The organism is Delftia sp. SD018 (genome assembly GCF_017355445.1).
In the GTDB taxonomy this organism is placed as follows: Bacteria; Pseudomonadota; Gammaproteobacteria; order Burkholderiales; family Burkholderiaceae_C; genus Comamonas; species Comamonas acidovorans.
In genome coordinates this window covers 57,008-112,980 of record NZ_JADDRN010000002.1, presented here as the reverse complement: position 1 = coordinate 112,980, position 55,973 = coordinate 57,008, and the positions used below count along the sequence as shown (strand labels likewise).

50 protein-coding genes (2 of these 50 running past the window's edge) are annotated in these 55,973 nt (G+C 66.0%); 33 read left to right on the top strand and 17 right to left on the bottom strand.

Annotated features, from left to right (window positions below):
* From INR38_RS03535 to INR38_RS03500, 8 genes are all read left to right on the top strand, one after another.
* Positions 1–847 carry the 3' portion of an ABC transporter ATP-binding protein gene (locus tag INR38_RS03535; RefSeq protein WP_034397519.1) on the top strand. 38 nt of this gene lie to the left of the window's left edge, so 847 of the gene's 885 nt are visible here — the last part of the coding sequence; its start codon lies beyond the left edge, outside the window; its stop codon occupies positions 845–847.
* Complete coding sequence (locus INR38_RS03530; RefSeq protein WP_013799949.1) at positions 844–1,725, top strand: branched-chain amino acid ABC transporter permease; 882 nt, start codon at positions 844–846, stop codon at positions 1,723–1,725. The genes INR38_RS03535 and INR38_RS03530 overlap by 4 nt, the downstream gene beginning before the upstream one ends.
* Before the next feature lie 22 nt (positions 1,726–1,747).
* Positions 1,748–2,785, top strand: a complete 1,038-nt coding sequence (locus INR38_RS03525) for a branched-chain amino acid ABC transporter permease (protein WP_141833087.1) — start codon at positions 1,748–1,750, stop codon at positions 2,783–2,785.
* 37 nt (positions 2,786–2,822) lie between these two features.
* Entirely contained in the window at positions 2,823–4,004 is a 1,182-nt protein-coding gene (locus INR38_RS03520) for an ABC transporter substrate-binding protein (protein WP_207442585.1), read from the top strand.
* 166 nt (positions 4,005–4,170) lie between these two features.
* Positions 4,171–5,001 (top strand): ABC transporter ATP-binding protein, encoded by an 831-nt coding sequence (locus INR38_RS03515; protein ID WP_239972959.1) that lies wholly within the window; start codon positions 4,171–4,173, stop codon positions 4,999–5,001.
* Between the two features lie 13 nt (positions 5,002–5,014).
* Complete coding sequence (locus INR38_RS03510; protein ID WP_207442584.1) at positions 5,015–6,859, top strand: AMP-binding protein; 1,845 nt, start codon at positions 5,015–5,017, stop codon at positions 6,857–6,859.
* Between the two features lie 9 nt (positions 6,860–6,868).
* The gene (locus tag INR38_RS03505; protein ID WP_207442583.1) at positions 6,869–7,657 is read left to right on the top strand and encodes an enoyl-CoA hydratase-related protein; all 789 of its coding nucleotides are present in this window, start codon (positions 6,869–6,871) and stop codon (positions 7,655–7,657) included.
* A gap of 99 nt (positions 7,658–7,756) precedes the next feature.
* A complete protein-coding gene (locus INR38_RS03500; protein WP_207442582.1) occupies positions 7,757–8,944 on the top strand; it encodes an acetyl-CoA C-acyltransferase family protein in 1,188 nt (395 codons plus the stop codon).
* Positions 8,945–9,004: 60 nt separating this feature from the next.
* On the opposite strand, the gene INR38_RS03495 is transcribed toward INR38_RS03500, so the two are convergent.
* Complete coding sequence (locus tag INR38_RS03495) at positions 9,005–10,051, bottom strand: recombination-associated protein RdgC (protein WP_207442581.1); 1,047 nt, start codon at positions 10,049–10,051, stop codon at positions 9,005–9,007.
* A gap of 310 nt (positions 10,052–10,361) precedes the next feature.
* On the opposite strand from INR38_RS03495, the gene INR38_RS03490 reads away from it, so the two are divergent.
* Both INR38_RS03490 and INR38_RS03485 read left to right on the top strand, forming a co-directional pair.
* Entirely contained in the window at positions 10,362–10,916 is a 555-nt protein-coding gene (locus INR38_RS03490; protein ID WP_207442580.1) for a Spy/CpxP family protein refolding chaperone, read from the top strand.
* Between the two features lie 175 nt (positions 10,917–11,091).
* Positions 11,092–11,754 (top strand): acyloxyacyl hydrolase, encoded by a 663-nt coding sequence (locus tag INR38_RS03485; protein ID WP_207442579.1) that lies wholly within the window; start codon positions 11,092–11,094, stop codon positions 11,752–11,754.
* A gap of 1,549 nt (positions 11,755–13,303) precedes the next feature.
* Here the strand turns inward: INR38_RS03485 and dinG are convergent.
* Positions 13,304–15,478 carry an ATP-dependent DNA helicase DinG gene (gene dinG, locus INR38_RS03480; protein WP_207442578.1) on the bottom strand — a complete coding sequence of 725 codons (2,175 nt, stop codon included), beginning with the start codon at positions 15,476–15,478 and terminating at the stop codon, positions 13,304–13,306.
* A gap of 811 nt (positions 15,479–16,289) precedes the next feature.
* Between dinG and INR38_RS03475 the strand changes: the two genes are divergently transcribed.
* The 5 genes from INR38_RS03475 (at position 16,290) to INR38_RS03455 (ending at position 24,364) form a co-directional block, all read left to right on the top strand.
* Positions 16,290–17,438: an efflux RND transporter periplasmic adaptor subunit gene (locus tag INR38_RS03475; protein WP_013799937.1), complete on the top strand. Its 1,149-nt coding sequence runs from the start codon at positions 16,290–16,292 to the stop codon at positions 17,436–17,438.
* 21 nt (positions 17,439–17,459) lie between these two features.
* Positions 17,460–20,573 (top strand): CusA/CzcA family heavy metal efflux RND transporter, encoded by a 3,114-nt coding sequence (locus INR38_RS03470; RefSeq protein ID WP_199958649.1) that lies wholly within the window; start codon positions 17,460–17,462, stop codon positions 20,571–20,573.
* Positions 20,560–22,017 (top strand): TolC family protein, encoded by a 1,458-nt coding sequence (locus tag INR38_RS03465; RefSeq protein ID WP_207442577.1) that lies wholly within the window; start codon positions 20,560–20,562, stop codon positions 22,015–22,017. The genes INR38_RS03470 and INR38_RS03465 overlap by 14 nt, the downstream gene beginning before the upstream one ends.
* 231 nt (positions 22,018–22,248) lie before the next feature.
* Positions 22,249–22,953 carry a response regulator transcription factor gene (locus INR38_RS03460; RefSeq protein ID WP_017407046.1) on the top strand — a complete coding sequence of 235 codons (705 nt, stop codon included), beginning with the start codon at positions 22,249–22,251 and terminating at the stop codon, positions 22,951–22,953.
* A gap of 4 nt (positions 22,954–22,957) precedes the next feature.
* Positions 22,958–24,364, top strand: a complete 1,407-nt coding sequence (locus tag INR38_RS03455; protein WP_088166403.1) for a HAMP domain-containing sensor histidine kinase — start codon at positions 22,958–22,960, stop codon at positions 24,362–24,364.
* A gap of 170 nt (positions 24,365–24,534) precedes the next feature.
* Here INR38_RS03455 and INR38_RS03450 read toward each other — a convergent pair whose 3' ends face one another.
* The 3 genes from INR38_RS03450 to INR38_RS03440 form a co-directional block, all read right to left on the bottom strand.
* Complete coding sequence (locus INR38_RS03450) at positions 24,535–24,933, bottom strand: YkgJ family cysteine cluster protein (RefSeq protein ID WP_013799932.1); 399 nt, start codon at positions 24,931–24,933, stop codon at positions 24,535–24,537.
* Positions 24,934–25,062: 129 nt separating this feature from the next.
* Complete coding sequence (locus INR38_RS03445; RefSeq protein WP_012201953.1) at positions 25,063–25,527, bottom strand: MaoC family dehydratase; 465 nt, start codon at positions 25,525–25,527, stop codon at positions 25,063–25,065.
* 11 nt (positions 25,528–25,538) lie between these two features.
* On the bottom strand, positions 25,539–26,510 hold the full coding sequence (locus tag INR38_RS03440; RefSeq protein WP_207442576.1) for a tripartite tricarboxylate transporter substrate binding protein: 972 nt from the start codon (positions 26,508–26,510) through the stop codon (positions 25,539–25,541).
* A 126-nt stretch (positions 26,511–26,636) separates the two neighbouring features.
* Here INR38_RS03440 and INR38_RS03435 point away from each other — a divergent pair, with 126 nt between their 5' ends.
* Complete coding sequence (locus tag INR38_RS03435) at positions 26,637–27,557, top strand: LysR family transcriptional regulator (RefSeq protein ID WP_207442600.1); 921 nt, start codon at positions 26,637–26,639, stop codon at positions 27,555–27,557.
* A 133-nt stretch (positions 27,558–27,690) separates the two neighbouring features.
* The gene (locus INR38_RS03430; RefSeq protein ID WP_242698950.1) at positions 27,691–28,815 is read left to right on the top strand and encodes a CaiB/BaiF CoA-transferase family protein; all 1,125 of its coding nucleotides are present in this window, start codon (positions 27,691–27,693) and stop codon (positions 28,813–28,815) included.
* A gap of 119 nt (positions 28,816–28,934) precedes the next feature.
* On the opposite strand, the gene INR38_RS03425 is transcribed toward INR38_RS03430, so the two are convergent.
* Genes INR38_RS03425 through INR38_RS03405 form a run of 5 tightly spaced genes read right to left on the bottom strand, consistent with a single transcriptional unit; the run spans position 28,935 to position 33,291 of the window.
* Complete coding sequence (locus tag INR38_RS03425) at positions 28,935–29,912, bottom strand: biotin-dependent carboxyltransferase family protein (RefSeq protein ID WP_207442574.1); 978 nt, start codon at positions 29,910–29,912, stop codon at positions 28,935–28,937.
* Positions 29,902–30,813 (bottom strand): allophanate hydrolase subunit 1, encoded by a 912-nt coding sequence (locus INR38_RS03420; protein WP_180318434.1) that lies wholly within the window; start codon positions 30,811–30,813, stop codon positions 29,902–29,904. The genes INR38_RS03425 and INR38_RS03420 overlap by 11 nt, the downstream gene beginning before the upstream one ends.
* Entirely contained in the window at positions 30,810–32,207 is a 1,398-nt protein-coding gene (locus INR38_RS03415; RefSeq protein WP_207442573.1) for an acetyl-CoA carboxylase biotin carboxylase subunit, read from the bottom strand. Before INR38_RS03415 ends, INR38_RS03420 begins: the two co-directional genes overlap by 4 nt.
* Positions 32,208–32,218: 11 nt before the next feature.
* A complete protein-coding gene (locus INR38_RS03410) occupies positions 32,219–32,467 on the bottom strand; it encodes an acetyl-CoA carboxylase (RefSeq protein WP_012201946.1) in 249 nt (82 codons plus the stop codon).
* A gap of 35 nt (positions 32,468–32,502) precedes the next feature.
* The gene (locus INR38_RS03405) at positions 32,503–33,291 is read right to left on the bottom strand and encodes a 5-oxoprolinase subunit PxpA (RefSeq protein ID WP_013799925.1); all 789 of its coding nucleotides are present in this window, start codon (positions 33,289–33,291) and stop codon (positions 32,503–32,505) included.
* A 238-nt stretch (positions 33,292–33,529) separates the two neighbouring features.
* Between INR38_RS03405 and INR38_RS03400 the strand changes: the two genes are divergently transcribed.
* On the top strand, positions 33,530–34,459 hold the full coding sequence (locus tag INR38_RS03400) for a LysR family transcriptional regulator (protein ID WP_012201944.1): 930 nt from the start codon (positions 33,530–33,532) through the stop codon (positions 34,457–34,459).
* A gap of 325 nt (positions 34,460–34,784) precedes the next feature.
* Here INR38_RS03400 and gyrB read toward each other — a convergent pair whose 3' ends face one another.
* From gyrB to dnaA, 3 genes are all read right to left on the bottom strand, one after another.
* Entirely contained in the window at positions 34,785–37,364 is a 2,580-nt protein-coding gene (gene gyrB, locus INR38_RS03395; RefSeq protein WP_097204868.1) for a DNA topoisomerase (ATP-hydrolyzing) subunit B, read from the bottom strand.
* Positions 37,365–37,566: 202 nt separating this feature from the next.
* Positions 37,567–38,685, bottom strand: coding sequence for a DNA polymerase III subunit beta (gene dnaN / locus INR38_RS03390; RefSeq protein WP_012201942.1), 1,119 nt, complete (start codon positions 38,683–38,685; stop codon positions 37,567–37,569).
* 121 nt (positions 38,686–38,806) lie between these two features.
* Positions 38,807–40,213, bottom strand: coding sequence for a chromosomal replication initiator protein DnaA (dnaA, locus tag INR38_RS03385; protein ID WP_012201941.1), 1,407 nt, complete (start codon positions 40,211–40,213; stop codon positions 38,807–38,809).
* Positions 40,214–40,627: 414 nt separating this feature from the next.
* Here dnaA and rpmH point away from each other — a divergent pair, with 414 nt between their 5' ends.
* The 7 genes from rpmH (at position 40,628) to INR38_RS03350 (ending at position 46,475) form a co-directional block, all read left to right on the top strand.
* Complete coding sequence (gene rpmH / locus INR38_RS03380; RefSeq protein WP_012207856.1) at positions 40,628–40,762, top strand: 50S ribosomal protein L34; 135 nt, start codon at positions 40,628–40,630, stop codon at positions 40,760–40,762.
* Between the two features lie 58 nt (positions 40,763–40,820).
* Positions 40,821–41,330 carry a ribonuclease P protein component gene (locus tag INR38_RS03375; RefSeq protein ID WP_207442572.1) on the top strand — a complete coding sequence of 170 codons (510 nt, stop codon included), beginning with the start codon at positions 40,821–40,823 and terminating at the stop codon, positions 41,328–41,330.
* Positions 41,327–41,617 (top strand): membrane protein insertion efficiency factor YidD, encoded by a 291-nt coding sequence (gene yidD / locus INR38_RS03370; RefSeq protein ID WP_012207854.1) that lies wholly within the window; start codon positions 41,327–41,329, stop codon positions 41,615–41,617. The genes INR38_RS03375 and yidD overlap by 4 nt, the downstream gene beginning before the upstream one ends.
* Positions 41,614–43,326, top strand: coding sequence for a membrane protein insertase YidC (gene yidC, locus INR38_RS03365; RefSeq protein WP_141833104.1), 1,713 nt, complete (start codon positions 41,614–41,616; stop codon positions 43,324–43,326). Before yidD ends, yidC begins: the two co-directional genes overlap by 4 nt.
* Positions 43,327–43,423: 97 nt before the next feature.
* Positions 43,424–44,848 (top strand): tRNA uridine-5-carboxymethylaminomethyl(34) synthesis GTPase MnmE, encoded by a 1,425-nt coding sequence (gene mnmE / locus INR38_RS03360; protein ID WP_207442571.1) that lies wholly within the window; start codon positions 43,424–43,426, stop codon positions 44,846–44,848.
* A gap of 218 nt (positions 44,849–45,066) precedes the next feature.
* A complete protein-coding gene (locus INR38_RS03355) occupies positions 45,067–45,546 on the top strand; it encodes a cyclic nucleotide-binding domain-containing protein (protein ID WP_012207851.1) in 480 nt (159 codons plus the stop codon).
* 176 nt (positions 45,547–45,722) lie between these two features.
* Positions 45,723–46,475 (top strand): hypothetical protein, encoded by a 753-nt coding sequence (locus tag INR38_RS03350; RefSeq protein ID WP_207442570.1) that lies wholly within the window; start codon positions 45,723–45,725, stop codon positions 46,473–46,475.
* A gap of 17 nt (positions 46,476–46,492) precedes the next feature.
* On the opposite strand, the gene INR38_RS03345 is transcribed toward INR38_RS03350, so the two are convergent.
* Positions 46,493–47,050 carry an adenine phosphoribosyltransferase gene (locus INR38_RS03345; RefSeq protein WP_012207849.1) on the bottom strand — a complete coding sequence of 186 codons (558 nt, stop codon included), beginning with the start codon at positions 47,048–47,050 and terminating at the stop codon, positions 46,493–46,495.
* Between the two features lie 98 nt (positions 47,051–47,148).
* Between INR38_RS03345 and INR38_RS03340 the strand changes: the two genes are divergently transcribed.
* From INR38_RS03340 to INR38_RS03325, 4 genes are read left to right on the top strand one after another with little or no spacing between them, the layout of a single operon-like run.
* Entirely contained in the window at positions 47,149–48,150 is a 1,002-nt protein-coding gene (locus tag INR38_RS03340; RefSeq protein ID WP_013804807.1) for a KpsF/GutQ family sugar-phosphate isomerase, read from the top strand.
* Positions 48,150–48,710, top strand: a complete 561-nt coding sequence (locus INR38_RS03335; protein WP_065344996.1) for an HAD hydrolase family protein — start codon at positions 48,150–48,152, stop codon at positions 48,708–48,710. Before INR38_RS03340 ends, INR38_RS03335 begins: the two co-directional genes overlap by 1 nt.
* The gene (gene lptC, locus INR38_RS03330; protein ID WP_013804806.1) at positions 48,707–49,324 is read left to right on the top strand and encodes an LPS export ABC transporter periplasmic protein LptC; all 618 of its coding nucleotides are present in this window, start codon (positions 48,707–48,709) and stop codon (positions 49,322–49,324) included. The genes INR38_RS03335 and lptC overlap by 4 nt, the downstream gene beginning before the upstream one ends.
* Before the next feature lie 41 nt (positions 49,325–49,365).
* Positions 49,366–50,166 carry an SDR family oxidoreductase gene (locus INR38_RS03325; RefSeq protein WP_013804805.1) on the top strand — a complete coding sequence of 267 codons (801 nt, stop codon included), beginning with the start codon at positions 49,366–49,368 and terminating at the stop codon, positions 50,164–50,166.
* 104 nt (positions 50,167–50,270) lie between these two features.
* Here the strand turns inward: INR38_RS03325 and INR38_RS03320 are convergent, their stop codons facing one another.
* Together INR38_RS03320 and INR38_RS03315 are read right to left on the bottom strand one after the other, a co-directional pair.
* On the bottom strand, positions 50,271–50,804 hold the full coding sequence (locus tag INR38_RS03320) for an RNA-binding protein (protein ID WP_071953977.1): 534 nt from the start codon (positions 50,802–50,804) through the stop codon (positions 50,271–50,273).
* Positions 50,805–51,059: 255 nt separating this feature from the next.
* Positions 51,060–51,434 (bottom strand): RNA-binding protein, encoded by a 375-nt coding sequence (locus INR38_RS03315; protein WP_012207843.1) that lies wholly within the window; start codon positions 51,432–51,434, stop codon positions 51,060–51,062.
* A 493-nt stretch (positions 51,435–51,927) separates the two neighbouring features.
* Between INR38_RS03315 and INR38_RS03310 the strand changes: the two genes are divergently transcribed.
* The 4 genes from INR38_RS03310 to INR38_RS03295 all read left to right on the top strand — a co-directional run bounded on the left by INR38_RS03310 (position 51,928) and on the right by INR38_RS03295 (position 55,578).
* Positions 51,928–52,506, top strand: coding sequence for a TMEM165/GDT1 family protein (locus INR38_RS03310; protein WP_034397481.1), 579 nt, complete (start codon positions 51,928–51,930; stop codon positions 52,504–52,506).
* Between the two features lie 106 nt (positions 52,507–52,612).
* Positions 52,613–53,761 (top strand): homoserine O-acetyltransferase, encoded by a 1,149-nt coding sequence (locus tag INR38_RS03305; protein WP_096916819.1) that lies wholly within the window; start codon positions 52,613–52,615, stop codon positions 53,759–53,761.
* Positions 53,758–54,342, top strand: a complete 585-nt coding sequence (metW, locus tag INR38_RS03300) for a methionine biosynthesis protein MetW (protein WP_012207840.1) — start codon at positions 53,758–53,760, stop codon at positions 54,340–54,342. The genes INR38_RS03305 and metW overlap by 4 nt, the downstream gene beginning before the upstream one ends.
* A gap of 72 nt (positions 54,343–54,414) precedes the next feature.
* A complete protein-coding gene (locus INR38_RS03295) occupies positions 54,415–55,578 on the top strand; it encodes a glycerophosphodiester phosphodiesterase (protein ID WP_207442569.1) in 1,164 nt (387 codons plus the stop codon).
* On the opposite strand, the gene INR38_RS03290 is transcribed toward INR38_RS03295, so the two are convergent.
* Positions 55,562–55,973, bottom strand: the 3' portion of a protein-coding gene (locus INR38_RS03290) for an NAD(P)H-dependent oxidoreductase (protein ID WP_207442568.1). It continues 239 nt past the right edge of the window; 412 of the gene's 651 nt are visible here — the last part of the coding sequence; the start codon falls outside the window, past its right edge; it ends in the stop codon at positions 55,562–55,564. The two genes, INR38_RS03295 and INR38_RS03290, sit on opposite strands and share 17 nt — an antisense overlap.

Sequence of the window (55,973 nt, the reverse complement as noted above, 5' to 3'; positions counted from 1 at the left end):
GCTGCAGGTCGATGGCGTCACGCTCGCCTTTGGCGGCGTGAAGGCGCTGTCGGGCGTGGGCTTCGATGTGCAGCCCGGCTCGATCACGGCGGTGATCGGTCCCAACGGCGCGGGCAAGACGTCGCTGTTCAACACCATCTCGGGCTTTTACCGGCCCACGGGCGGCTCCATCCGCTTCCAGGGCGAGGACATCACGCGCATGCCGGCGCCGCGCCGCGCGCGGCTGGGCCTGGGGCGCAGCTTCCAGAACATTGCGCTGTTCCGGGGCATGACGGTGCTGGACAACATCAAGCTGGGCCGCCACGCCCACCTGCGCACCAACGTGCTCGACGCCCTCCTCTACCTGGGCCGCGCGCGCCGCGAGGAGGCCGAGCTGCGCCGCGACATCGAGGAGCGCATCATCGATTTCCTGGAGATAGACCACATCCGCCATGCGCCCGTGGCCGCCCTGTCCTACGGGCTGCAAAAGCGCGTGGAGATGGCGCGCGCCCTGGCCATGCAGCCGCGCATCCTGATGCTGGACGAGCCCGTGGCCGGCATGAACCGCGAGGAGACCGAGGACATGGCTCGCTTCATCCTCGATGTGCGCGCCGAATGGGGCGTGACCGTGCTCATGGTGGAGCACGACATGGGCATGGTCATGGACCTGTCCGACCATGTGGTGGTGCTCAACTTCGGCCAGGTCATCGCCCAGGGCACGCCCGCTGTGGTGCAGGCCGATCCCGAGGTGAACCGGGCCTACCTGGGCGCCGGTGATGTGGGCGAGCTGCGGCGCCGGCTGCGCGGCGCGTCCGCCCGGCCAGAGCCCGCCACGCCGCAGCCGGCCCTGGCACAGGAAGCCGCATGATGGACTGGGCCTACCTGTTCGAGATTGCCCTCACGGGCCTGGCCGCAGGCGGCCTGTATGCGCTGGCCGCGCTGGCCTTCGTGGTGGTCTACAAGGCCACGCGCGTGGTCAACATCGCCATCGGCGAGCTGCTGATGGTGGGCGCCTACCTGTTCTTCACCTTTGCGGCCATGTTCGCGCTGCCGCTGTGGCTGGCCATTCCCGCCGCCGTGCTGGGCACGGGGCTGCTGGGCGCGCTGATCGAGCGCACCATGATCCGGCCGCTGCTGGGCGAGCCGCCGATCTCGGTGTTCATGGTCACCGTGGGCCTGGCCTCGGTGCTGGTGGGCTTGGTGGAGCTGATCTGGACGGCCGACCAGCGCCGCCTGCCCGAGTTCATGCCCACGCAGCCCGTGATGATCGGCGAGGCATTTCTCGCGCCCAAGGTGGCCTGGGGCGCAGCCGTGGCCGTGGTCTTCATCGCGGCCGTGCTGCTGGTGTTCCGCTACTGGCGTGGCGGCGTGGCCCTGCGCGCCACGGCCAGCGACCAGGCAGCGGCCTATTCGGTGGGCATCAACGTGCCGCGCGTGTTCTCGCTGGCCTGGGTGGTGTCGGCCATGATCGCGGCGGTCTCGGGAATCATCGTCGGCTCCATCGGCGGCATCTCGTCGAGCATGGGCGTGTTCGGCCTGTCGGTGCTGGTGGTCGTCATCGTGGGCGGGCTGGACAGCGTGCTGGGCGCCCTGGTCGGCGGCCTGTTCATCGGCCTGGTGGAGGCGCTGGCCGGCGCCTACCTGGGCGGCGAGTACAAGCTGCTGGCCACCTTCATCGTGCTGGTCGTGGTGCTGATGCTCAGGCCCTACGGCCTGTTCGGCACGCACGAGATCGAGCGGCTCTAGACAGCTTCAGAAAGACGGCAGCATGCGCATAGGCACCCTCAAGGAAAGCTACATCGCCGATGCGGCGCTGTTCGACTCCCGCACGCAACGCATCTGGCTGGCCATGGCCGGCGCGCTGCTGCTGCTGTTTCCCTTCATGGCCAGCGACTACTGGCTGTACCTGGCCTGCCTGGTCAGCATCAACGTGGCCGGCGCCACGGGGCTGAACATCCTCACCGGCTACACGGGCCTGGTCAGCCTGGGACAGGCCGCCTTCATGGGACTGGGCGCCTACACGGTGGCCATCGTGCAGGCGCGCTGGGGCACGCCCGTGCTGTTCAACCTGCTGGCTGGCGGCTTCGTGGCCATGCTGGGCGGCATCGTGGTGGGCCTGCCCTCGCTGCGCGTCAAGGGCCTGTACCTGGCGATTGCCACCATCGCGGCCTCGTTCATCGCCCATTTCCTGTTCGCCAACCTCAAGCTCACGGGCGGCACGGCGGGCCTGACGCTGCAGCCGGCCACGGTGTTCGGCGTGGCGCTGGACACCTCGTTCCGGCTGTACTGGGTGATCGTGCCCGTCACGCTGCTGATGCTGCTGGGCGCGGCCAACCTGTTTCGCACGCGCATAGGCCGCGCCTTCATCGCCATCCGCGACCGCGACATCTCGGCCGAGGTGCTGGGCATACCGCTGCTGCGCTACAAGCTGCTGTCGTTCGGGCTGTCCTCGTTCTACGCAGGCGTGGCGGGCGGGCTGTGGGCGTACTTCTTTCGCGTGGTCACGCCCGAGAGCTTTCCGCTCTTGATGTCCATCTTCTTTCTGGCGGCCATCATCGTCGGCGGCATGGGCTCCATCCTGGGCGGCATCCTGGGCGCGGTCTTCATGACCATGGTCCCGGAGCTGCTCAAGCTCATCGTGGACCTGCTGCCCGGCGGCTCCGAGCTGGCCGTCTTCCTGTCGCCCGTGCGCACCATGGTGTTCGGGCTGCTGATCATCGTCTTTCTGGTCTTCGAGCCGCAGGGGCTCGCAGAAATGTGGCGGCGCCTGCGCCGCTTCTTCCACCTGTGGCCCTTCCGCAATTGAGGCGGCGCCGCGCACGACAAGCAAAAGGAGACAAGCAATGCAGCAACACCCGACCTCCTCGCGCCGCCGCAGCCTGCTGCTGGCGGCCGGCGCCAGCCTGGCCGCACCGCTGGCCGCCCGCGCCCAGGCTGGCGGCGAAGACATCGTGATCGGCGGCTCCATCCCCATGACGGGCGTGTTCGCCTTCGCGGGCGTGGGCATCAATGCCGGCATGGGCGACTACGTGAAGATGGTCAACGAGGCAGGCGGCATCAAGGGCCGCAAGATCCGCTACGTGCCCGAGGACACGGGCTACAAGGTCGATGTCTCGGTGGCCGCGTTCAAGAAGATCACCAGCCAGAACAAGGTCAACCTCTACTACGGCGACTCCACGGGCTTTTCCAAGACCATCAACCCGGAGCTGGACCGCAACGGCGCCATCCTCATGGCGGGCGCCTCCTTCGCCACCGAGCTCAACAACCCGGCCAAGTACTCGAACCAGTTCCTCGTGGGACCCGACTACACGGAGATGTTCGGCATCCTGCTCAAGCACGTCGCCAAGGAAAAGCCGGGCGCCAAGGTGGCCTTCGTCTACTCCGACTCCGAGTTCGGCCGCGACCCCATCGAGGCCAGCGAGGCGGCCGCCAAGAAGCTGGGCCTGAACGTGGTGGCCAAGCTGATGACGCCGCCCGGCAGCGTGGACGTGTCCACCGAAGTCATCAAGCTGCGCCGCGCCGCGCCCGACTACACCATCTTCCACGGCTACATCCTCGCGCCCATTCCCGAGTTCATCCAGCAGGGCAAGCAGATGGGCATGACCAGCCAATGGATGGGCACCTTCTGGACCATGGACAGCTCCACCGTCATGAAGATGGGCGAGGCCGGCGACGGCTTCATGGGCGTCATGCCCTACCGCTACTACTACGACACCTCGGCCAAGGCGCCCATGCTGGACAAGATCCGCGCGCTGCGCCCCGAGTACCAGAGCACGGCCTATATCCAGGGCTTTCTGGCGGCCATGCTGTTCGTGGAATCGGCCAGGCGCTGCCTGGACGCGGGCAAGCCGCTCACCGGCCCCAACCTCAAGGCCGCGCTCAATTCCATCAAGGACTTCGACACGGGCGGACTGATCGGCGTGCCCATCACCATCAAGGGCAATTCGATTCCCGTGGGCCGCGTCTACAAGGCGGACATGAAGGCGCAGAAGATGCTCCCAGCGTCCGACTGGATAGCGCTTTGATGAAACGCATCCCCCTGAGCGGCTTCGCCGCTTCCCCCTTCTCTCGCACCGCTTCGCGTTGCGGGAAGGGGGACGGCACCCTCGCGGCGGGGCGGCCCTTGCTTGGTGCCCCGCGCCTGATGCACGCCATAACCAACGTCGCGGGCTCCACATGCGCAGTGAAATTTTGAAGGCAACCCCAACCAACGCAGAGACTGCAAGCGTCCTCGAAATCAACAACATCGAGGTCATCTACAACAAGGTCGTGCAGGCCCTGCGGGGCCTGTCGCTGGCCGTGCCGCGCGGCCAGATCGTGGCCCTGCTGGGCAGCAACGGCGCGGGCAAGAGCACCACGCTCAAGGCCGTCTCGGGGCTGCTGGCGCTGGAGGACGGCCTGCTGGCCAGCGGCAGCGTGCGCTACAACGGCCAGTCCACCGCGCAGTACGCGCCCCAGCAGCTGGTGCGCCTGGGGCTGTCGCATGTGATGGAGGGCCGGCGCGTGTTCGAGGACCTCACGGTGGAGGAAAACCTCGTGGCCGCCACCTACGCGCTCACGGGCCGCAATCAAGTCAAGCCCGACTTCGACCTGGTCTACAGCTACTTCCCGCGCCTGCATGAGCGACGCAAAGGCCTGGCCGGCTACCTGTCGGGCGGCGAGCAGCAGATGCTGGCCATTGGCCGCGCGCTGATTGCCGAGCCCCAGCTCATGCTGCTGGACGAGCCCTCGCTGGGCCTGGCGCCGAAGCTGGTGGAGGACATCTTCACCATCATCGCGCGCATCAATGCCGAGCGCGGCACCTCCATGCTGCTGGTCGAGCAGAACGCCACCGTGGCCCTGGCCGTGGCGCACAGCGGCTACATCATGGAGAACGGCAAGATCGTCATCGACGGCCCGGCCGAACGCCTGGCCCAGGATGCCGACGTGCGCGAGTTCTACCTGGGCATGGGTGGCAGCGGCGAGGCGAAGAGCTTCCGCGATCTCAAACACTACAAGCGCCGCAAGCGCTGGTTGTCCTAGCCTGGGAACGCACATGCAAGCCCTTCCCGAACTCACCCTGCCCCAGATGCTGGCCGAACGCGCGCGCAGCGATGCCCGGCGCGTGGCCATACGGCAAAAGGACTTCGGCATCTGGAAGCCCACCAGCTGGGCGCGCTACCACGAGCGTGCCAGCCACTTCGGGCTGGGCCTGGCACAGCTGGGCCTGCCGCCAGGCGGCCACATGGGCGTGATCTCCGAGAACCGCATCGAGTGGGTGCTGGCCCAGATGGGCGCGGGCCTGATCGGCGCCATCACCGTGGGCGTGTACCCCACCAGCCCCACGCCCGAGGTCGCCTATGTGGCGGGCCATGCCGATGTGGACATCATGGTCTGCGAGGACCAGGAGCAGACCGACAAGCTGCTGGCCGCCCTGCCCCAGCTGCCGCGCCTGAAGAAGATCATCGTCATGGAGACCAAGGGCCTGCGCAGCTTCGCGCCGGAGGTCCGCGCCCTGATCGCCACCTTCGACGAGGTCGAGCGCCTGGGCGCCCAGGCTGCCCAGGCCGCCAGCCGCGCCCCCATCGAACAGGCGCTGGCACGCCAGACGCTGGATGACGTGGGGCTGATGATCTACACCTCGGGCTCCACCGGCAAGCCCAAGGGCGCCATGATCACCTACCGCAACATCCGCGGCGTGGTGCCCGGCATTGCCGAGCGGCTGGGGCTGGACGGCGGCACGCGCCACCTGTCCTACCTGCCGCTGTGCCACGTGGCCGAGCAGATGCTGACCAGCTTCGTGCCCGTCTACCTGGGCTCGCAGGTGCACTTTGGCGAGTCCATCCGCACGGTGCAGGAAGACCTGCGCGAAGTCGCGCCCAACATGTTCCTGGGCGTGCCGCGCATCTGGGAGAAGCTGCATGCGGCCATCAGCATCAAGATGCAGGAGACCGGGCCGCTGCGCCGCGCGCTCTACCGGCGCGCCATGGCGGCCTGCGCGCCGCTGGCCGAAAAGCCCCGCAGGCAGTGGAGCCTGGCCGAGCGCCTGGCCTGGGCCGCCAGCTACTGGAGCGTGCTGCGCGCGCTGCAGAACTTCATCGGCCTGCGCGAGACACGCGTGGCGCTCACCGGCGCCGCGCCCATACCGCCCGACGTGGTCCGCTTTTTCCGCACGCTGGGCGTGCCGCTGATCGAGGTCTACGGGCTGACCGAATCCACGGGAATGGTTACCGGCCACCGCCTGGACGACGTGGCCGTGGGCACCGTGGGCGTGGCCACCGAAGGCGTGCAATGGCGCATCGCCAGCCATGGCGGCCAGCCCGGTGACGAAGGCGACGGCAGCGGCGAACTCCAGATCAAGGGCGACATGGTTTTCGCGGGCTACTACAAGAACCCCGAGGCCACGGCGCAAAGCCTGCAGGACGGCTGGCTGCACACGGGCGACGTGGTGCGCGTGCAGGGCGGCCAGCTGCGCATCGTGGACCGCCTCAAGGACATCATGATCACCGCCGGTGGCAAGAACCTCACGCCCTCGGAGATCGAGAACACCATGAAGTCCAGCCCCTTCATCAAGGAGTGCATCGTCGTCGCCGAGGGCCGCAAGTTCGTGGGCGCGCTGGTGCAGATCGACTACGAGACGGTTGGCCAATGGGCCCAGGCGCGGCGCATTCCCTTCACGCATTTCCGCTCCCTGGCCGAGATGGCCGAGGTGCGCGCGCTGATCGATGCCGAGATCGCGCAGGGCAATGCCCGCCTGGCCCAGGTCTCGCATGTGCGGCGCTTCCATCTGCTGACCAAGGAACTGGACCACGACGATGGCGAAGTCACGGCCACGATGAAGGTGCGCCGCTCGTCCATCTACAAGACCTACGCCGCCGAAATCGACGCCCTGTACCACTGATCCGCTCCCATGACCGACACGCAAGACACCCCGCTGCTGCTGCACCGCGAAGGCGCCATCGCCACGCTGACCTTCCACCGCCCCGCCGCCCTCAACGCCATCGACGTGCCCATGGCGCTGGCACTGCGCGACGCCGTGCGCACCCTGGCCCAGGACCGCGCGCTGCGCTGCGTGGTGCTGAACGGCGCGGGCCGCGCCTTCATGGCGGGCGGCGACCTGGACACGCTGGCCGCCGACCCCGTGCGCGGCGCGGCCGAGCTGCTGGCGCCGCTCAACGAGGCCGTGGCGCTGCTGGGCCAGCTCGATGCGCCCGTCATCGCCAAGGTGCATGGCGCGGCGGCAGGCGCTGGCCTGTCTCTGATGCTGCAGGCCGACTTCGTCTACGCGGCCGAGGGCACGCGCTTCAACCTGGCCTACATCAACCTGGGCGCCAGCTGCGACGTGGGAGCCTCCTGGGCGCTGCCGCGCATCGTGGGCCTGCGCAACGCGCTGGAGATCGCCATGCTGGGCGAGACCCTGGACTGCGCCCAAGCGCAGCGCCTGAGCCTCGTCAACCGCGTCCTGCCGCCCGCCGAACTCGACGCCGCCGTGCAGCAGCTGGCCCAGCGCCTGGCCGCCGGCCCCACGGTGGCGCTGGGCCATATGCGCCGCCTCATGCGCGCGGGCCTGGACCGCAGCCTGCGCGACCAGCTGGCCGCCGAGGCCTGCGCCTTCGATGCCTGTGCGCGCACGGCCGACCTGCCGCGCGGCATTGCGGCGTTCCACGCCAAGCAGACGCCGCAATTCGAGGGGCGTTGACCTGCGCCCGGAACTGACGCCGAGGCGGCTGCGCTGCCTGCCGCCTGCCCGGCACAATGCACTCCATCCCCCGTGTTCATCGCTTCGAGGAGCTTCACCATGACCCCACGCGACGTCTTCGTCGTCGGCACTGCGCGCACCGCCATCGGCACCTTCGGCGGCAGCCTCAAGGACGTACCCAACACCCAGCTGGCCACCACGGCCGTCAAGGCGGCCATCGAGCGCGCGGGCCTGGCGCCCGACGCCGTCGGCCACGTGGTCATGGGCAATGTGATCCCCACCGATACCAAGGACGCCTACCTCTCGCGCGTGGCCGCCATCGATGCGGGCTGCCCCATCGAGACGCCGGCCTTCAACGTCAACCGGCTGTGCGGCTCCGGCCTGCAGGCCATCGTCTCTGCCGCCCAGGCCATTGCGCTGGGCGACTGCGACGTGGCCATCGGCGGCGGCAGCGAGTCCATGAGCCGCGGGCCCTACTTCGACCAGGCCGCCCGCTGGGGCGCGCGCATGGGCGACGCCAAGAGCATCGACTACATGCTGGGCATCCTGCACGACCCCTGGCAGAAAATGCACATGGGCATCACGGCCGAAAACGTGGCCGAGCGCTACCACATCAGCCGCGAAATGCAGGACGAACTGGCGGCAGCCAGCCACCAGCGCGCGGCCGCTGCCATTGCGGCAGGCCACTTCAAGGAGCAGATCGTTCCCGTGGAAATCGCCACGCGCAAGGGCGTCGTGGTCTTCGATACCGACGAGCATGTGCGCGCCAGCACCACCATCGAATTGCTGTCCACCATGAAGCCCGCGTTCCGCAAGGAAGGCGGCAGCGTGACGGCCGGCAATGCCTCGGGCATCAACGACGGCGCCGCCGCAGTGGCCCTGGCCGCAGGCGATCGCGTGGCGGCCCTGGGACTGAAGCCGCTGGCGCGCCTGGTGGGCTACGCACATGCCGGCGTGGACCCCGCCTACATGGGCATAGGCCCCGTGCCGGCCACGCAGAAAGTGCTGCAGCGCACAGGCCTGAAGATTGCAGACATGGACGTGGTCGAGGCCAACGAGGCCTTCGCGGCCCAGGCCTGCGCCGTGATCCAGCAGCTGGGCATGGACCCGGCCAAGGTCAACCCCAACGGCTCGGGCATCTCGCTGGGCCACCCCGTGGGTGCCACGGGCGCCATCATCACCACCAAGGCCATCGCCGAGCTGCAGCGCACGGGCGGCCGCTATGCGCTGGTGACCATGTGCATTGGTGGCGGCCAAGGGATCTCGGCCATCTTTGAAAGAGTCTGAGCGCCGCCTGAGCGTGGCGATGTTTCACATGAAACATCGCCACCGCAGCCGCCTGCCGGCTTAGAAAGGCGCTTCTTCAGGCGCCGTATCCACGGGCGCCAGGGCCGGCCCCGTCAACGCACCACGGCCCGAGGCCGCTGCACGCGGTGCCGCTTGTGTCGCTGTAGGATTCTGGGCAGCGGGCGTCTGAAGCGATGCCGGCAGATCCTGGCCCAGGCCCGTGCGCCCTTCCCCGCCCAGTGCCTCGATCAGATCGGGGATGAGCCGGGACAGCTCGCCCGTGGCAATCGCCACATCGGCATCGAAGCCGCCGTCGTCCTGCGACTGGCCTTCCATCACGGCATCGAGCAGCGCGATCTTGCGGATCTGCAGACCCTCGGTCAGCACAAAGCTCACGCGGTCATCCCAGGTCAGCGCCAGGCGCGTGGGCAGCTTGCCGTGCTCGATATGCTGGCGCACCTCGTCGATGTCCAGCGGATGGCGCGCATAGCGCACCACGGCCTTGGATTCGTCGGCGGCCTTGAGCTCGCATTCGCGGTCAATCGAAAAGCCGGCCGGGCTTTCCTGCGTGGTCAGCCAGTGCGCCATGGCGGCCTGGGCGCTGGTCTGCGTATCGACCAGGGCCAGCGCAAAGCCAGTGAGGCCCTCCACCAGCGAGCTGACCACCTCGTCGGCGCGCGCCTGGCTGCCCGTGTCCAGCACCAGGGTGCGGGCCTGCGGGTCCAGCCAGACCCACATGGCGCCCTGCTTGGTGAAGGCCATGGGCAGCAGGTCCAGCTTGGCCTCGTCCTTGAGTTCCTTCTTTTCCTTCTTGCCGGGCTTGCGGCCTTCGGTGGCCTCGATGTGGGCAGCCTTTTCGTTGACGCGGCGGTTGAGCACGCTGGCCGGCAGCATCTTGGCCTCGGTCATGAAGCGCATCACCCACTGATTGGCCACGGACTCGGCCAGCGGGCCATGGGGCTCGCCGCGCGGCGGCACCCAGCCGGCGCTGCGCTCCTGCGTGGCGCCGCACTCGGCAAACGGGCTCTTGCCCAGGGCTTCTTCAAGCTGCTGCAAATCGCCCTGCCAGCTCTCGGCAATGCGATAGACGATCATGTTTTTGAACATAGCGAACCTTTGCTCGGACGGACTGCGGCTGCGCCGCAGCAGGGGTGTGCAACACCGGGCTGCGCCGCCTCCATCCAGAGGGAGAAAACAGAAAAAACAGCAGGGGCGCCATGCCTTGGCGCCCCGCCCGGTCATTGTGCATGCCTGGCACCGGACGGCGCTGCACAAGCTTGTCAATTCTTTACAAGCCGTGCGCAAAACCTCACTGCCCCGATACATCGGACGACCACACTTCAATCATCCGCTGCACAGGGCTCGCCAAGTGCCTTGACGGCGGCCTTCAGTCACCCTCTCCAGAAAGGATTTTGGAATGACCACCACCTTCCGCCGCACCCTCGCCAGCGCCGCCGCTGCCACCGCCTTGCTGGCATCGTTCGCCCTGCCCTCGTACGCCCAGACCGCCGCGCCGGCAGCTCCCGCCGCCGCCGCTACCCCCACAGCGCCCAAGCCCGATCGCTCCATGCACAAGAACGGCGACCGCAGGGAGCACATGCAGCAGCGCATCGCCAAGCTCAAGGCCGACCTCAAGCTCACGCCGGCCCAGGAGACCGCATGGAACACCTATGCGGCCACCTTCAAGCCCGGCGAGCGTCCCCAGCGCATGGAGCGCGAGGACTTCGCCAAGCTGACCACGCCCCAGCGCATCGACAAGATGCGTGAAATGCGCGCCCAGCGCGCGGCCGATGCCGATCGCCGCGGCGAAGCCACCAAGGCCTTCTACGCCCAGCTGGACGCCAGCCAGCAAAAGACCTTCGATGCCGCCACGCTGCACAAGGGCCACCCCGGCCACCACGGCATGGACCACGGCCCGCGCCATGACCACAGGAGCGGCCAGGCCCGCCCTGCCCCGGCACCCGCCCAGTAAGCAGCCACCTGGCCTGCCCGCCCCCAGCGGGCAGCCGGATTGCTTGCGTCAGCCCTTGCACGGACGCCTTGTCAGGCGGCCGACAGTGCAAGGGCTTTTTTGCTGACTCCCCGATCTTCCCCGGACTGCCTAGAGTGGAACAGGCACAGCATTGTGTGCTGCCCCGGAGAAGATCATGGCCCCCAAAAACACTCAAACGACGCCATCCAGCTGCCAGAACCACGCAACGGCGCGCAAACATCCACCAGAACGTTCAGGGCGACCAGAGCGACCAGGACGACCCGGAAGTTTTGCCGCCGTGCTGCTGGCCGGTGCAGCGGCCGTCCTGCCCCTGGCGGCGCAGGCGCAGTCCACGCCGGAATCCTCCCCCTCCATGTACCTGCAATACGGCGCGGCAGAGCACAGTGCCGACGCCTGGACCGTGGGCGTCACCGTGCCCTGGCGCAACTGGCGCCATGCGCTGTGGGGCGGCCAGCTCAGCGGCTACTGGGATGTCTGGGGCGCCCGCTGGTCGGCGCCGCTGGAGGGTCGCGATCGCGGCACCTGGGTCATCGGCGTGAATCCCACCGTGCGCTGGCGCCCCAGCAACGGGCAGTCGCCCTGGTTTGCAGAAACCGGCGTGGGCCTGAGCTGGGCGCTGAACCGTCGCTACGTCACGGACGAGAAGGAATTCCCCACGCGCTACAACTTCGCCACCCATATCGGCGTGGGCTACCTGTTTGGCAGCCAGGGCCAGCATGAGCTGGTGCTGCGGCTGGAGCACCATTCCAACGCAGGCATCAAGAAACCCAACCCCGGCGAAAACTTCCTGCAGCTGCGCTACGCCCACCATTTCTGATCACGGTTGCGGATCCCGGCAAGACCACCTTCGAGGTGGTCTTTTTTTGTCCTCAACCACCCTGTGGAAAAACCTGGGCATAAAAATCTCGTAAATCCATGCTTATCCACAAGGAGGATGCGCCATGGAAAGTTGTGCCCAAAACGTGTGCAGCAGCGAAGCAGCATCCACCACAGGGTTTGAAGTGTCTTAAGTTGTTGATTTTTATAAGACAAATTCAGTTATCAACAATTAAGCACTTCACTTACTACTACTACTAATTAAAAAATAAGAGAGATAGGAATAACAGCCAAGGACGGTTTTTCACAGCGGCAAGACCGTTCTGGATAAAAAAAGGCAGCCGGTCCATCAGGAAAAACGGCCTGTCAACAGGTCACAGCACTGCCAGACCATGTGCTCATCCATGTCTGGCAAGCCTTGTTTCCACCTTGATAAACAAAAAAATCCTTTTAGATCAACAACTTGAAGTTCAATAAAGGAAAAAATGCACCTCGCACAAAACTGTGGATAGATGAAGACCAACTCAACAGTTATCCACAGAAAAAATCGAAACAGGCAAACTATCCCCGTTCGGGAGACACCGGGAACAGGGCTTTGATCACATGTTTTTCAATCGGGCAAGACATTGTTTTTTTTGAGGAATAGGGAGTTATCCACAGAGATGTCATGCCTCTACTACTACGACTATTCTTTATAAGAAGATCAAAGAACAACCGAAGGGGAAGTCACGCGGGAAGCGAAGGCCGAACGGTTTTTCAAAAAAACAGACGTGCCAGGTTGTCTGGAGCCTGGGCATGTCCAGACGAGGGACTGCTCCAGCGAAATTGGCGCGCCTGTGTTCAAAAAATTCCGGATCGGCTCGCGCGCCATGGCCGTATGCACGAAGAAGCACGAAGACAAGACTTCCTCGCGGCCTCGCAGGAACGCTGTGGAACGGGCGCTTTTCCACAACGGGCTGTGCACTGGACGTGGAAGACTTCAGGAAAACGCGGCCTGCCAGGCGGACGCAAGCGGATGCGCCAGAGGCAGTGTTCGGCCATTCAAAAAAATTCAACCCCTTGTTGCCGGCCTGCAAGAGGACTGCGCATCCAGATCAGGAACAGCAGATCCAGTCCAGGCAAGGGCAATCACGAAAAGTGATGGCTGCTGGCGCACCAGGGCAAGAGGATGTGAATCAGCCCGAGCGCTTCAGCGGCCTGCAGAGGACCGTGGAGGCTGGGCAGCTGTCAGGCCCTGGGTTGCCCGCGCAAGCGCGTCCTGGGCGTTCCACAGGCCTGTTGGAGGGGTCTGTTGGCGGGTATGGCCGGGCCGGGGAGCAGGCACGGTCTGCGAGATTCAGCGGGATCCGGGACCGTGCTGCAGAGGGCATGTAGGGAGATGCGGGAGCCGGGAAATACAGTTGCCCACAGGCTGTGTGCAAGTGGCCTGTGGGCAATCGGCAAGCTCGCTGATTGAAAAAATCAGCCGTGATCAATGACTTGCGTATGCAAGGGAATGCAGTGGCGACAGGGTGCTGCCTGTTTTTCGCATGCTTTCCACAGGGTCCAGCTCAGCGTGCCGGGCGGCGCTGCAAGGCAAAGGGCGGCAGGCCTTTGAGCAGCTGCTGGCCATAGCTCGTGTTCACCAGGCGCCGGTCATAGCAATACACATGGGCCTGGTCTTCCTCGGTGCGTATGGCGCGGCCCACCCACTGGGCCAGGCGGATCGCCGTGGCCGGCACCACCAGCTCATTGAAGGGGTTGCGGCCGCTGCTGCGCAGCCATTCGGCCCGGGCCTCGCCCACGGGGTCGTCGGGCGGGGCAAAGGGCAGCTTGGTGATGAACAGGGACTCGCACAGCGCGCCGGGCAGGTCCAGGCCCTCGCCGAAGGACTGCATGCCGAAGATGATGGACGGCTCGCCCATCTCCACGGCATCGCGGTGGCGGGCCAGCAGCAGGGCGCGGGGCATGGCCGTCTGCACCAGCACCTGCGAGCGCATGGCCGTGGACAGCGCATCGACCGCCAGGCGCATCTGCTCGCGCGAGGTGAACAGCACCAGGGCGCCGGCCTGCACGTGGGACAGGTCGCCCAGCAGCGCGTCCACCATCTCCTGGGTGAAGCGGGCGGCCTCCTTGGGGTCGGCCACGGTTTCGCGCGCCACCAGCGTGCCCTGGCGCGCGTAGTCGAAGGGGCTGGGCACTTCCAGCGTGGTCACGGCCGCATCGTCGTGCAGGCCTGCCTCGCGCAAAAAGAAGTCGAATTGTCCACAGCTGGTCAGGGTGGCCGACGTGAGCACGGCACCGCGCACCTGGGACCACAGATGGTGGCGCAGCGTGGCACCGGGCAGGATGGGGCTGGCATGGGCCTTGACCACGATGTACTCGCCATCTGTCTCCAACGTGAACCATTTTGCATTGGGAACGCGGCTACTGTCGTCATCCTGCGCTGGCTGTTGCATCAGCAGCTGGGCCGTGTCATAGACGGATTCCAGGCGGGGAGCCAGTGCGCCAACCTGTGCATAAGCTGTAGACAGCCTGCGTGCTTCCTCTGGATTGTCCTTGATGGCGGCGCGCAGTGCCTTGGAGATGGCGCGCAGCGCATCCAGAAAGCTGTTGGCATGGTGGGCGGCCTTGCCCAGAGGCTCCAGCAGGGGCTCGGGCAGCATGCCTCGCGGTGCGCGCACCCGCGCCGGCCCCCAGCTGTCCTTTTGTGACTTGAGCGTATCGCCGTACAGCTCCATCACCAGGCGCGCCAGTTCCTGCAGCTGCTGGCGCAGCTGGCTGGCATGGGCTGGAAGGTCTGCCAGTTCTTCGACCTCGACCATAGTGTTCACGCGCAGGGCGCGGCTGGTCAGCTTGTCTATCCAGCCCAGGCGGCTCAGGTCCATCTCGCCGGCGAATTGGCCCAGCGCCGTGGCGGGCAGATGGTGCGCTTCGTCCAGCACCAGCAGGCAGTTGTCCAGTTCGGGCAGCAGCCGCGCGCCCAGGGACGACAGCAGCAGATCGTGGTTGGCCACGATGACCTGGGCGGCCACCAGGTCCTTGCGGCGCTCGTAGTAGACGCAGTTGCTGAAGGCCGGACAGTGCTTGCCGGTGCAGGACGAGGATTCGGCCGCCACGGGGCTCCAGGCCTCGGCCTCGGGAGGGGTTTCCAGAGAGTCGCGGTCGCCGTCCCAGGCCTGGGACGCCAGCGCGTTGGCCATGCTTTTGTAGAACTGCATGCGCGCCTCCAGCTCCTGGGCCGGGCGTGCCACGCGGCTTTGGGCCTGCGCCTTTTCTTCGGCGAACAGATCGTCCAGATCCTCGTCCTGGGCCTCGCCGGTGCTGGCCAGCCGCTCCAGCTTGAGCTTGCAGACAAAGCGGCCCCGCCCCTTGGCCAGCGCGAATTTGAAGGGCTGCTCCAGCTGCTGGGCCAGCGCGGGCAGATCCTTGTTCACCAGCTGTTCCTGCAGGGCGACGGTGGCCGTGGAAATCAGCACCCGGGTGCCGCGCGCCAGCGCCATCGAAATGGCGGGAATGCTGTACGCCAGCGATTTGCCCACCCCCGTTCCGGCCTGCACCACGGCAATGGACCGGGTGGGCTCCGGTGCGCCCTCATCGATTTTTCCCAGCTGGGCCTGGCTGAAGGTTTGCGCGATCTGGGCCGCCATTTTTCGCTGCCCCTCACGATTTCGGAACCCTGGGATGGCCCCGACCACGTCATCAAAGGATTTCAGGGCCTGATCAGCCCATTTTTTTTCATGCATTTCGGCGTGTTTTGACCAAATGGATCATCTTGGTCCATCTGTTTATAAAGATTCGTACAGTGATATGTATTAAATAAGATGCGAAATCTTATGAAATACAGCGCACAAAGCGCGTTTTTCGTATGCCGTACAGCCTACAAGCTGCCCGTCATATGGATCACTGAACCCGCCAATCGCATGTGTGCACAGGTGGGTATCGGTCACCGGGATGGACATCTGTCCACCGGCTGTTCCTGGATTGTTCCCATGGCCGTTGATGGCCATGCGCGTAGCCGCATCCACAGTCTTGCCCACAGCGGCCAGGGTGCTCGGCCTGTGATCAATCCTGTGTGCATGTTGTTGGCATGCTTGTGGATTGATTGGGTGATTGTCGCCATTCACCGTTGATTTGCAACGGGTTTTTCATGGGTTCAGGTTCCCCGAGATTTCCAGAAGACGGTGGAAGTTGTCACCACTGTGGAAAACAGGGCCTGTGCAGATCTTTGGCTTTGCAGAGTAAGTTTTTCCCCGGGATATCCACAGGTCTGCGGCCGCTGCAGCTGCTGCGGCTGGGGCCTTGGTGCACCGCCAGGCGGCAGGTCCGCGGCGGCGCAGCGGATCGCGCTGGTTCTCGAAAAAGCGCAGGCGATCCCTGCCGGGAAGCGGGCCTCGGCCCCCGGGCGCCGGCCCAGGTACGCGAATGTCTTACCAAACGGTAATGAAGGCTTCACGCACGCAGGAAGATGCGTTTTCTAGCATCTGTTTCATCTCAGGAGACAAGGGTCGGCTCGCTGCAGTCCCTGCGCTCCAGGCATGGATTGAAGGGGCAAGAATGATCAAGACATTTGCGGGCCTGCCGAAGGCAGCCCGGTTTCCGGCGGCATCGGCATGCGCTGTCATCGCCGTGGCCTGCCTTGTGGCGGGCTGCGATGCATCCAAGGCATCGGCACAGAACGAACCTGCCGTGCAGGCGCCCGCGCCGGCCGGCGTGGTGCGGGTCAAGCCCGAGTCGCTGAAGATGCTGGACATCGCCGTGGTGGCCGATCCGCAGGGCACGCAAATGGCCTGGGCGCCCGCACGTGTGGCCTTTGCCGAGGACCGCGTGGCCACCGTCTCGGTGCCGCTGGCCGCGCGCGTGGTGTCGGTTCGTGCCCACGTGGGTGACATCGTCAAGGCCGGCGACGAGCTGGCCACCCTGGTCAGCCCCGAGGCACTGCGTGTGCGCTACGAGGTGGAAGCTGCCCGCAGCGCGCATGACGTGGCAACCGTGGAAGTACGGCGCCAGCAGACCATGGTGGACAAGGGCGTGGGCGTGGAAGTGGATCTGCGTGCGGCCCAGGCCAAGCTGCGCGAGTCGGCCCAGGAGCTGGCGCGTGCTCAGGGCACGTCGGCGCTGCTGGGGCAAGGTGGCGGCGACCGGCTGGTGCTGCGTGCGCCGCGCGCCGGCGTGGTGGCCGAGCGCAAGGCCGTGGTCGGCGCCTCGGTCGAGCCCAGCGGCGAGCTGTTCCTGATCGGCGATCCCGCCGCCATGAACGTGGTGGCCGATGTCTTTGAAAGCGATCTGCCCGGCATCCGCCTGGGCAGTGCCGTGCAGGTCGATGTGCCGCAGCTGCCCAAGCCCCTGACCGGCACGGTGCGCCACCTGGGCGCCACGCTGGACAAGGAGTCGCGCCGCGCCTCCGTCATCGTGCAGCTCGATGCGCAGAACCCCGTGCTGCGTTCCGGCATGCAGGCGCGCGTGGGCCTGCAGGTCTCCAACGAGCACGAGATGCTGATCCCCGTGACGGCCGTGCTCATCAAGGATGAAAGCCGCAGCATCGTCTTCGTGCAGACCGGCGAGCAGCAGTTCGAGGCCCGCACCGTGGTGCTGGGCCGGCCCTCGCGCGGCATGGTGCCCGTGGTGTCGGGCCTGAAGTCGGGTGAAAAGATCGTCGTGCGCGGTGGCCTGCTGCTCGACGGCGCAGCCAGCCAGCTGCTCTGATCGCGGCCAGGAGACTCATCAATGCTGCGTTCCCTGATAGCGTTTGTGGTGCACCGGCGGCTCGTCGCCCTGTGTGCCACCCTGATCATCGCCATCTATGGCGTGTATTCATACCTGCACACGGCCATCGAGGCCTATCCCGATGTGACCAATGTGCAGGTCGGCGTGATTGCCCAGGCGCCGGGCCTGGCCCCCGAGGAGGTGGAGCGCCAGATCACCCAGCCGCTGGAGCGCGAGCTCAACGGCACGCCGGGCCTGGTGTCGCTGCGCTCGGAGAGCTACTTCGGCCTGGCCATGATCAACCTCGTCTTCAATGACGATGCCGACAGCTTCCATGCGCGCGCCGAGGTGTCGCAGCGCCTGCCCCAGGCCAATCTGCCCGACGGCGTCACGCCCGAGATGGCGCCCGACTACACGCCGCTGGGCAAGATCTTCTACTACCGCCTGAAGAGCGACCGCCACACGCTGGCACAGCTGCGCACCGAGCAGGAATGGCGCGTGGTCCGCACCCTCAAGCAGGTGCAGGGCGTGGCCGACGTGGTCAGCATCGGCGGCTTCGTCAAGGAGTACCACGTCGAGGTGGATCCCGAGAAGCTGTATGCGCTGGGCCTGTCGCTGGAAGACGTGAGCGATGCCCTGTCCAAGTCCAACCGCAACGTGGGCGGCGGCCTGATGCGCCGGGGCGAGCAGTCGCTGATCATCCGCGGCATCGGCCTGCTGCGCACGCCGCAGGAGATCCAGGGCGTGGTCGTGGCCATGCGCGGCAGCGCGCCCGTGACCATTGGCGACGTGGCGCGCGTGGTGCAGTCGCACACGCCGCGCCAGGGCTCGGTGGGCATGGACGATGCCGACGACGTGGTCCAGGGCATCGTGCTGCTCAAGCGCGGCGAGAACCCCTCGGTGGTGCTGGACCAGATCCATGCCAAGGTGGCCGCGCTCAATGACGGCGGCCTGCCCGAGGGCATGCACATGGAGACCAACTACGACCGCTCCGATCTGGTCGGCCACACGCTGGGCACGGTGCAGCACAACCTGCTGTTCGGCGCCACGCTGATCGTGGGCGTGCTGTGGCTGTTCCTGCGCAGCCTGCGCGGCTCGCTGATCGTGGCCACGGTGATCCCGCTGTCGCTGCTGGTGGCCTTCATCGGCCTGCACCTGCTGGGCATGCCGGCCAACCTGATCTCCATGGGCGCCATCGACTTCGGCATCATGGTGGACGGCGCCGTGGTGCTGGCCGAAAACATCATCCGCAACGCCCGCCTGCGCAAGCCGCAGACGCAGGCGGACATGCGCCACATCATCATCGACTCGGCCGTGGCCGTGGCCAAGCCCACGCTGTTCGCCATGGCCATCGTGATCGCGGCGCTGATCCCCGTGTTCTCGCTGGAAAGCATCGAGGGCCGCATCTTCCGTCCGCTGGCCATGACCTACAGCTTCGCGCTGCTGGGTGCCCTGGTCTTCGCCATGGGCCTGGTGCCGGCGCTGTGCGCGCTGTTCCTCAAGCCCCAGCACGTGATGGTGGAAGAGCCCAAGATCTTCGACCGCGCGCACCACGGCTACCAGCACTGGATCGGCACCCTGCTGGGTGCCGGGCGCCGCCGCGTCATCGTCATCGTCGGCTCGCTCGCCATCCTGGTGGCGGCCGGCCTGTCGGCGGCCTGGCTGGGCACGGAATTCCTGCCCGAGCTCGATGAGGGCGACGCCTACGTGCTGGTGCAGATGCCCGCATCGATCTCGCTGGAAAAGGGCCAGGAAGTGCTGCGCGACGTGCGCCTGCGCCTGAAGACCTTCCCCGAGGTGATCACCGTCACCACCGAGCAGGGCCGGCCCGAGTCCGGCACCGACAACGAGACGCTGAACCTGGCCAAGGTTCTGGTGCGCCTGAAGGGCCACGGCGAATGGCGCAAGGGCCTGACCAAGCCCCAGCTCATCGAGCAGATGCGCGCCACGCTGGGCGAGATTCCGGGCGTGTCGTTCAACTTCGCCCAGCCCATCCGCGACAGCGTGGAGGAATCGACGTCCGGCGCGCGCGGCCAGGTGGTGCTCAAGGTCTTCGGCCCCGACATTCCGCAGCTGCGCGCCATCCTGCAGCAGACCGTGGACCTGGTGAAGGACATCGATGGCGTGGTCGATCTGGGCCTGTACCGCGATGCGCCTGCACCCCAGGTCCACGTGGAGTTCGACCGCCAGTCGCTGGCGCGCCAGGGCATTGCCATGGAGACCGCGCAAAAGACGCTGGAGGCGGCGCTGGCCGGCAACATCTCCACCACGCTGTGGGAGGGCGAGTACCCCGTGCCCGTGCGCGTGCGCCTGCCCTATGTGGACCGCATGGATGAGGAGCGCATCCGCAACATCGCCATCCCGCTGCCCAATGGCGCTGCGGGCGGCTCGGTGCCGCTGCATTCGGTGGGCCAGGTCGCCATCAAGATCGGCAACTCCTCCATCTTCCGCGAAGGCAATGCGCGCTACATGGCGCTCAAGTTCAACGTGGAAGGCCGCGACATCGGCTCCGTGGTCAAGGACACGCTGGCCACGTTCAAGAAGAACGTGAAGATCCCCGAGGGCTACCAGGCCGTCTGGGGCGGCGAGTGGGAGAACCAGCAGCGCGCGGCCGCACGCCTGAAGATCGTGGTGCCGCTGTCGCTGATCATCGTCTACGCCCTGCTGTTCGGCGCGCTGGGCCAGGCGCGCAGCGCCGGCATCATCTTGCTGTGCGCGCCCTTCACCATGGTGGGCGGCATCGCGGCCCTGCACTTTGCGGGCATCGAGCTGTCCATCAGCGCGGCCATCGGCTTCATTGCCTTGCTGGGGCAAGTGGCGCTGGCCGGGCTGCTGGTGATCTCGGCCGTGGAGGAATTGCGACGGCAGGGCATGCCCATGATGCAGGCCCTGGTCGAGGGCGCTGCCGAGCGCATGCGCTCCATCGTGCTCGTGGCGCTGCTGGCGCTGCTGGGCCTGCTGCCCATGGCACTGTCCACGGGCGTGGGCAGCGAGACGCAAAAGCCCTTCGCCTCCGTGATCGTGGGCGGCATGGTGGTGCTGCCCCTGGTGGCCCTGGTGCTGCTGCCCGTGCTCTATGCGCTGCTGGGCCCCAAGAACATGTTGACGCAGGAAGAACTCGATGAAAAAGAGTGATAGCCCCCTGAGCGGCTTCGCCGCTTCCCCCTCTCGCTTCGCGGGGGGGACGACGCCCTCGCCGCGAGGCGGCTCTAGCTCGGCGTCCCTGGCTTTTGGTCGCGCCGGTTTTGCAGGCAGCGCCCGTTATCGGGCCCTGTTTGTGGCTGTGGCGCTGTGCTGGGGGGCGGGTTCTGCGCTTGCGCAGCAGGCTGCACCCGCTGCACCCGCTGCACCCGCTGTACCTGGCGGGGCGGCTGTGCCGGCCATCACTGCGGCGCCTGCCTCCGAGGTGGCTCCGGCGGCTGCGCCGCAGCAGCCGGTGGGGATGCAGGAGTATCTGCAGATGGTGGTGCGCAACCAGCCCCAACTGGCGGCGCAGCGGCTGCAGATCGGGATTGCGCAGGCGGACAGCCGCACGGCGGCGGCCTTTCCCAATCCCACGGCGTCGTACAGCAGCAAGCCGGGCGAGAAGCAGTGGGGCATCGAGCAGCCGCTGCCCATCTTCGGCCAGCGGCGTTTGCGCATGGAGAACGCGCGCAAGGGCGAGACGGCGGCGCGTGCCAATGTCGAGGTGGCCGTGGCCACCACGCTCAACGATGCAGCCACGGCCTTCATCGACCTGCTGATGACGCAGCAGCGCCTGAAGGTCTGGGAAGAGGCGCAGGAGTCGCTGAACGGCGCAGGCAATATCGTGCGCGGCCAGATCGAGGCCGGCGCGCGCAGCCGCTATGACGGCGCGCGCCTGAGCCTGCAGCAGGCCCAGATGGCCATGCAGGTCAGCCAGGCCCAGTCGGACTGGCAGGACGCCGCCTCGCACGCCGCCGCCCTGGCCGCCCTGCCCCAATGGGCGCCGCGCGCCACGGGCAGCCTGCAGGCCGTGCCCGTGGGCCAGCTGCTGCACGAGCAGGAGCTTTGGGAGGCCGCGCGCCTGCGCCTGCCGGCCCTGGTGGCCGCCCAGGCCGAGCTGGACCAGCTGCGCCACAAGGTCGAGCTGGAACGCCGCGAAGCCCTGCCCACGCCCAGCGTGAGCGTGGCGCGCGTGCGCAACCGGCTTGACGGCAACTACAACCAGATCGGCGTGTCGGTGGAGCTGCCGCTGTTCGATCGCCGCGAAGGCCCTATCGCGCGTGCCCAGGTGGAGGCCGAACAGGCCCAGTTGCGCTACGACGCCGCGCTGATCGAGGCGCGTACCGAGCTGCAGCGCGCTATCAAGCAACTGAAGCTGCGCCGCGATGCCGTGCGCGCCTACGAAAAGCAGGGCCTGGCGCAGATCGCGCCGCTCAACCAGATGGCCCAGGACGCCTACAAGCTGGGTCAGGGCTCCATCCTGGAGCTGATCGATTCGCTGGGATCGATCAACGAGCACCGCCTGGAGCACCTGGACCTGGTCAAGGAAATGATGCTGGCCGAGTGGCAGGTGCGCGTGGCCAGCGGCGATCTGCCGATGTGGGCAGCGCCCTGAGGCGCTTGACGCCCTTCCCCTCCTGCTGTGCGGGAGGAGCGGTCGGACCCTGGGTGGCACCCCGCGGTGTGCCTGGTCCGGATCACGCCAGTTTCATGCGGTGCGATGCCGCGCAGCGCAGCCCAAGGCTGAAAAGAGGTGGTAAACATGCCGGCACCCCCACCGATCTCGGCGGAGTCTGGCGCGCCGTATAGTGTCTGCCTCAGTTTCGAGTCAGGCCCTGCCGCCCGCATGTACCGCTATCTCATCATCGAAGACGACGCGCTGAACGCGCGCTACATCGCCGAAGGCCTGCGCCAGCAGGGCGCGCAGGTGGCGGTGTGCAGCGATGGTGTGCAGGGCATCGCCATGGCCGTGGGCGAGAGCTGGGATGTGATCATCCTCGACCGCATGCTGCCCAACGGCTTCGACGGCCTGCAGATCCTGCAGACGCTGCGCTCCATGGGCAAGCAGACGCCGGTGCTGGTACTCAGCGCCCTGTCGGCCACGGACGAGCGCGTGCGCGGCCTCAAGGCCGGCTGCGACGACTACCTGACCAAGCCCTTTGCCTTCTCCGAACTCTCGGCGCGCCTGGAGGCCCTGGTGCGCCGCGCCCAGATCCCGGCCCCTGCGCGCGAGATGCGCCTGGCCGACCTGCGGCTGAACCTGCTCACGCGCAGCGCCGAGCGCGCGGGCCAGCCGCTGGCCCTGCAGCCGCGCGAGTTCCGCCTGCTGGCCTTTCTGATGCAGCACGCGCACCAGATCGTCACGCGCACCATGCTGCTGGAGTCGGTGTGGGACTACCGGTTCGACCCGCAGACCAATGTCATCGACGTGCACATCAGCCGCCTGCGCGGCAAGGTTGACAAGGGCTTCGAGCCTGCGCTGATCCACACCGTGCGCGGCGTGGGCTACAGCCTGTCGGACCGGCCGCAGGACCTGCCGCAGGTGGCCTGATCCCATGTCGCTGGCCAAGCCCTGGAGCTCCACGGCCTTCCGGCTGGCGCTGACCTACGGCGTGCTGCTGGTGCTGACCATGTCCATCGTGCTGTCGGTGTTCTACGTGCAGACCGTGGGCGTGCTGCGCATGCGCATGGACCGGCAGGCCGAGAACCACATGCGCCGCCTGGTCGAGCACCGCGACAAGTACGGCGAGCCCGCGCTGGAGGCCGAGATCCAGCAGACCCTGCTGGACGGCGTCAACACCGATACCGAAATCCTCATCCTCATGGATGGCGACGGCAATCCCATCATCGGCAACGCCGACGTGGTGCCCGCACGCCGCCTGACGGAGATGGGCGTGCGCGATCTCAAGGTGCGGCGCAACGGCCGCATCATCGCGGGCCGCGTGGCCGTGGCCCAGCTGTCCGACGGCAAGCTGCTGGCCGTGGGCAGCGACATGCAGGTGCAAAGCGATGTGGAGGAACTGTTCGGCCGCGCAAGCCTGCTGGCCGGCCTGGTGGCCCTGGGCATGGCCGTGCTGGGCGCCGGGGCCTTCCGGCGCGTGGTGGAAGAGCGTGCCGCCGACATCCGCAGCACCATGGCGCGCGTGGCCACGGGTGACCTGCGCCAGCGCATTCCGGTCACGCGCCGCGACGATGAGTTCACGCTGCTCAACCGCGACATCAACACCATGCTGGACCGGCTCGAACTGCTGATGGACGGCATACGCCATGTCTCCAACACCATCGCCCACAACCTGCGCACGCCGCTGACGCGCATCCTGCTGCGCCTGCGCAATGCCCAGCAGGCCACGCCCGAGGAAAAGAACGAGACGCTGGCGCTGGTGGCCCAGGAAGTGGCCGAGCTGGGCGTGGTCTTCGACAAGCTGCTGCAGATCGCCGAAGTGGAAAGCGGGGCCAGCCGCAAGAACTTCGCGCCCGTGGACCTGCGTGCCCTGCTGGTCGACGTGGTGGAGTTCTACGAACCGCTGGTCGAGGACGCAGGCGGCGTGCTGCGCCTGGAGGTCGAGGGCACGCCCATGGCGCTGGGTGACGGCGACCTGCTGGCCAGCGCCGTGGCCAACCTCGTGGACAACGCCATCAAGTACGGATCACTGCCCGACAGCGACCACGGCGCCGACATGCTGCTGCGCGCGGGCGTGGCCCACGAGCACGGCATGGACGGCGGCGCCTGGGGCGTGGAAATCATCGTCCAGGATCGGGGGCCGGGCGTGGACGCGCAGACGCGCGAGAAGATGAGCACCCGCTTTTACCGCGCCGAATCGGACCGCGAAGGCTATGGCCTGGGCCTGGCCAGCGTGCTGGCCATCGTGCAGCTGCACGGCGGCAAGCTGGGCTTCGAGAACATGCATCCGGGGCTGCAGGCGCGCATCTGGCTGCCGGGCTTGCCTGGCAACTCCCCCTGAGCGGCTTACGCCGCTTCCCCCTCTCTACCCGCTTCGCGGGGGAGGGGGACGACACCCTCGGTGCGGGACGGCCCTTCCTCGGCGTCCCTGGCCTGGGTTGTGCCAGTTTCAAGCGCTTTTGGCTATTGCTGGAACTTGCAGGAGTTGAAAGTCTTGAGCAACAGCTGCTGTCAGCGGTCCTTGTGACCGTAGGCGCAAAAGCCGGGCTTGGGGCCCTTCTTGGGGTGCAGGCGACAGGTTTCGGGCCGCTTGTCGTAGACCGTGCAGCGCCGCGACTTGGCATCCAGAAAATTGCAGTCCCCGCTGGCGCGCCGCGCCATGGTGAAGATGTTGTGCTTGGGGTTGTAGTGGTCGATCAGCCGCATCTTCATCAGCCGCTTGGCGATGAGCTTGGGCTCCACGTTGTCCACCTCGAACGGATCCACCAGCTCCAGCCGCACCAGATCGGGCAACTGCACCTCCAGCGGCATGGTGCAGCAGTTGGCCGCACAGCTGTCGCACATGCCGGGCTTGTATTTGCTCCAGGAGTCGAGGCGGTCGACGTCGACGATGCTGATGGGGGATCTCATGGTGGGGGATGGGCGTGTGCAGGGCCGCTATTTTTCGCCAGAAAGCCCGGCGGCGGTTGCCGCGCCGGCGTAGCCAAGCGACGGGGCGGGTCTTTGGGGGACGCTGCCCCTGCATCCATCCCCTGGCCTTCAGGCCGGCCGCTTCCTCAACAGGTATTTCTGAAACCCGTCCGACACCCGCTCGTCGCGCTGGTTCAGCACCTCGGTGGCCAGGGTCAGCACGCCCGTGGTGTTGCCGGGCTTGAGCTCGGACACCGTCAGCGTGCAGTACAGCGTGTCGCCCACATAGACGGGGGCCAGGAAGCGGCTGCCCTGCTCCAGAAAGCCCTTGAGCGATTCCTCGACCATGTGCGGGAACAGGCCGGCGCCTGCCGCCGTCTGTATGGCCACCTGGTAGCCGTGGGCCAGCATATGGGGCATGCCGCGCGCGCGGCAGTACTCCACGTCGTAGTGCACGGGATGGTTGTCGCCGCTGGCCAGCTGGAAGGCGGCGAACAGGGCATCGGTCATGGTGCGCGAGGGCAGGGCGAAGACCTCGCCCAGCGCGAAGTCTTCAAAGTAGCGCTGGGCGCACAGGGATGGGTGGCGTGGCATGGCGACTCTCCTCAGTTCGCGCTCATGTGGGCGGCCCGGGCGACCTTGCCCCATTTGTCCAGCTCCTGCTTGAGGAAGGCGGCCAGCGCCTGGGGGCGCGGCTGCTTTTCCAGCACCAGGCCCATGTCGTAGGCCTTTTTCTGCAGCCCGGCATCGTCCACCGTGGCCTGCAGGCTGTACTGCAGGCGGGCAATCAGTGCTGGCGGCGTGCCTGCGGGGGCGAACACGGCGTTCCAGGTATAGGCCTCGTAGCCGGGCACCTGCTCGGCAATGGCAGGCGTGTCAGGCGTCTGCGGCAGGCGCTGGGCCATGGTGGTGGCCAGCAGGCGCACCGTGCCCGCCTTGACCTGGGCCAGGCCCGTGGGAGCGCTGTCCAGCATGAAGGCCAGGTGCCCGCCGATGAGGTCCTGTATGGCCGGCGCACTGCCCCGGTAGGGCACATGCTGGGCCCGGGTTCCCGCCATCAGGTTCAGCAGCTCCGCACCCAGATGCGGAGCGCTGCCAACGCCCGCCGAGGCATAGTTGACCTGGCCGGGCCGCGCCCGCAGATAGGCCAGGAAATCCGGCAGGCTCTGCACGGGCAGCCGCTTGTCCACCACCAGCACCAGCGGCGCCCTGGCGAGCAGTCCCACGGGCGCGAAGTCTTCCTCCGTGCGGTAGCCCAGTTTGTCGTGGATGTAGGGATTGACGGCATGCGCCACCGTGGTCAGCAGCAGGGTGTAGCCGTCAGGGGCTGCCTTGGCAACCGCCTCCGTGCCCACCAGGGTGCCGGCACCCGTGCGGTTCTCGATCACCACGGGCGTGCCCAGCTTCTGGCTCCAGACATCGGCCATGGCGCGGCCAAAGGTGTCGGTGGGGCCGCCTGCCGCGTAGGGAATCACCAGCTTGATGGGGCGCGCCGGATAGTCCTGCGCTGCGACCGCGCCGGCGGCCAGAAGCAGGGCAGTGAGAAGGGTTTGGCGTCTTGCCGTCTTGAAGTCCATAATTTTCTCCGTTGTCTCCTGGCGCCGACTATAGAAATGCGCTGCCAATGCGGCCAGTCGAATCATTGATAGGGCGGTTAGAAACCGTCTAACACCAAGGAAATGCTCCCGGCGGGCATGCAACGGATGCGATATGAATTGACGGATCTCAGGGTTTTCCTTGCCATTGCCCAGGCCAAAAGCCTCAGCGCAGGCGCGGCTGAAATGCATTTGACGGCGCCATCGGCCAGCTACCGGCTCAAGAATCTGGAGCAGGCCATGGGTGCATCGCTGTTTGAAAGAACGTCCAAAGGCATGGTGCTCACTCCGGCCGGCATGACGGTCAAGAAATACGCCGATTCCATTTTCGGCAGCGTGGACCGCTTGCACGGAGAAATGCAAAGACACATCAACGGAATATCGGGCCATATCCGCGTCTTTGCCAACAGCAGCACGCTCACGGGAATTGCGCCCGTGCTCAGCCGCTATCTGGCCCATTATCCGAACGTCAATGTGGACCTGGAGGAGCGCCTGAGCGAAGACACGGTGCGCGCCGTGCTCGACGGCAGTGCCGACGTGGGCCTGGTGGCCGGCCAGATCGATCTGCATGGCCTGCATGCCATCACCTATGGCCACGATGAACTGGTGTTTGTGGTGCCCGCTGGCCACCCCTTGGCCGCCAGCAGCAGGGTGCCGCTGGAAACCGCGCTGACCTACGACCTGGTCTCGATCGGCCGCAAAACCAGCAACTTCCTCTACCTCCAAGGCATGGCTTCCAAGCTGGGCATGAATCCCAGGGTACGTGTGCACGCACCAACATTCGAGGCCGTGCTGCAGTGCGTGCAGGAAGGCGTGGGCATTGCGCTGGTGCCGCGCTCCATTGCCCGGCCGGCGCTGCAGGCGCGCAGGCTGGCTGCCGTAGGCCTGGACGAGGCCTGGGCGCAGCGCGAGCAGAAGGTGGTCACGCGCGAACCCGAAACCCTGCCCGCCTATGCCCGCGATTTCGTGGCCTATGTGGCGGCCCAGCCTTTGCCCGAGGAAGGCGCCGTGCAGGAAACCCTGCCTTAGAAGATTTGAAATTCCGCTTAGAAAATGCCGACTGGCTGGGTGATGGTCGCACTTCTAGAATGCGGCGAATCGAATATTCGCCTTGTTCAAGAAAATGCAGACACGCCCATTGGATGGTTTGACGGTATTGGCCATGGAACACGCCGTGGCAGGGCCTTTTGCCAGCCGGCAGCTGGCGGACCTGGGTGCCAGGGTCATCAAGCTGGAGCGATTGCCCGATGGGGATTTTGCACGGGGCTATGACGACAAGGTCCATGGTGAATCATCCTTTTTTGTCTGGGCCAATCGGGGAAAGCAAAGCCTGGCCGCAGATATCAAGACCGCCGAAGGGCAGCATATCGTCGGGAAAATACTGGAAAACGCCGATATCCTGATCCAGAACCTGGCCCCGGGTGCCATGCAGAGAATGGGCATGGATTTCGACAGCCTGCATGAAAAATATCCGCGTCTCATCGTCTGCGATATATCGGGCTATGGCGAGGGCGGCCCGCTCAGCGACAGAAAGGCCTACGACCTGCTGATCCAGGCGGCAGCCGGCCTGATCTCGGTCACGGGCACGCCTGATCAGCCCGCACGCGTGGGCATTTCCATCGCCGACATCGCGGCCGGCATGTATGCCTACTCGGGCATTTTGTCCGCCCTGCTGCAGCGCGCCCGCACGGGCCGGGGCCTGCGCGTGGAGGTGTCCATGCTGGAGGCGCTGGCCGAATGGATGTCCTACCCGCTGAACTTCGCCCACTACGGCGGCACGGCGCCCGCGCGCAGCGGGCTGACCCATCCTTCCATCGCGCCCTATGGCCAGTACACGGCCGGTGACGGCCGGAGCCTGATCTTCGGCCTGCAGAACGACCGCGAATGGCACAGCTTCTGCATCCATGTGCTGCAGCAGCCCGCGCTGGCGCAGGACACGCGCTTTGTCACCAACCTGCAGCGCGTGGCGCACCGCAAGGAACTCGATGCGGTGATCGCCTCCGTGCTGGCCCACCTGAGCCGCGAACAGGCCATGCAGCGCCTGGATGCAGGCGGCATCGCCAACGCGCCGCTCAACGACATGCACGCGGTCTGGAACCATCCCCAGCTGCAGGCGCGTGAACGCTGGCGCGAGGTGGTCACGCCCACCGGCAGCATCCAGGCCCTGCTGCCCCCGGCCACGCTGTCGGACGCCGAAGCCGCCATGGGCGCCGTGCCCGCGCTGGGCGAGCATACGCAGGCGCTGTGGGAGGAGTTTGGCGGGCAGGCTCGAGGCCGGCAAGAGTGATGCCCGATGGGTCCAGGCGGGCAATGGTGGTTGAACTACGCAACCCATTCGAGCGTGGCGAACTCGACCGCTTTCTTGGTTGTCATCGGCTCTCTTGAGAGGGACGAAGAGGGTGGCGCTCAGGCCGATAGCGCTGAGCGCAAGCGCTCGATGCTTCGCCGCCGCTCGGCGCGTGCTTCGAGCGCCTGCGCCATATCGACTTCGACAAAGCGTGCCTTGTGGTTTGGCTGCATCTGGGCGATGAGATCCATGTCGGCGCTGATGACGGTGCCTACCATCGCGTAGCCGCCGCCCGAGACCGCATCACGGTGCAGGATGATCGGTTCGCGTCCGCCCGGCACCTGGATGGAACCGTATGGGTAGCCCGCATCGACGATGTTCGACGGGTCATCGCCCGCGCCGAATGGCGGCGTGCGCTCGTGGAACTTCAGCGGCCTGCCGTTCTTGTAGCGGTAGCCGATGCGGTCGGCCTCGGAACCGACGGTCCAGGTGTCAGCAAAAAAGCTTTGCACCGACACCTCCTGCAGTCGGTGGAAGTAGATGCCCGGCAGCACACGCAGGACCACTTCCTTGTCGAGCACCGGCAGCAATGCGGCCTGCACCGTGCGACCCGCGCGGGCGGCGGCGGACGGTACACCCACGGGCAGTCTGTCGCCGGCCAGCAGCTTGCGTCCGTTGAAGCCGCCGAATGCGCCCAAGCCGTAGGTCGAGCGGCTGCCCAGCACCACCGGCACGTCGATGCCGCCGGCCACGGCGATGCACATGCGCGCGCCGAGCTTCATGAAGTCGAAGCCGAGCCTGTCACCGGCCTGCACCGCGAATGCGGTATTGCGTGGCACCTCATTGCCGTTGAGCTTGATCTTCGCGTCGGCGCCGGTCACGGCCACCAGCGCGGGCGCGTCGAACTGCAGCTCGGGCCCGAGCAGCGTGCTTTCGATGACGGCCGCACCTTCGTCGTTGCCGACCAGCAGGTTTGCGAGCACCAGGCTTTGCTGGTCGAGCGCACCCGACAGCGGGATGCCCAGGTGGTAGTAGCCGGGGCGGCCGGCGTCCTGCACGCTGGTCGCGAGGCCGGGCTTGAGCACTTCAATCGCCATGGAGCACTTTCAGGAGCTGTTGGTTGTAGCCGCCCGGGTCGGCCAGGAAATCGTTGAGCGAGAACGACACTGGCGCGATGCGCAGCGCGTAGGTGCCGGCCTCGACCTGCGCGATCTGGCGGTCGTACTCGGCGCGGTCAATGGGCTTGTACTTGACGATGTCGCCGGGCTGGAAGAACACCATCAGCTCCTTCAGGTAGGACAGCCGTTGCGCCGGGTCGAAGATGGGCGCAGGCGTGACACCGAACATCTGGTAGCCGCCCGCACCACGCACCGAGTAGATGCAGCTGAAGCAACCGCCGTGGCCCAGCGTGAGCCTGGGCGTGTCGGTGCGCGGGCTCAGGTACTTGGGCACCTGGATCTGGCGCTGGCGCTCGACCATCTGGAACAGAAAGGGCAGGCCGGCCACGAAGCCGACCATCGACACGAACCAGGGCGCCGACGAGTGCGCCTCGATGAAGGCCTCGACCGAGGCGTGGCCGTTGATGCGCGCCGCGTACTCGATGTCGGTGCCCGACGGGTCCTGGTGCCGCTCGCGAAAGCGCATCAGCGTCTCGTGCGTCCACGGGTCGTTGTAGAGCACGGGAATCTCGACGATGCGCGTCTGCATCTGCAGGTCGGCATCGCCCAGGCCCGCTTCGATGTCTTTGAGCGTGGCGAGCAGTGCGTCGGGCGCGATCGCATCGGGATCGAAGCGCACGAGGTAGGCGGCGTTGGCGGGACAGATCTCGGTCACGCCCGTGATCTCGCCCGCCTGTGCCCGGCGGCGCAGCTCGTTGCAGATGGCCATGCCTTTGAAGAATGCGGGCAGCGACATCTCTTCGCTGATCTCGACGAACAGGTGCTCGTCGCCGCCGAAGCTGTAGCGGGCCTGGGTGGGGAGGGTGCTGGCAGCGGTCATGCGGTCACCTCCGCAAGTGGAGCGGGTGCGTCGGCCAGCGGATTCACCGCCAGCCAGGTTTCGAGAAAGCCCGTGTGGAATGCGGCCTGCGCCACGCCCGCGTCTTCGCACAGTGCGCGGTGCAGCGGGATCGTGGTGTGGATGCCTTCGACCTGCAGCTCGTCGAGCGCGCGTCGCATGCGGGCCAGCGCACCGGCGCGATCGGTGTCGTGCACGATCAGCTTGCCCAGCAGCGAGTCGTAGTACGCCGGCACGGTGCAGCCGGGGAACAGCATGGTGTCGAAGCGCACGCCGGGGCCGCCCGGCACCACGAGCTGCGACACGAGGCCCGGGCTTGGCATGAAGTTCTTCGCGGCGTTCTCGGCGTTGATGCGCACCTCGATGGCCGCGCCGGTCAGCCGGATGTCTTCCTGCTGCAGGCGCAGAGGCTGGCCCAGCGCGATGCGCAGCATCTCCTTCACGAGGTCGATGCCGGTGATCATCTCGGTGATTGGGTGCTCGACCTGGATGCGCGTGTTCATCTCGATGAAGAAGAACTCGCGCGTGTCGTCGTCGTACAGGTATTCGAGCGTGCCCGCGCCGCGGTATGCCACGGCATGGGCCAGCCGCAGCGCCGATTCGCACAGCGCCGCGCGCGTGGCCTCGCTGATGGCGGCCGAGGGCGCTTCTTCCCACACTTTCTGGCGGCGTCGCTGCAGCGAGCATTCGCGCTCGAAGCAGTGAACCACGCGCTGGCCGTCGCCCAGGATCTGCACCTCGATGTGGCGCGCCTGGCGGATGAAGCGTTCGAGGTACACCTCGCCGTTGCCGAAAGCGGCCTGCGCTTCCGCCGTGGCGGTGGCGAACTGCTGGCGCAGCTCGGCTTCGTCATGCGCCACGCGAATGCCGCGCCCGCCCCCGCCGGCCGAGGCCTTGATCATGATGGGGTAGCCGATGCCCTTTGCCAGCGCGACGGCGGTGTCGGCGTCTGTCACCACGCCCACGCTGCCGGGCACGGTGGGCACGCCGGCCTTCATGGCCGCGGCGCGCGCGGCGGCCTTGTCGCCCATGGTGCGGATCGCGTGCGGTGTCGGGCCGACGAACACCAGGCCCGCGGCCTCGATGCGCTCGGCGAACGCGGCGTTTTCCGACAGGAAACCGTAGCCCGGATGCACGGCGCCGGCGCCGCTGTCGGCTGCCGCTTCAAGAATGGCGTCCACGCTCAGATAGCTCCTGGTGGCATGCGCCGGGCCAATGCGCACGGCTTCGTCGGCCATGCGCACCGCGAGGCTTTGCGCGTCGGCGTCGCTGTAGACGGCGACGGTCTTGAGGCCCAGTTCCTTAGCGGCGCGGATGATGCGCACCGCGATCTCGCCGCGGTTGGCGATGAGCAGTTTGTCGAATGCGGCGGTCATGGTCCGGGGCCTCACGCCGTTTCGATGACGGCCAGCGCTTGGCCAGGATCGACGGGTTCGCCGTTCTCCACGGCAAAGCCCCGCAGCCGTCCTGCCACGTCGGCCGTGACTTCGCTGAACTGCTTCATCACCTCGACCAGGCCGATCACATCGCCCACGGCCACGGTGTCGCCTTCGGCCTTGAATGGCGGCGCGTCAGGCGCCGAACGGCGGTAGAAGGTGCCCGGCAGCGGGCTCAGGACTTCATGGGTAGCGGGCATCGATGCACTCCTGGAAAGCGGGAAGAACGGAAAACTCAAGGCTGCGCCGGCGCAGCCGCACCGGCAAAACCTGCAACTTCGATGCCGTGCTCGGCCAGTGCGCGGCGCGTGGCCTTCACGAGCGCCAGCGCGCCGGGCGTGTCGCTGTGGATGCACACCGAGTCGAAGCCGATCGCCACGTCCTGGCCTTCGACCGTGCGCACCACGCCTTCGGTGCAGGCGCGCAGCACCTTGGCGGCCACGGCCTCGGGGTCGAGCGCGCCGACGCGGCGGGTGAAGACGATGGAGCCGCTCAGGTCGTAGTCGCGGTCGGCATAGAACTCGCGCGCCACGGGCTGGCCCAATTCGCACGCCACCTGGAAGGTGACGGACGATTCCATGCAGAACAGGCGCAGCGTCGGTTCGATCTGCTGCAGGGCCGTGACGAGTGCACGCGACAGCGCCTCGTCGCGCGCTGCATGCATGTAGAGCGCGCCGTGCGGCTTGATGTGCTGCAGCGTCATGCCGGCCAGCCGCGCGAATTCGCGCAGCGCGCCGAGCTGGTAGACCATGTCGTTCACCAGCTCGTCGGCCGGTGCATTGATATGGCGGCGCCCGAAGCCCACGAGGTCGCGAAAGCCCGGGTGCGCGCCGATGCCCACGCCGTTTTCCCGGGCCAACAACACCGTCTTGCGCATGATGTTCGGATCACCCGCATGAAAGCCTGTGGCGATATTGGCCGAGCTGATCAACGGCATCAATTCCTGGTCCACACCATCGCCGATGGCCCATGGACCGAAGCTTTCGCCCATGTCGGAGTTCAGATCAATCAGCGTCTTCTTCACGTTTCACCTTGTGTTGTTGGCACGGCCAGATGGCAGCAATGCGGGACAAGGTGAAGATTAGTCAGCTGAAAATCGGCTGAAAAGCATTATTTACAGGCGATGCGATATCTGAAAAACAGATACGCCGACTGCCTGCAATGAACGCTACCCTGTAGATCAGTGAATACCCGGTATCGGATTTGCGCGCGCTGGCATGTAATTTTTGAGAGATAAGTAAATACCCCAGGAAGACCGCACCATGTCTCTGACCCTTCGCCAGCTCAAATACTTCACGGCGGTGGCCGAAGTGGGGCGCATCTCACATGCGGCACTGCAACTCAACATCTCGCAATCGGCGGTGACCACGGCAGTCCGGGAGCTGGAGGAAATGCTGGGGCAGCAGCTGTTTGAGCGACAGCCTCATGGCGTGGAACTGACCCGGGCCGGACGGCGGTTTCTGAGCCATGCCTATGCCGTGCTCTCGGCTGCCGACGAGGCGATCCGCATGCCGCATGAGGGAGTGAATGTCGAGGGGACGCTGACCATTGCCGCCACCTACACGGTGCTCGGCTACTTCTTGCCCCATCACCTTCAGCGTTTCGAGCAATTGCATCCGCAGATCAAGGTCAAGGTGCACGAAGTAGTGCGTGAAGCCATTGAGGAGGGGCTGATCACGCAGCAATACGACATGGGAGTACTGCTCACGTCCAATGTGGTGCTGCGCGAGCTGTCGCTCGAGACATTCTTTGGCTCGCAACGCCGACTGTGGGTGCCGGCCAAGCATGCGCTGCTCGAAAAGGCGGAAGTCACGCTGGCCGATGTGGCGGCCGAGCCCTACATCCTGCTCACCGTGGACGAGGCTGCGGGCACTGCAATGAAATATTGGAGCAAGACGCCGTACCAGCCTCAGATCAGGCTGCGCACGAGCTCTGTGGAAGCAGTGCGCAGCACCGTGGCGAATGGCCTTGGCGTGACCGTTCTCTCGGATATGGTTTATCGACCTTGGTCGCTGGAGGGAAAGCGCATTGAAACAATCAGTCTGCGCGACGCCGTGCCAACGATGAACATCGGGCTTGGGTGGAAGCAAGGCATCGAATTTTCCCCAGCGATGACGGCGTTTCGCGATTACTTTCGGCAGTTGTTTCTCGAGCCGGTCGTGCATCAAGGCAGAAGGAGGCCCGGCGGTTGATGTCGTTGGTTGGACATGCCCGTTTCTGCATTCAGCAAAACGGCTTTCAACGAATTTCTCGCGCATGCGAATGCATCAATTGAGGCATCACTTCATGGCCTGGGTGAAGAATGCCGGCGATTCTCGGATCGATCGACATTCTCTTTCAGCCTTTGTTTTTCACGCTTGATCTGGCGATGCGCTGGTGCCCGGGTATCAGTGGCATGCTGATCCCGGGCTTTGCGTTGCTGTTGGCGCCATGCTGTGCAATCCAATGCCGCACTGCAGGGTCAACAGCTCGATGGCGACGTCGAAGGTTCTACGAGATGGAGGAGAACCTGCGCGATCACACGTCGATATTGCCCGCCCGCAGCGCATTCGTCTCGATGAATTCCCGGCGTGGCTCCACTTCATCGCCCATGAGCATGGTGAACACGCGGTCGGCCTCGATGGCGTCGCCGATCTGCACCTGCAGCAGGCTGCGGACGGTGGGGTCCATGGTGGTTTCCCATAGCTGCTCGGGGTTCATTTCGCCCAGGCCCTTGTAGCGCTGGCGGGCCGTGGTGCGTTCGGCTTCGTGCAGCAGCCATTGCATGGCCTGGCGGAAGTCGCCGGCCTTGTCGCTCTTGGCCTTTTCGCCTTCGCCACGCGTGACCTTGGCGCCTTCGCCCAGCAGGCCGTTGAAGTTCTGGGCTTCGTCGGCCAGCGCGGCGTAGTCGTGGCTGCGCACGAACTCCTGGGTGAGGATGGAACTCTTGATGTTGCCGTGGTGGTGGCGGCTGATGCGCAGCACGGGCTTTTCGGAGACGGGGTCGATTTCGGCCGTGACCTCGGCGGGCACGCCCGTGGTGGTCAACTCGCGCAGCTTGGCCTCCAGGATGGGGGCGCAGGCCTGGGCCGCCTCGATGCTGTCCAGCGTGATCTGCACGCCGTCGGCGATGGCGCGCAGGGCCTCGGCATCCATGAAGTTGGACAGGCGGTCGATGACGGTCTCTGCCGCCAGGTGCATGTTGGCCAGCTTGGCCAGTTCCTCGCCGTCCAGCGTGCGCGGGTTGGCACCGCCGGTGCTGACGCTGGCGTTCATCAGCGCGATGCGCAGCAGGTACTGGTTGAGCGCGGGGCCGTCCTTGATGTACAGCTCTTCCTTGCCGTTCTTGACCTTGTACAGCGGCGGCTGGGCGATGTAGATGTGGCCGCGCTCGACCAGGTCCGGCATCTGGCGGTAGAAGAAGGTCAGCAGCAGGGTGCGGATGTGGGCGCCGTCCACGTCCGCGTCGGTCATGATGATGATGCGGTGGTAGCGCAGCTTGTTGGGGTCGAAGTCGTCGCTGCCGCTCTTGCCCGATTCGGCCGTGGCCTTGCCGATGCCGGTGCCCAGGGCCGTGATCAGGGTGACGATTTCGTTGCTGGTCAGCAGCTTTTCGTAGCGGGCCTTTTCCACGTTCAGGATCTTGCCGCGCAGCGGCAGGATGGCCTGGAACTTGCGGTCGCGCCCTTGCTTGGCCGAGCCGCCGGCGGAGTCACCCTCGACGATGTAGATCTCGCACAGCGCCGGGTCCTTTTCCTGGCAGTCGGCCAGCTTGCCGGGCAGGCCCATGCCGTCGAGCACGCCCTTGCGGCGCGTCATCTCGCGGGCCTTGCGCGCGGCCTCGCGGGCACGCGCGGCATCGACGATCTTGCTGCACAGGATCTTGGCGTCGTTGGGCTTTTCTTCCAGGTAGTCGGTCAGCGCCTTGGCGACGATGTCCTCCACGGGCGCGCGCACTTCGCTGGAGACCAGCTTGTCCTTGGTCTGGCTGCTGAACTTGGGCTCGGGCACTTTCACGGACAGCACGCAGCACAGGCCTTCGCGCATGTCGTCGCCGCTGACCTCGACCTTGGCCTTCTTGGCCAGTTCGTTCTGCTCGATGTACTTGCCGATCACGCGCGTCATGGCGGCGCGCAGGCCCGTCAGGTGGGTGCCGCCGTCGCGTTGCGGGATGTTGTTGGTGAAGCACAGCACCTGCTCGGCATAGCTGTCGTTCCACTGCATGGCGACTTCGACGCCGATCTCGGTGCCGGGGATGCCGCCGTAGCTTTCCGCAGGACGCGTGCCGTTGGCGTGGAAGGCCGTGGGGTGCAGCACCTTCTTGTTGGCGTTGATGAACTGCACGAAGCCCATGACGCCGCCGGCGCCGGAGAAGTCGTCTTCGCGGCCGTCGCGCTCGTCCTTGAGGCGGATGCGCACGCCGTTGTTCAGGAACGAGAGTTCGCGCAGGCGCTTGGCCAGGATCTCGTAGCGGAACTCATGGTTCTGCGTGAAGATTTCCGTGTCGGGCAGGAAGTGGACCTTGGTGCCGCGCTTGTCGCTCTTGCCGACCACGCGCATCGGAGAGACCTCGACGCCGTCCACGATCTCGATCGGGCGGTTCTGCACGTGGCCGCGCGAGAAGTCGATTTCGTAGACCTCGCCGTCGCGGCGCACGCTGAGCTTGAGCCAGATGGACAGCGCGTTCACGCAGGACACGCCCACGCCGTGCAGGCCGCCCGAGACCTTGTAGCTGTTCTGGTTGAACTTGCCGCCCGCGTGCAGTTCGGTGAGGGCGATCTCGGCCGCCGAGCGCTTGGGCTCGTGCTTGTCGTCCATCTTCACGCGCGTGGGGATGCCGCGGCCGTTGTCGATGACGGACAGGGAGCCATCGGCATGGATGGTGACCAGGATGTCGTCGCAGTAGCCGGCCAGGGCTTCGTCGATGGAGTTGTCCACCACTTCGAAGACCAGGTGGTGCAGGCCCGTGCCATCGGAGGTATCGCCGATGTACATGCCGGGGCGCTTGCGCACGGCCTCCAGGCCTTCGAGGATCTGGATCGCACCTTCGCCATAGCCGCTGGAGTCTGAGCCTTCGGGGGCAATGGTCTGGTTTTCTGGCTTGTTCTCGTCGGTCATGGAAGGCCCTGGGGTAGTTCCGTCGGAAGCTGTCGCTTCGCTTGAAAATGTTCGATTCGGCCGCTGGCGCGGTGCGTAGGGACGCGCGCTGCGGGCTACGAGTCGGGTAGGGTGGTTGCGCACCGTGCACCGGCTTGTGCCACCGGGCGGCGGGTGCAGGGGCTGCGCAATGTGTCAGGCATCGGTGTCGTGTGGCGCGCGGTCAGATGCGCATGGGCATCACGACGTACTTGAAGCTGTCGTTCTCGGGGATGGTCAGCAGGGCCGAGCTGTTGCCGTCCTGCAGGTCGATCCTGATCATGTCCTGGCTCATGTTGGACAGGGCGTCGATCAGGTAGGTGACGTTGAAGCCGATCTCGATGGTGTCGCCACCGTAGTCGATGTCCAGCTCGTCCATGGCCTCTTCCTGCTCGGCGTTGTTGGACGCCACGCGCAAGGTGCCGGGCTCCACCGTCAGGCGCACGCCCTTGAACTTGTCGCTGGTCATGATGGCCGTGCGCTGCAGGCTGGCCAGCAGCGGGGCGCGGCCCAGGGTCACGCTGTTGGTGTGGTTGCGCGGGATGACACGGTTGTAGTCGGGGAACTTGCCCTCGACCAGCTTGGTCACGAACTCCATGCCGCCAAAGGTGAACTTGGCCTGGTTGTTGGCGAACTGCATCTCGATGTGGGGCTGGTTCTCGCCACCGGCATCCGACAGCAGGCGCTGCAGCTCCAGCACGGTCTTGCGCGGCAGGATCACTTCCTGCTTGGGCACTTCCACGTCCAGCTGGCTGCTTGCGAACGCCAGGCGGTGGCCGTCGGTGGCCACCAGGGACAGCTGCTTGCCCTCGGCCACGAACAGGATGCCGTTGAGGTAGTAGCGGATGTCCTGCACGGCCATGGCGAAGGAGACCTGGCCCAGCAGGTCCTTGAGCACCTTCTGCGGCACGCTGAACGAAGGGCCGAAGGCCGCAGCCTCCTGCACCAGCGGGAAGTCCTCGGCCGGCAGGGTCTGCAGCGTGAAGCGGCTCTTGCCGCCCTTGAGCACCATCTTGGCCTGCTGGGTCTCCAGGCTCACGGTCTGGTCGCCGGGCATGGTCTTGAGGATGTCGATCAGCTTGCGCGCGCCCACGGTGGTGGTGAAGTCGCCGGTGTCGCCGCCGAGCTCGGCGGTGGTGCGGATCTGGATTTCCAGGTCGCTGGTGGTCAGCTGCAATGCGTTGCCGGTCTTCTTGATCAGCACGTTGGCCAGGATGGGCAACGTGTGGCGGCGTTCGACGATGCCGGACACCGATTGCAGGACCGCGAGAACTTTGTCTTGTGTGGCTTTCAGGACGATCATGTCAACCTCTGATTTAAGGATGCGGGTCTCGGTAGGAGCGGCGGCTCACAAATGAGCCCCCTCTTGCCGCTCGAATCCCCCATTTTGCCGCGTACATACGACCAGAATGGGGGAGTTTTCATCAACCTTTGAGAGTTTGCTCCAGCACGTGCAGCTGCTGGTTCAGCTCGGTCAGTTGCTGGCGTTCGCCGGCGATCTTGCGCACCGCGTGCAGCACGGTGGTGTGGTCGCGCCCGCCGAACAGCTCGCCGATCTCGGGCAGGCTCTTCTGGGTCAATTCCTTGGCCAGGTACATGGCAATCTGACGCGGCCGGGCGATGCTGGCCGGGCGCTTCTTGCTGTACATGTCGGCCACCTTGATCTTGTAGTAATCGGCCACCGTCTTCTGGATGTTCTCCACACTGATCTGGCGGTTCTGGATGGACAGCAGATCACGCAGGGCCTCGCGGGCCAGCTGGATGGAGACTTCCTTCTGGTTGAAGCGCGAATAGGCCAGGATCTTGCGCAGCGCGCCTTCGAGCTCGCGCACGTTGGAGCGCACGTTCTTGGCCACGAAGAAGGCGACTTCCTCGGGCATCTCGGCGTTCTCGGCGCGGGCCTTGTTGATCAGGATGGCCACGCGCATCTCCAGCTCGGGCGGCTCGATGGCCACCGTCAGCCCGGAGTCGAAGCGCGATACCAGCCGCTCGTGGATGTTCGCCAGACCCTTGGGATAGGTGTCCGAGGTCATCACGATGTGGCTCTTCTTGGCCAGCAGCGCCTCGAAGGCGTTGAAGAACTCCTCCTGCGTGCGGTCCTTGTTGGCGAAGAACTGCACGTCGTCGATCAGCAGCAGATCCAGCGAGTGGTAACGCTCCTTGAATTCGTCAAAGGTGCGGCGCTGGTAGGCCTTGACCACATCCGAGACGAACTGCTCGGCGTGGATGTAGAGAACTTTCGCGTCGGGCTTGTCGGCCAGCAGCTTGTTGCCCACGGCATGCACCAGGTGGGTCTTGCCAAGGCCCACGCCGCCGTAGATGAACAGCGGGTTGTACAGGTGTCCGGGCGAGCCCGCCACATGCATGGCGGCCGAGCGTGCCATGCGGTTGGCCGTACCTTCCACCAGGGTCTCGAAGGTTAGCGCGGCGTTCAGGCGCGTGCGAAAGACGGGCGCTGCCGCGTCTTCGCTGGTGACCGTGGGCACCGAGGTGACGATGGTTTCCGGCGGGGCCGAGCGCTCGCTGGAGGAGGGGCGGACGTAAGTCCGCACAACGCTTTCCCGCTGAGCGAGTGCCAACTCAAGCGTCACCGGCTGGCCATAGAGCGACTCCAGCATGGCCGAGATGCGGCCTGCATATTGGGCGCGGATCCAGTCGAGCTTGAAGCGGTTGGCCACGTAGACGGTGACTTTGGAGAAGTCTTCGGCGACGTGCGCGGTCAGGGGCTTGATCCAGGTGTTGAACTGCTGTTCGGGCATTTCCTGCCCCAGTTGCTCAACGCAGACTTGCCACAGGCCCTGGCCTGCATCGTTCGTAGGTTCCTCTGTCATTGTCGAAGTCTAGTTGTGGATAGGAGGAACTGTTGCGAGGCTGCCATTGTAGCTTTTGCGGAAGTTATCCACAAAATATGAGGAGCTTGTCCTCCGCCTTGTCGCAAAATGGGCAGGCATCCTTCGGGTTCGAAGGGCATTGCATCAAGTGGACAACGCTGTGATAATCGCGGGTTTCCCTGAATGTGTTCAGGGTGATATGTCCCGCCCGTCTGCATCGGGTCTGCATGCTGCCGCTGGCGGCCTTGGGCGAAACCTCTCGGGGTTGCTCCTTGGGCTGCACATGGCAAGTGCATCGTGCAGATTTTTGGCAGGTGGCCTGGCGGTTTGCCTTTGTGGCGGCTGCTGGCTGCACTGCGTGTAGCGTGCCGGATACGGGACCGGTGCAAAACTGAACCTTCTCTAGGAACCAACATGAAACGTACTTACCAACCCTCCAAGACCCGTCGCGCCCGCACCCACGGCTTTCTGGTCCGCATGAAGACCAAGGGCGGCCGCGCCGTGATCAACGCTCGCCGCGCCAAGGGCCGCAAGCGTCTGGCCGTCTAAGGCCAGCCATTGCTGGGCGGTTTGCTCGCTGCACTGAGCCCCTGAACGGGGTGCTGGCATGCAACGGCTGAAAACACGTCCGCAGTTTCAGGCCGCCATGGCTGCCGGTACGGTATCGCGTACCGCGCATTTCGCCCTGCACCGTCTCGTTCTGACGGAGCAGGGCGGCGCCATGGCGCCACCGACAGGGCCCGGGTCGCAAGACCCGCAGGCCCTGTTCGGCGTTGGCGTCGTGCGTCAGGATGCCTGGCTGGGCGCCATGGTGCCCAAGCGCTGGGCGCGCCGTTCGGTGACGCGACACACCATCAAGCGGCAGATCTATGCCGTGGGCAGCGAGCATGAGACCCTGATGCTCCAAGGCGCCCATGTGGTGCGGCTGCGCTCGGGCTTTGACCGGCGCCAGTTCGTGAGCGCCACTTCTGATGTGCTCCGGCAGGCCGTGCGCGCCGAGCTGCAGCAGTTGTTCGCCTATGCGGCGAAACGCCTGTCGCAGCCTGCGCCCGAGCTGCCGCAGCCCGCACAGGAACGCGCCGCAGCTGCTGGCGAGAGCATCGGGGTTGCGCCATGATGCAGCGGCTGCTGATGGCGCTGGTGCGCGGCTATCGGCTGATGCTCAGTCCCTGGCTGGGCTCGGCCTGCCGCTTCACGCCCACCTGCTCGGCCTATTCCCTTGAAGCGTTGGAGCAACACGGCGCTGCGGTAGGCTCCTACCTGACGCTGCGCCGCCTGGCGCGCTGTCATCCGTGGTGTGACGGGGGGCATGACCCTGTGCCAGAGCAAAAGCCCAGGCTGTTCACCAGCCTGACGGCTGCGCCCGAAAACACCCAACCTTCCTCACCTAAGAAGTCTTCATGAACGATATTCGCCGCACCATCCTGTGGGTGATATTTGGCTTTTCGCTGGTCTTGCTATGGGACAAATGGCAAGTGCACAGCGGCAAGAAGGCCACTTTCTTCCCCGCGCCTGCCGTCGCCACGGCCCCGGCACCTGAAACGGGCAAGGCGCCCGGCGATGCCAGCGTGCCCTCGGCGGCTGCTGCGGCAACGGCCGGTGCCGGCGAAGTGCCTGGCGGCGCTGCCGCCGCGCCCGAGGCAGCCCCGCGCCAGAACGTCACCATCAGCACCGACGTGCTGCGCCTGACCTTCGACAGCCAGGGCGGCACGCTGCGCCATGCCGAGCTGCTCAAGTACGCGGATTCCGTGCACAAGGACAAGCCCGTGGTGCTGTTCGACGAGAGCGTGCACCGCGTGTACCTGGGCCAGTCGGGCCTGATCGGCGGCGGTTTCCCCACGCACAAGACGACCATGACCGCGCTGCCCGGCGCGCGCGAGCTCAAGGACGGCGAGGACCAGATGGAACTGCGCTTCGAGTCGCCCGACATGGGTGGCGTGAAGCTGGTCAAGATCTGGACGCTCAAGCGCGGCGCCTACGACATCGGCGTGCGCCATGAAGTGGTGAACACCGGCACGGCGGCCGTGAGCCCGCAGCTCTACCTGCAACTGGTGCGCGACGGCAACAAGCCCGAAGGCGAACAGTCCACCATGTACTCCACCTTCACGGGCCCGGCCGTCTACACCGACGAGAAGAAGTACCAGAAGGTCGAGTTCAAGGACATCGAGAGCGGCAAGGCCAGCGTCGAGAAGTCGTCCTCGGGCGGCTACGTGGCCATGGTCCAGCATTACTTCGCCAGCGCCTGGCTGCTGGCCGAGGGCATCCAGCGCGACAACTTCCTGCGCAAGGTGGACAACAACCTCTACGCCGTCGGCATGATCACGCCGGTGGGCACCATCGAGCCCGGCCAGAGCAAGAGCGTGGAGGCGCGCCTGTTCACCGGCCCCCAGATCGAAAAGCGCCTGGAATCGCTGGCGCCCGGGCTGGAGCTGGTCAAGGACTATGGCTGGGTGACCATCCTGGCCAAGCCGCTGTACTGGTTGCTGGACAAGCTGCACGGCTTCCTGGGCAATTGGGGCTGGTCCATCGTGGCCCTGGTGCTGCTGCTGAAGATCGCCTTCTACTGGCTCAATGCCAAGGCCTACTCCTCGATGGCCAAGATGAAGGCCATCAACCCGCGCATCATGGAAATGCGCGAGCGCCTCAAGGACAAGCCCCAGCAGATGCAGCAGGAGATGATGCGCATCTACCGCGAGGAAAAGGTCAATCCCATGGGCGGCTGCCTGCCCATCATCATCCAGATTCCCGTGTTCTTCGCGCTGTACTGGGTGCTGCTGTCCAGCGTGGAAATCCGCAACGCGCCCTGGATCGGCTGGATCACCGACCTGTCGGCCAAGGATCCTCTGTTCATCCTGCCCGTGCTGATGACCCTGTCCTCGCTGCTGCAGACCGCGCTGAACCCCGCTCCGCCGGATCCGATGCAGGCCAAGATGATGTGGATCATGCCCCTGGTCTTCAGCGTGATGTTCTTCTTCTTCCCGGCCGGCCTGGTGCTGTACTGGCTGACGAACAACATCCTGTCCATCGCCCAGCAGTGGATCATCAACACCCGCATGGGCGTGCCGCCGCAGTTCAACCTGCCCAAATTCGGCAAGTCCACGCCGGCCAAGTAAGCCTGCGAGGCCCTTGCTCCAAAGCCCGCTTCGGCGGGCTTTTTCATGGGCGGCCTATCATCGGCGGCCTGAAATCCCTCCCAAGAAAGCTCCATCCATGCTGCCCCGCCACAACGACCCCATCGCCGCCATCGCCACCGCCCCGGGGCGGGGTGCCGTGGGCATCGTGCGTGTGTCCGGCAAGGGCGTGGCGCCGCTGGTGCGGGCGCTGTGCGGGCGCGACCTCAAGCCGCGCGAGGCCACCTATCTGCCGTTTCGCGATGCCCAGGGTGGCCCCATCGACCACGGCCTGGCCCTGTTCTTCCCGGCGCCGCACAGCTATACCGGCGAGGATGTGCTGGAGCTTCAGGCCCACGGCGGTCCCGTCGTTCTGCAACTGCTGCTGGCGCGCTGCCTGGAGGCTGCGCAAGCCTCTGGCGAAGACCATCGCAGCGTCGTGCTGCCGGGCCTGCGCCTGGCCCAGCCCGGTGAATTCACCGAGCGTGCCTTTCTCAACGACAAGATCGACCTGGCCCAGGCCGAGGCCATTGCCGACCTGATCGACGCCAGCACCGAGGCCGCCGCGCGCAGTGCGAGCCGTTCGCTGTCGGGCGCTTTTTCCGAGGAAATCCATGGCCTGCGCGACGCGCTGGTGCACCTGCGCATGCTGGTCGAGGCCACGCTGGATTTTCCCGAGGAAGAGATCGACTTCCTGCAAAAGGCCGATGCCAGCGGCCAGCTCGCGCGGCTGCGTGGCAAGCTGGACCAGGTGCTGTCGCGCGCCCACCAGGGTGCGCTGTTGCGCGAAGGCATCAAGGTCGTGATCGCGGGCCAGCCCAACGCGGGCAAGAGCTCGCTGCTCAACGCGCTGGCCGGTGCGGAGCTGGCCATCGTCACCCCGATTGCCGGCACCACGCGCGACAAGGTGCAGCAGACCATCCAGATCGAGGGCGTGCCCCTGCATGTGATCGACACGGCAGGCCTGCGCGAGAGCAGCGACGAGGTCGAGCGCATCGGCATCGCGCGCGCCTGGGACGAGATCGCCGCGGCCGATGCCGTGCTCTTCCTGCACGACCTCACACGCATGGGCGAGCACGACTACCTCGCTGCCGATGCCGCCATTGCCGAAACCCTGGCCCAGAAACTGCCGCGCCAGGTGCCCGTCATCGATGTCTGGAACAAGACCGATCGCGCGGAACCCGCCCGGATGCAGGCGCATGGCGGCCGTGAAGGCAGCGTGGCACTGTCGGCACGCACGGGCGACGGCCTGGATGCCCTGCGCCGGCGCCTGCTGGACGTGGCCGGCTGGCAGTCCGCCCCAGAAGGCCTGTACCTGGCGCGCGCGCGCCATGTGGAGGCATTGCAGGCCGTGGCCGCCCACCTGCAGGAGGCCGAGCTGCAGCTGGCGGCCCAGGCCGCCCACCTGGACTTGCTGGCCGAGGAACTGCGCCTGGCCCAGGTCTCGCTGAACTCCATCACCGGGGAATTCAGCTCCGACGATCTGCTGGGCGTGATCTTTTCCAGCTTCTGCATCGGCAAGTGACCGGGCTGCCGGATGGCCCCGACCTATTCGCACAGCCGGCAGAGTTGCTGCAATACTTATCTTTTGCTACAAAATTTGCCGCCGAAAACCCGCTTGTCGGCATTGGCGTGCCCGCTGCCGTCGCTTAGCATGCGGCGTGCCGCAGCGGCCCTCGTCGCTGCCTGCCGCCGGGCGCAGCCCTGGCGCGGGTGCGCGGCCCACTTCGAACCGGATCCGCCATGTCTTCTTCCTCCCACAATGATTTGCGGCCACTGGCCCAGGCCATGTCGTCGGCCGTGGCTGTCGATGGTGTGCAGAACGCGCTGACCTTGGAGCAATGGGATCTGCTGGCGCCCTACCTGGTGCCGGTCACGCTGGCGGCGGGCGAGCTGCTGTTTGCCGAAGGTTCGCTGGACCGCAATCTGTACTTCGTGGAGTCCGGCAGCCTCAGCGTGCACTACCAGGATGCGAAGGAGCGCATCCGCCTGGCCATCGTCGGCCCGGGTTCCATCCTGGGCGAGGGCGCCTTCTTCGCCCACCGTGCGCGCCATGCCACCGTGCAGGCGGCTGCGCCGGGACGGCTTTGGTGCCTGACGGCCATGCGCTTCGCCGAACTCAGCAATCGCCAGCCCGGTGTGGCGCTGGCCCTGGTCATGGCGGCCGGCCAGGTGCTTGCCCGCCGTGCGGTGGACAGCCGCCGCCGTGTGGCCAGTACCTGAAAGGCTCCCGGGCAGCACCTGGGGCGGGGCGTTCTGCGGGCGCGGGGCGGTGACAGGCCGGCCTTTGCGCTGCGACAAATTGATACAGCGGTTTTGCTGCGCCCGTGCTCGAAATGTCGCAAAGTTGCAGGCACAATGCCGCGAGTTTGTGACTATTCGTGACAATGAGAGCCCCCATGTCTGTGTTCAACTGGTTTTCCCGCAAGCCTGTGCCGGAGCAGGGCCGTGGTTCGCCCGGAGACGATGGCCAGGCCAGTGCCGTGGCGCGTCGTGATGCAGGGCCCGGCGGGCGCCGCAGCGAGCGTTCCGAGCGCCGTGAGCAGCTCTACGGTGTGGTGCGCGATGTCATGGTGCGTGCCGGTGTGTTGTCAGCCAGCTACAAGTTCAAGGTGCTCTCGCTGGACAACGTGGGCCAGCGCTTCGTGGTGATGATGGACCTGGCGCGGGCCTATGCCAGCGAAACCGCGCGGCTCAGCGAGATCGAGGCCATGCTGGCCCAGGCGGCCAAGGCCCGCATGGGTGCGGTCGTGACGGCCGTGTACTGGCGGGTCAGCGACCAGAACGCTGCAGCCCAGGCCCAAGTCCAGGTGCATTCCGCAGCGACGCGCACACCGCGTCCCGTCCCGCCCATGGCCGTCCCGGTGGTGGCCTCGATGGAGGCGGCGGCGCCGCAGCGCCGCAGGCAGGACATGGCGCCCTTCGAGCCCATAGACGATCAGGAAATGGCGGCCTTCAAGCTCGCCGTGGCGGCCATGCCCTCAGCTGGGCGGGGAGCGGGTTCTGCAGGCTCTGCTGCAGCGGCTCCCGCTGGTGTGCGCCGCTCGGGCCCCTTGCTCGGGCCGGGCGCAGGCGATCGCGGTGCGGACTTTCCCCACAGCACGCTGGACCACCTGGACCTGGGCGTCACCCAGTACGGCGAACTGCGCTGACCGGGCTGCGGCCTGGCTCAGTGGCCGGCGAAATCCACCAGCGTGAACAGCGGCAGTCCGCTATCGCGCAGCAAGGTGGAGCCGCCCAGCTCGGGCAGGTCCACGATGGCCGCACCCTCGATCACGGTGGCGCCGAGTTTTTCCAGCAGCCTTTTGCCGGCCATCATGGTGCCGCCGGTGGCGATCAGGTCGTCGATCAGCAGCACGCGGTCGCCCGCCTTGACGGCGTCGGTGTGCAGCTCCACTGTGGCACTGCCGTATTCGAGTTCATAGGTTTCCTCCACCGTGGTGAAGGGCAGCTTGCCCTTTTTGCGGATGGGCACAAATCCCACGCCCAGCTCGTGGGCCACCACGGCACCCAGGATGAAGCCGCGCGCGTCGAGCCCGGCCACCACATCGGGGCGCATGCCGCGCTGCATGTAGCGGTGCACAAAGGCGTCGGTCATCACGCGAAAGACCTGCGGGTCCTGCAGCAGCGGCGTGATGTCGCGGAACTGCACGCCGGGCGCCGGCCAGTCGGGAACGGTGCGTATGTGCGTGCGCAGGTAGTCGTTGACGCTGGGGGTGGTATGCATGGCGCTGGATCGGGGGGCTGGAGAAGACGGGCCAGTGTACCCAGGCGCCCGATGGCGACCGCCGCCGCCGGATGGCCAGACCGCCTAAAATCATCCAGATGAATTCTGATGCTGCCACCCTGGATGCGCTGGACACGCCCCGTGCCCTGCGCCTGGCCCGCGACACCCTGGGCATCGAGGCCGATGCCCTTCAAGCCATGTCGCAGCGCCTTGATGGCGTGTTCGGCGAAGTGGTGCAGCGCATCCTGCGGCTGTCCGGCCGCGTCGTCGTGATGGGCATGGGCAAGAGCGGCCATGTCGGGCGCAAGGTGGCCGCCACCCTGGCTTCGACGGGCACGCCTGCGTTCTTCGTGCATCCGGCCGAGGCCAGCCATGGCGATCTGGGCATGGTGACCGGCATCGACCTGGTGCTGGCGCTGTCCAACAGCGGCGAGGCCGATGAGCTCGCTGCGCTGCTGCCGGCCATCAAGCGCCAGGGCATTGCGCTGGTGGCCATGACCGGCGGCGCGCAATCCACGCTGGCCCGCCATGCCGACTGGGTGCTGGACACCCGTGTCGAGCGCGAGGCCTGCCCCCTGAACCTGGCGCCCACGGCCAGCACCACGGCGCAGATGGCCATGGGCGACGCCCTGGCCGTGGCCCTGCTCGATGCGCGCGGCTTTGGCGCCGAGGACTTTGCGCGCTCCCATCCGGGCGGTGCGCTGGGCCGCAAGCTGCTGACCCATGTGCGTGATGTCATGCGCAGCGGCAATGAGCTGCCGAAAGTCGGGGCCGATGCCAGCTTTGTCGAACTGATGCGCGAGATGAGCGCCAAGGGCCTGGGCTGTTCGGCCATCGTCGATGCGGCAGGCGTGCTGCAGGGCATCTTCACCGACGGAGACCTGCGCCGCCGCGTGGAGGCCGGCACCGACCTGCGCGCGCTGCAGGCCGGCGATGTCATGCACAAGGGGCCCCGCACCATCGCCGAAGACGCGCTGGCCGTGGACGCCGCCAGCATGATGGAGGAGCACGGCATCACCGCGGTGCTGGTGGCCGATGCGCAGCGCCAGCTGCGCGGCGTGGTCCATATCCGCGACCTGATGCGCGCCAAGGTGATCTGATGGCACGCGCTCCTTTGACGCCCGTGCAGAACTGGGACGCACAACTGCTGCTGCTGGCACAGGATGTGCGGGTGGCCTTCTTCGATGTCGATGGCGTGCTCACCGATGGCGGCCTGCTGTTCTCTGGCGAAGGCGAGGTGCTCAAGCGCTTCAACACGCTGGACGGCCATGGCCTGAAACTGCTGCAAAAGGCCGGCATCACGCCCGCCGTGGTGACGGGCCGCGATTCGCCGGCCCTGCGCCTGCGGCTGGGCAACCTGGGCGTCACGCATGCGCGCTTTGGCACGGAAGACAAGGTGCCTGCCGCCGAGGCCATTCTGGGCGAGCTGGGCCTGCAGTGGCACCAGGCGGCAGCCATGGGCGACGACTGGCCGGACCTGCCCGTGATGCGGCGCTCCGCCTTTGCCTGCGCGCCGGCCAACGCCCATGATGAGGTGCTGGCCGTGGCCGACTGGATCACGCCGCGCAGCGGTGGCGAAGGGGCGGTGCGCCAGCTGTGCGACCTGCTGCTGGCCGCGCGTGGCGCCTATGCCGGGCTGCTGGCGGAATACGCATCATGATCCAGGCTTGGCGCCGCGTCGGTGACCGGCTTTCCCTGTACCTGCCCGTGCTGCTGATGGGCCTGCTGGCGCTGGGCACCTGGTGGCTGGTGCGCAATGCACCGCAGCCCGTGGCCAGCGGCACCGAAAAGGCCGTGGCGCATGAGCCCGACTACTTCATGAAGGATTTCTCGATCAAGAGCTTCGACGCCACGGGGCGGCTCAAGAGCCAGATCGAGGGCAGCATGGGCCGCCACTATCCGGATACCGACACCCTCGAAATCGACAACGTGCGCATGTTCGCGGTCTCGCCTGAAGGCCGCATCACGCGCGGCAGCGCCAAGCGGGCGCTGAGCAATGCCGATGGTTCCGAGGTGCAGATGTTTGGCAATGCCGTCGTCACGCGCGAGCCATTTGTGACAGCAGGTAAACAACCGCAGCCGCAGTTGCAATTCCAGGGCGAATTCCTGCACGCCTGGCCCAACGAGGAGCGCGTGAGTTCCAACCAGCCCGTGGTGCTGACCCGTGACAAGGACCGTTTCACGGCCGACAGCATGCAGTACAGCAACCTGGATCTGGTGATGAAGCTGCAGGGCCGCGTGCGCGGCACCCTGCAGCCGTCCAGGACCAAGTAGGGCGCCAGCGCAAGCGCAGGCCTGCCGATGGAGAACAAGCCATGACGACATCCTCGCGCAGCCCGGCACCCCTGGCCTTCATCACCGGCGCATCCAGCGGCATAGGCCAGGCCCTGGCCTGGCATGCCTACCAGCAAGGCTGGTCGCTGGCACTGGTTGCGCGGCGTGGCGACGTGATGGCGCAATGGGCTGCGCAGCAGGGCCTGGAGGCGTCGCGCTTCGCCATCTACGAGGCCGATGTGGCCGTGCCCGACAGCATCATCGCTGCCGCCCGGCGCTGTGAGCAGCAGCAGGGCCTGCCCGATGTCGTGATTGCCAATGCCGGCGTCAGCTGGGGTGTGGACACCTCGATGCGCGAGGATATCGACACCATGCAGCAGGTGCTGGCCGTCAACACCATGGGCGTGGCGGCCAGTTTCCATCCCTTTATCGCGCCCATGGTGCGGCGTGGCAGCGGGCAGTTGGTCGGTATCGCCAGCGTGGCCGGGCTGCGCGGCCTGCCGGGACATGGTGCTTATTGCGCCAGCAAGGCTGCAGTCATTGCCTATTGCGAAAGCCTTCGCGGTGAATTGCGCAGTAGTGGCGTAAAAGTCACTACATTGCTTCCTGGTTATGTAGATACACCCCTCACACGCGGTAACCGCTATGGCATGCCATTCCTATTGCAGCCCCATGAGTTTGCTGCAAGGGCCTGGCGTTCCATTGATGCCGGGCGCAGCCTGGCCATCATCCCCTGGCAAATGGCGTGGGTTGGCCGTTTGATGAAAATTCTGCCAAACCCCTTGTTTGATCGGCTGCTTGTAGGACGAAAGCGCAAACATCGTCATTCGAAAAATCCCTGAAGTTCGTCGTGCTCAGGGAATATGTTCATGCATAAACTTGCACCCGCAAAAAAGGCTCCCTGAAGGAGCCTTTTCTTGTTTGGGAGAACATGGAGACCGGGGTCTCATTCTCCGTTGTTATTGTTGTTTCCCCAGCCGCCGCCACGGCCGCCATTGCGGGGGCCGGAGCCATAGGGGCTGCGGAAACCACCATCGCCACGGCCGCCGTAGCCGCCGCCACCACCGCCGTCACCACGGCCATAGCCACCACCGCCGCCGCCATCGCTGCGTCCGTAGCCTCCGCCATCACCGCGGCCACCGCCACCGTAGCCACCGCCGCCGCCATCACCACGGCCATAGCCGCCACCACCGCCGCCGCCACCAAAGCCGCCCGAGCGCGGGGGACGGGGCTCCATGGGGCGCGCTTCGTTCACCACGAGGCTGCGTCCGCCCAATGGCTGGCCATTCATGCCTTGAACGGCTGCCTGTGCCTCGGCATCGCTGCCCATTTCGACAAACCCGAATCCCTTGGAGCGGCCTGTGTCGCGTTCCATCATGACCCGGGCGCTGGTGACAGCGCCGAACTGGCTGAATGCCTGCTCCAAGTCGTTGTCACGCACACCATAGGGAAGGTTGCCGACGTAAAGCTTATTGCCCATCAAAAACTCCTCAACTCCTCAATGCTCACTGGTTTGCGCTCGGCTTCAGGACGCACAGACATCAGGTTCTTTGTATACAAGAGCCTGTCCAACCTTCCTAAACACATAGCGTTCGAACGGGTCTGCCCGAAACCAAATTATGAAGCACAAAAATCAAAAAGATAAATGCTCGAAAACACAAGCTGATAACGTTTGGCAACAAAAAAGGGGCCCGAAGGCCCCATTTTTTTGCTATCGCAAGCTCTAAGCGAGTGCTTAGTAGCTGTTGCGACGGCCGCCGCCACCGCCGTAGCCGCCGTCACGGTTGCCGCCGCCGAAGCCGCCGCCACCGCCGCCACCACCAAAGCCGCCGCCGAAGCCGCCGCTACGGGGAGCGCGGGGCTCCATCGGACGGGCTTCGTTGACCACCAGGTCACGGCCGCCGCGGTTTTGGCCGTGCAGGCCTTGGATAGCAGCTTGTGCTTCGGCATCGCTGCCCATTTCGACGAAGCCGAAACCCTTGGAACGGCCGGTGTCGCGCTCCATCATCACTTTGGCGCTGTTGACGGCGCCGAATTCGCTGAAGGCTTGCTCCAGATCGCTGTCACGGAAGGTGTACGGCAGGTTGCCGACGTAAAGCTTGTTGCCCATGGAGGACTCCTGAAAAAACTGGAAAACGCGATGGAGCCCTAGGGAGTCAACACGGGATGACAACGTTAGAGACGCAAACGCACTCGCCCTCATTGAGCCGAAGCCCGAACGAAAGCCTGCCCATTATGTGGCAGAAGTTTTCGCACGTTATTACTGTTTCGCAAAAATTCGTCGTGCCCGCCACAGAATGCCCCTGGGAGTAACCCTGAAATTGCGGCAGCGCATAAGCAAGTGCCGTGGCGGCAGTGGTGGTCGGCATGCGGAACGGGGGGCTGCTATGATCGCCGCCTCAGTCTTTGGGGAGTAGATCGTTCGGCTCAGTGGCCGGATGCATGCGTCAACAAACTTGGGCCTTCGCTGGCCTATGGCGTATGCGGCGCGCAGTGCAATGCTGCGTGTGACCGATCGAGACCATTGACCGCGCACCGATCCAAAGGCCGGAGTCGGCGCGTGGTCAATGCGTGCTCTATCCGGCCGGATAAATCCCCACACCATGGAAGCCTTCCTGATTTCAACCTCCGTCGTCGCACTTGCCGAGATGGGGGACAAGACCCAGCTGCTGTCGCTGGTGCTCGCCGCGCGTTTTCGCAAACCCTGGCCCATCGTTGCGGGCATTTTCGTGGCCACGCTGGTCAACCATGCGCTGGCCGGTGCCGTGGGTGCCTGGATCACCAGCTACCTGGGCGAGAACGCCATGCGCTGGATCCTGGGCCTGTCCTTCATCGCCATGGCGATCTGGATGCTGATCCCCGACAAGCTCGACGAGGACGAGGTCTCCGGGCATTCGCGCTGGGGCGTCTTCGGCACCACGCTGGTGGCTTTCTTCCTGGCCGAGATGGGCGACAAGACGCAGATTGCCACCGTGATGCTGGCGGCCAAGTACAACGCCTACCTGTGGGTGGTGGCCGGCACCACGCTGGGCATGATGCTGGCCAACGCGCCTGTGGTGTGGCTGGGCGACAAGCTGGTCAAGCGCGTGCCCATACGCCTGGTGCATGTGGTCTCGGCCGTGATCTTCCTGGTGCTGGGCGTGCTGGCCCTGTTCCTTCCGGGGACGGGCGTTTTGGCATAATGAGCCTTCATGCGCCGATTTGCTTCTGCTTGCGGGCGCTTTATAAATCCTGCTAAAGACGACACCAGAGAACCCGGCCTCGTTTTTAGCGATGCCGGGTTTTTTCATGTCCTTCATCGCCACACCACAAACCATGCACTTCGACGAGCCCCTGCCGCTGCAGGGCGGCGGCTCGATCCGGGACTACGACCTCGCCTACGAGACCTACGGGCAGCTCAATGCCGATCGCAGCAACGCGGTGCTGGTGTGCCATGCGCTCAATGCCTCCCACCATGTGGCAGGCGTCTACGAGGGCCAGGCCAAGAGCGAGGGCTGGTGGGACAACATGATCGGCCCGGGCAAGCCCGTGGATACGAACCGGTTCTTCGTGATCGGCGTGAACAACCTGGGCTCGTGCTTTGGCTCGACCGGCCCCATGCACGCGCATCCCGACACCGGCAAGATCTATGGCGCCGACTTCCCCGTGGTCACGGTGGAGGACTGGGTGGACGCCCAGGCCCGGCTGCTGGACCGGCTTGGCATTGACCAGCTGGCCGCCGTGCTGGGCGGCAGCCTGGGCGGCATGCAGGCGCTGTCGTGGTCGCTGCGCCATCCTGACCGCATGCGCCACGCCGTGGTCGTGGCCAGCGCGCCCAACCTCAATGCCGAGAACATCGCCTTCAACGAGGTGGCGCGGCGCGCCATCGTCACCGACCCGGATTTCCACGGTGGGCATTTCTACGAGCACGGCGTGGTGCCGGCGCGGGGCCTGCGCATCGCCCGCATGATCGGCCACATCACCTACCTCAGCGACGATGTGATGAACCAGAAGTTCGGCCGCCAGCTGAGGGAGGGGCTGGACCTGAAGTACAGCACGCAGGACGTGGAGTTCCAGATCGAGAGCTACCTGCGCTACCAGGGCGAGAAGTTCAGCAGCTACTTCGACGCCAACACCTACCTGCTGATCACGCGTGCGCTCGATTATTTCGACCCGGCGCGCGCGCATGGCGGCGACCTGACCCGGGCGCTGTCCGTGGCCAAGGCCGGCTTCCTGCTGGTGAGCTTCACCACCGACTGGCGCTTTGCCCCCGCGCGCAGCCGCGAGCTGGTCAAGTCGCTGCTGGAGAACAACCGCGACGTCAGCTACGCCGAGATCGACGCGCCCCACGGCCATGACGCCTTCCTGCTCGACGACCCCCGCTACATGAAGGTGATGCGCTCCTACTTTGACAACATCGCCCAGGAAACCCCGACAGCCGCCAAGGAGGCCGCATGACCGAGCTGAACACCATGCAGGCGATTGCGCGCCTGATCCCCAAGGGCTCGCGCGTCCTCGACCTGGGCTGCGGCGATGGCGCCCTGCTGTCGCACCTGCAGCGCGAGCGCGGCTGCACCGGCTACGGCGTGGAGCTGGACGACGCCAATGTGCTGGCCTGCGTGCGCCGGGGCGTGAACGTGCTGCAGCTGAACCTGGAGGACGGCCTGGCCATCTTCCAGGACAACAGCTTCGACGTGGTGCTGCAGATCGACACGCTGCAGCATCTGCGCAATGCCGAGACCATGCTGCAGGAGACGGCGCGCATCGGGCGCGCGGGCATCGTCGCCTTCCCCAACTTCGCGCACTGGCCCAACCGCCTGTCCGTGCTGCGCGGGCGCATGCCGGTGACGCGGCGCCTGCCCTACCAGTGGTATGACACGCCCAATATCCGCGTGGGCACCTACAAGGACTTCGAGGTGCTTGCCACCCGCAACCGGCTGCGCATCCTGGACTCCTTCGGCCTGCAGGATGGCCGCAGCGTGCGCACCCTGCCCAATCTCATGGCGGGCACGGCCGTCTTCCATTTCGAGCACGCCTGAGCGGCGGTCCGGTCCATGCCCGTGTCATGGGTGGCGCGCACAATCGACGGATTGCGAACCCGAAAGGCAGACATGAACCGCTTCCCACGCCGCCGCGCGCTGGCCCTGGCCGGCGCGGCCGCCGGCCTGCTGCTGGCAGGCTGCGCCACGCCGCAGGCCGCCAATTCCCCATCGCAGGCCGCGGACTGGCCTCCCCGGCCCGCGCTGATCGCGCACCGCGGCGCATCGGCACTGCGGCCAGAGCACACGCTGGAGGCCTACCGGGAGGCCATACGCGCGGGAGCCGACTTCATCGAGCCCGACCTGGTCATCACGCGCGATGGCGTGCTGGTGGCGCGGCATGAGAACGCCATCGCCATCCTCGCGGCCGACGGCAGCCTCAAGGAGGCCACCACCAATGTGGCCGACCGCCCCGAGTTCGCGGCGCGCAAGACCACCAAAACCATCGACGGGCAGGCGATCACGGGCTGGTTCGTGGAGGATTTCACGCTGGCCGAGCTGAAGACGCTGCGTGCGCGTGAACGCATCCCGGCGATCCGCCCGGCGAATGTGCAGTTCAATGACCGTTTCGAGGTGCCCACGCTGCAGGAGGTCATCGACCTGGCCAAGGCGGAGAGCGCGCGCACGAACCGCACCATAGGCATCTATCCCGAGACCAAGCACCCGAGCTACTTCCAGTCCATTGGCCTGCCGCTGGAGCCCGTGCTGCTGAAGCTGCTTGCGGACAACGGCTGGAACCATGCACAGGCGCCAGTCTTCGTGCAGTCTTTCGAGGTCGAGAACCTGCGCTGGATCCGTGCGCGCAGCAGCCTGCGCCTGGTGCAATTGCTGGCGCCCAAGGGCAAGCCCCATGACAGCGTGGCACGCGGCACGGGCCCCGGCTATGCCGACATGGTCACGCCCGCAGGCCTGGCCGAGATTGCGCGCTATGCCAACGGCATAGGGCCGAGCAAGAGCATGGTGATCCCCGTGGTGCAGGGTACGAATGCCGCGCCCACGGCGCTGGTGGCCGGTGCCCACCGTGCGGGGCTGCTGGTCCATCCCTGGACGCTGCGGCCCGAGAACGCCTTCCTGCCCCTGAGCCTGAAATCGCCGCCCGCACAGGACGGCACCCGGCGCGGCAATGCACGCGCCGACATGGACGATTTCCTGCGCACGGGCATCGATGGAATCTTCACCGACGATCCGTCGGTGGGGCGCGCGGCCATCGATGACCTGCTCAAACCGAAGCCTTGAGACGGCGCGCCGCCGCGCGCCGGCCTGCTGCCTGTGCCTGCTCCAGCCACTGCTGCACACGGGCGGCCTCGGCGCCGAGCACGGGGCCGAAGCTGTGTATGCGCACGGGCCGGATGCCGCTGAATTCCAGGATGGCGCGGCGCATCTGGTGGTGGCCCGGCATGTGCGCCACCCAGCGGTAGTACCAGGGAGGTGAATCCATGCTCACCAGCAGGTCGGCCGTGCGGCCGGCCAGCAGCCGGTCCCACAGCACCGAGCCCTTGCGGTACTTGAACGCGAAGCCCGGCAGAAAGATGCGATCGATGAAGCCCTTGAGCAAGGCCGGCAGGCCGCCCCACCAGGTGGGATAGGCCCATGCCAGGTGGCTGGCCCACAGGATGTCGGCCTGGGCCCGC

Coding starts and splice junctions, on each gene's coding strand:
- INR38_RS03530 (WP_013799949.1), top strand. CDS start 844: ATGATGGACTGGGCCTACCTGTTCGAGATTGCCCTCACGGGCCTGGCC.
- INR38_RS03525 (WP_141833087.1), top strand. CDS start 1,748: ATGCGCATAGGCACCCTCAAGGAAAGCTACATCGCCGATGCGGCGCTG.
- INR38_RS03520 (WP_207442585.1), top strand. CDS start 2,823: ATGCAGCAACACCCGACCTCCTCGCGCCGCCGCAGCCTGCTGCTGGCG.
- INR38_RS03510 (WP_207442584.1), top strand. CDS start 5,015: ATGCAAGCCCTTCCCGAACTCACCCTGCCCCAGATGCTGGCCGAACGC.
- INR38_RS03505 (WP_207442583.1), top strand. CDS start 6,869: ATGACCGACACGCAAGACACCCCGCTGCTGCTGCACCGCGAAGGCGCC.
- INR38_RS03500 (WP_207442582.1), top strand. CDS start 7,757: ATGACCCCACGCGACGTCTTCGTCGTCGGCACTGCGCGCACCGCCATC.
- INR38_RS03495 (WP_207442581.1), bottom strand. CDS start 10,051: ATGTTCAAAAACATGATCGTCTATCGCATTGCCGAGAGCTGGCAGGGC.
- INR38_RS03490 (WP_207442580.1), top strand. CDS start 10,362: ATGACCACCACCTTCCGCCGCACCCTCGCCAGCGCCGCCGCTGCCACC.
- INR38_RS03485 (WP_207442579.1), top strand. CDS start 11,092: ATGGCCCCCAAAAACACTCAAACGACGCCATCCAGCTGCCAGAACCAC.
- dinG (WP_207442578.1), bottom strand. CDS start 15,478: ATGCATGAAAAAAAATGGGCTGATCAGGCCCTGAAATCCTTTGATGAC.
- INR38_RS03475 (WP_013799937.1), top strand. CDS start 16,290: ATGATCAAGACATTTGCGGGCCTGCCGAAGGCAGCCCGGTTTCCGGCG.
- INR38_RS03470 (WP_199958649.1), top strand. CDS start 17,460: ATGCTGCGTTCCCTGATAGCGTTTGTGGTGCACCGGCGGCTCGTCGCC.
- INR38_RS03465 (WP_207442577.1), top strand. CDS start 20,560: ATGAAAAAGAGTGATAGCCCCCTGAGCGGCTTCGCCGCTTCCCCCTCT.
- INR38_RS03460 (WP_017407046.1), top strand. CDS start 22,249: ATGTACCGCTATCTCATCATCGAAGACGACGCGCTGAACGCGCGCTAC.
- INR38_RS03455 (WP_088166403.1), top strand. CDS start 22,958: ATGTCGCTGGCCAAGCCCTGGAGCTCCACGGCCTTCCGGCTGGCGCTG.
- INR38_RS03450 (WP_013799932.1), bottom strand. CDS start 24,933: ATGAGATCCCCCATCAGCATCGTCGACGTCGACCGCCTCGACTCCTGG.
- INR38_RS03445 (WP_012201953.1), bottom strand. CDS start 25,527: ATGCCACGCCACCCATCCCTGTGCGCCCAGCGCTACTTTGAAGACTTC.
- INR38_RS03440 (WP_207442576.1), bottom strand. CDS start 26,510: ATGGACTTCAAGACGGCAAGACGCCAAACCCTTCTCACTGCCCTGCTT.
- INR38_RS03435 (WP_207442600.1), top strand. CDS start 26,637: ATGCGATATGAATTGACGGATCTCAGGGTTTTCCTTGCCATTGCCCAG.
- INR38_RS03430 (WP_242698950.1), top strand. CDS start 27,691: ATGGAACACGCCGTGGCAGGGCCTTTTGCCAGCCGGCAGCTGGCGGAC.
- INR38_RS03425 (WP_207442574.1), bottom strand. CDS start 29,912: ATGGCGATTGAAGTGCTCAAGCCCGGCCTCGCGACCAGCGTGCAGGAC.
- INR38_RS03420 (WP_180318434.1), bottom strand. CDS start 30,813: ATGACCGCTGCCAGCACCCTCCCCACCCAGGCCCGCTACAGCTTCGGC.
- INR38_RS03415 (WP_207442573.1), bottom strand. CDS start 32,207: ATGACCGCCGCATTCGACAAACTGCTCATCGCCAACCGCGGCGAGATC.
- INR38_RS03410 (WP_012201946.1), bottom strand. CDS start 32,467: ATGCCCGCTACCCATGAAGTCCTGAGCCCGCTGCCGGGCACCTTCTAC.
- INR38_RS03400 (WP_012201944.1), top strand. CDS start 33,530: ATGTCTCTGACCCTTCGCCAGCTCAAATACTTCACGGCGGTGGCCGAA.
- gyrB (WP_097204868.1), bottom strand. CDS start 37,364: ATGACCGACGAGAACAAGCCAGAAAACCAGACCATTGCCCCCGAAGGC.
- dnaN (WP_012201942.1), bottom strand. CDS start 38,685: ATGATCGTCCTGAAAGCCACACAAGACAAAGTTCTCGCGGTCCTGCAA.
- dnaA (WP_012201941.1), bottom strand. CDS start 40,213: ATGACAGAGGAACCTACGAACGATGCAGGCCAGGGCCTGTGGCAAGTC.
- rpmH (WP_012207856.1), top strand. CDS start 40,628: ATGAAACGTACTTACCAACCCTCCAAGACCCGTCGCGCCCGCACCCAC.
- INR38_RS03375 (WP_207442572.1), top strand. CDS start 40,821: ATGCAACGGCTGAAAACACGTCCGCAGTTTCAGGCCGCCATGGCTGCC.
- yidD (WP_012207854.1), top strand. CDS start 41,327: ATGATGCAGCGGCTGCTGATGGCGCTGGTGCGCGGCTATCGGCTGATG.
- yidC (WP_141833104.1), top strand. CDS start 41,614: ATGAACGATATTCGCCGCACCATCCTGTGGGTGATATTTGGCTTTTCG.
- mnmE (WP_207442571.1), top strand. CDS start 43,424: ATGCTGCCCCGCCACAACGACCCCATCGCCGCCATCGCCACCGCCCCG.
- INR38_RS03355 (WP_012207851.1), top strand. CDS start 45,067: ATGTCTTCTTCCTCCCACAATGATTTGCGGCCACTGGCCCAGGCCATG.
- INR38_RS03350 (WP_207442570.1), top strand. CDS start 45,723: ATGTCTGTGTTCAACTGGTTTTCCCGCAAGCCTGTGCCGGAGCAGGGC.
- INR38_RS03345 (WP_012207849.1), bottom strand. CDS start 47,050: ATGCATACCACCCCCAGCGTCAACGACTACCTGCGCACGCACATACGC.
- INR38_RS03340 (WP_013804807.1), top strand. CDS start 47,149: ATGAATTCTGATGCTGCCACCCTGGATGCGCTGGACACGCCCCGTGCC.
- INR38_RS03335 (WP_065344996.1), top strand. CDS start 48,150: ATGGCACGCGCTCCTTTGACGCCCGTGCAGAACTGGGACGCACAACTG.
- lptC (WP_013804806.1), top strand. CDS start 48,707: ATGATCCAGGCTTGGCGCCGCGTCGGTGACCGGCTTTCCCTGTACCTG.
- INR38_RS03325 (WP_013804805.1), top strand. CDS start 49,366: ATGACGACATCCTCGCGCAGCCCGGCACCCCTGGCCTTCATCACCGGC.
- INR38_RS03320 (WP_071953977.1), bottom strand. CDS start 50,804: ATGGGCAATAAGCTTTACGTCGGCAACCTTCCCTATGGTGTGCGTGAC.
- INR38_RS03315 (WP_012207843.1), bottom strand. CDS start 51,434: ATGGGCAACAAGCTTTACGTCGGCAACCTGCCGTACACCTTCCGTGAC.
- INR38_RS03310 (WP_034397481.1), top strand. CDS start 51,928: ATGGAAGCCTTCCTGATTTCAACCTCCGTCGTCGCACTTGCCGAGATG.
- INR38_RS03305 (WP_096916819.1), top strand. CDS start 52,613: ATGTCCTTCATCGCCACACCACAAACCATGCACTTCGACGAGCCCCTG.
- metW (WP_012207840.1), top strand. CDS start 53,758: ATGACCGAGCTGAACACCATGCAGGCGATTGCGCGCCTGATCCCCAAG.
- INR38_RS03295 (WP_207442569.1), top strand. CDS start 54,415: ATGAACCGCTTCCCACGCCGCCGCGCGCTGGCCCTGGCCGGCGCGGCC.